Here is a 43345-nt window from a genome sequence, read left to right on the forward strand (position 1 = left end):
CTTTCATTTGGTCGTTCTTGTCCAAATTCAGGTTCAAGTCTTTGGCGAAGCGGGGGAAAAAAGTGCGACGGGTCACTTTGGCTTCGACGGTGGGACGGATGACCTTGGCTTCCGCCTGGGTGGCAATAAGGCATACCAGGAAAAGGCCAACTTGTAGTGGGCGCCCTTTCATTCCCCTCGCCATTTCCACCCGGTTCGCCATTCTCCCATCGAGGACCAGGGACGGCGAGAAATTTCTTTCGGGAAGGGATTTGCATTTGATAAAATTTTCCCCATGAGCGCCGAAATCCTCAACCAAACCCACCTCGCTCACAATACCTGCTTCGGCTGTGGCCATGAGAATCCCCATGGCTTGCACATCCGGATTTTCCGCGATGAAGAAAATCCCGAACGGCTGCGTGGCGTCCTGCATCCGAAGACCCACATGACCGGATTTCCGGGGATCACTCACGGCGGACTGCTCTATACAGCTCTGGATTGCATGGGAGCCTGGGTGCCGAAGATGCTGCGGCCGGGGAGCCAGGCGCTGTGGCTGCTTCGCACCGCCACCTTGACTTATCACAAGCCGGCCTTTCCCGAGCGGGACATCCAGCTGCTGGGATGGATCGAGAGCGAGGGTTCCGCCAAAGAAGCCATGACGGTTCACGTCGAGGCCCGCGACGAGAGCGGCGTCCTGCTGGCCGACGGGGCTTTCAAGGTAATCCCGGTTCCGCTCGATAAATTCCAAAAGATCACCGGTATCGCCTCAATCCCGGAAAACTGGCAGGACTTCTTCAAGCTCTAATCATGTCTCAGCGTCGTTCCAATCCCATCAGCCTCTTTCGCCCTCATCCCTGGCACGGCCTGGAACCCGGTTCCGCCGCCACCGGCATCCTCAACGCCTATATCGAGATCACGCCCTTCGACTTGGTGAAATACGAAGTCGACAAAAACACCGGCTATCTCCACGTCGACCGGCCCCAGCGCAGCAGCTCCCAGCCGCCGACGCTCTACGGTTTCGTGCCCCGCACTTACTGCGGCGAAAGGACCCGGAGGCTGGCGCCGAAGTCGAAGCGGGGCGACGGCGATCCGCTGGATATTTGCGTGCTGAGCGAGCGCGAAATCAGCCGGGCCGAGATCCTGCTGCGGGCCCGGGTCGTCGGCGGCTTGCAGATGGTGGATCACGGCGAGGCCGACGACAAGATTGTCGCGGTTTTGGAAGGCGATTACCTTTGGGGCCGGGCCCGGGAGATTCGCGATCTGCCGCCGGTCCTGATCGAGCGCTTGCAGCATTATTTCCTGACCTACAAGCTGGTTCCGGGCCAGCCGGCCAAGACCCGCATCGAACGGGTCTACGGGCGCTCCCACGCCCTCAAGGTCGTCCGGGCGGCGATGGCCGATTACCGCGAAAAATTCGAAAAGGGAATCTAGCTCGCCTTATTCTCGAATATCGACGTTCGCCGGAAGATCGTGGACCTGGGCGTAGCCCGGCGTCAGGTACTTCATGTAGCTGCCTTCGCCTTCCAGGAACTTCTTGAAAAACCCGATCGTGTAGTTTTCCAGCACCGGCTGCATGGTGTCGTAGTTCGGAGGCGGCTCGTCATGGGAGGCGTCGGAATTCCAAACGTCGTTCCCCTCGAAGAGGGCGATCAGCGGGTCGCCGCCCAGGAACTCATCGGTCAAACCGTCGGCCGGATCGGTGTCGAGCGAGCGATTCGAATCGGGGCTGGTTCCGACCTTGTCGCAAATGTTGCGGCCGCCGCCGAAAGCTCGGGCCACCAAAACGCTGAAGAGCTCGCCTTGGTTCCAATAGGTGCAGGCCTGGATGGCCGGCGCGCTCATCGCCGCCGAGTTGCAGGCCCGGACGCAAGCGCCGGTGGTCGGATCGATGAGACAGTTCGGCGTCGTTGGCGTGATCATATTGACCAAGGGTTCGACTTGGTTCGGATCCAGGGCCAGGGCGGCTTCCCGGGTTTCCTCGATCGCCAAGCAAAGGTCGGATTGGTAGCTGAAGTGCAGCGCGTTGGGTGTTTGGACCAAGATCCGCGGCGACGCGTTGACCGTCGTTTCGAAAATCTCGGGCATGGTCACGATGCCGGAGACCATCCGGGTTCCGCCCATAATCAAGTAGGGAATGGCGAGGCTGGCGATTTCTTCCAGGGTATTGTCGCGGCTCGGTTCATAGAGGACCATGGCTTTGAAGCGGGGATCGGCGGCGATGCCTTGGGCCGCCCAGCCCGAGGTCGCGGCCAAGGCCGCGCGGCCGCCGGCCGAGAAGCCGGAGAGGCCGATCCGCTCGGAATCGATGCTGGCGGCCACCGGATTGCCGGCCGACAAGGCGAAATCGAGGAGCAGCGAAGTGTCCACGACCCGCGCGACGTTGTTCGCCGAATGGCGCTGGACGATGACGATGAATCCGTGGCTGGCCATCAGCTCTTGCAAGGGCATTTGGGCGATCCGCTGGGCGTCGACGCCGGCGGCGTTTCCGCCGTGGTTATACACCACCAAGGGGAACAATCCGGCCGCCGGCGCGGCGTTCTGGACGGCGCATAAAGGCGAGCTCCGCTCGAAGCTTCCGCCGACTCCTATAATGGTGTACTTCGTGTCGCAGTCGGCGGGAGCCGAAGTCGGATAAAAGAGTTGGACTCGGGCCAAGCGGCCTCCGCTCATCGGCACGTTGTCGATCGTCCGAATGCCGACATTATAGGGGCCCTTCTGATCGGGCGGGGCGGCCTTGGCCTTGCCATAAACCTGGGAGGAAAGCCCCAGCGCTAGAATCATCGTCAATACAACCCGGAAGAATACACTCGTGCCTTGACCCATAGGAGCCTCCCCATTCGAGTGAATTATAATGACGGTGGAAAGGTGGCCGATCGTGATTCAAGCCGCCGAACCCCCCTATATCCCCTGGTGAAATGATCTCGAAAAAAAATGGGAATGGCAATGCTGAATTACTGAACTATTCGGAGGGCCTCGGCGAGGATCTTCTTTCCGGTCACCATGACTTCGTGCTCCATGCCGCGGTGCTGGGGAATGCCCGGCACCGGCTCCATGCCGAGGACCTTGCTTCGCACGCCGCGCTCAGGCAGCGCCTCGATGACCTGGCCTTGGATTTCCCGACCCAAGCTCGCGAAGACCCGATCTTGATGCACGACCAGCAGACGACCGGTTTTCTCCACGCTCTTCAAGACCGTCGCCATGTCCGGCGGGACGATGGTCCGCAGGTCGATCAGCTCGACGTCGATGCCCCGTGCCACCATCTCGTCCAGCACCTTCAAAGCCTCGGCGTGGGCCAAACCCCAGGTGACGATCGTCAAGTCGCGGCCCTCGCGGCGGACCGCGGCCTGGCCGAGCGGCACCCGGAAATCCTTGGGCAGGTCGGGAATGGCCCGGCGGAGGCTGATGTCCTTGGTGTAGGCGGCGAGCTCGGCCTTGTCGCTGGGCTCGTTGGGGAAGGCGTCGCCGATGGCTTGGCGATAGAGGGCCTTGGGCTCGAAGAAAATCACCGGGCCGGCGTATTCGGCGGCCGAGCGGATCAGACCGTAGGCGTCGCGGCTGGTCGAAGGCGCGACGATAGTCAGGCCGGGGATGGCGGCGTAGAGGCCTTCGAGCGGCGTCGAGTGATAGACCGCTCCGCCGATGCCGGGCTCGACCGGCAGGCGAAGATTCCAGTTCGCTTGGCGGCTGCCGCCCGAGGTCCAGAGCAGGTTGCCGGCTTTGATCATCCAATGGAGGGCCGAAGTCGAGTAATCGCCGAATTGAATCTCGGGGAAGGCGACGGCCCCGGGGTGCATCGCAAAGCCCAGGCCGATGCCGACGATGGCCGGCTCGTTGATCGGCGCATCGGTGACCCGGCCGGGGAAGAGCTCCCAAAGGCCGGCGGTGGCTTGCATGACGCCGCCCTTCATGCCGGTGTCCTGGCCGTTCACCCAAGTCAGGGGGTTGCTCTCGATCACGTCGCGGAGGGCGGCGCGAATGGCGCCGTTGATGATGACGGCGGTGGGCCGGCCAACCAAGGGCGGCTCCTGGGCCTGGGCATAGGGTAGGCGGATATCGCTCGACATTTCGACCAGGGTCGGCTCGGGCTCGGCGGCCACTTCGCTCCAAACGCGGTCCAGCTCGGCCTTGGCCGCTTCGCCGATCTCGCCAAGGCGATGGCCGCTGAAAAAGCTGGGGGAGCCGGAAACTTCCCGGCGCCGCAGGACTTCGTCCTCGCCCAGCAGGCCTTGCTTGACCATGGACTCGCTCAGCTCGAGCAGCGGGTCGCGCTGCTTGAAGTCGAAGGGCCAATTGGCGGCCGAGCTATGGGCGTTGAGCCGGGGCAGGTTTTGCACCCAGACCAGCACCGGCATCTGCCTCTCCTTGGCGGCCGAAACGGCGACTCGATAGGTTTGGTAGACGTCGATGAAGTCGTTGCCGTCGCAGGTGTAGAACTTGGCGCCGAAGGCCTTGGCGTAGGATTGAAGGTCGCTCAAAGCCCGGCCCGAGGCCGGCTCGACGCTGATCGCCATCTGGTTGTCGAGCACGCCGATCACCACCGGCAAGTTGCGGGTGCTGAAGCCCATCACCGCCGCGCCGGTCATCGCTTCGTGAAAATCGCTCAAAGCCATCGAGCCGTCGCCCAACTCGGCATAGACCACGGCGTCGCGGTGGCCGGCCTGCTGCAGGGCCCGGGCATAGCCCACCGCCACCGAGAGATTGCGGCCGACCTCGCTGTGGGCCGGCAAGATGTTGCGCTCCAGATCGTTGAAGTGGGAGGCAGTCTGGCGGCCCCGGCTCCAAGTGTCGGTCCCGCGGCTCAGCTGCTGGCGGATATAATCGCGGAAGAAATGATCGTAGCCCTGGAGCTCCGACCAGAGTCCGGCCAAAGTGCCGGAACGGTAATGGGGGCTGATCGCGAAGGCCCGGGGATTGACCTCATGGTGGAAGGCGAAGGCCGCGGCGGTGCCTTGAATTTCATGGCCGGCATCGGTGACGGCGAAGGCGAACTCGTCGCGCTGGTAATGCTGGTAGATCTTCTGGGTGAAGACCCGTTCCTTGACCATGTGGCGGTAGGCGGCGCGCAGGACCTCGGAGGTCAATTCGGGAAATTGGTCCTGCATGACCTCCCAGTCGTCGAGGCTCGTCCGCTCGATCGGCCGCATCCGGGTGGGATCGCGGCCGGCGGCTCGGGCGTCGAGCGCCGGGTAAGCGGCGCCGTTCAAATGGTGGAGCCGGTCCAAATAATGGGCGGCGTCGGATTTCGCGGTGCGGGCGAGGACGAGGAAATCGTAAGCCACCATGCGATCCAATTCGCCGTCGGGCGGGAGGAGGCGGTGGGCCTGGAGCAGGGATTTGTAGCTCTGTCCAGGAGTCTCGTCGCCGAAGCGCTCGCAAAACCAATTCAAGGCTTCGGGCAAGGAGGCGATGTTTGGCGGGGGCACGAATTCACGGAGGACGATCGGCAGGTCCGCCACCCGGTCGAGGACGAAGCGAGCGTAGAGCTCGCGGTCGCTTCTTTCCAAACCCGATTCCTCGGTGAGCAGGCGCCGGGCTCGGGCGAAATCGCCGACCGGTTGGCGCAGCGGACAGGCCTCACCCGGATTCTCTTCGACGAGCTGGGGCTGGAGCTTGGGCACCGACCGGGGAGCGGTCTGAGGAAAAGTGCGGATCGGCAGCCGGGCTTCGGGATTCCCCTCGCCGTCGGATTCCATGTGAACGCTGTGTTCCCGGCCGAGGCGTTCCAGCAGCGAAATGCGCGGCGCCGGTACGGCGCCGGCGGCGGCCAGAGCCGGCGTCATGCCCATTCCGGCCAGCGGGCGGGGAGTCGGAGCCGAGTTTTGAGTGCGGACCGTCATCTCCCGCTCCCAAGCGGTGAAACCCTCGCCCAGCAAGCCCCGGCCCAGCCGGATGCCGGCCGAGAGGCTCAGCATGGTGGCCAAGATGTCGGCGATTTCATGGCGCTGCTCGTCGGCCGGGCGGAGGCCGGCCGCGGCTTCCAAGCGATGGCTCGCCAACATGCCGGTGAACATCGAAGCTTGGGCGAAGGCCTGGCGGCCGAAGCCGAGGCCGGTAGCGGCATAAGCTTGACTGCCCAAGGCGCCGAAGGTCTTCAAGGCTCCCAAGGTGAGAGTCGCCGAGAGCAAATCTTGTCCCAAGCTGCGGGCCGGTTGAATTCCTTCCATCGCGTGGAGGCCGCGGCTGGAGAGCGCGAAGGCCGGGACTTCGGCGGCGAAACCGGTCAAGCCGGCGCCGAGTCGGGCGCCGAGGCCGCGGGTCAGCAGGCTCGCCTCGCTGGCGGCCATTCGGCCCAGGGCCGCGCCGCGGGCCAGTTGAAAAACGGTCGAGCCCAGGATCATCGGAGCGATCAGCTTGGGATCGCTGACTTCACGGCGAACTCGCTGGAAGATCGTCTCGGCATGCTGGCCAAAGCTTCCCTGACCGAGCAGGGCGGCCAGTTCGCGGCCGGCCTTGCGGCGGCTTTCTTCGGGGACGCTCCCGCCCTGTTCCACGATCCAAGAGAGCAGCCCGCTGGCCTCTTGGTCCCGGCCCTTGGCCGAATGGCGCTGGGCGACCTGGATGAGGCCGGACCAAAAAAGCTCCGGATCGGATTCTTTGGCAAGGGATTGAACTTCCGGCGACAGGTCGGGGCCGGCCTGCCTCAATATAAAGGATGGAATGCGCGATAAAACTTCACGGCTCATGCGGGCCCCTTCGCAGAGTTCAAGAGTAAGCGATGTGGTCGATTAGTGGCTTTTCGGGCTCTTGCCAAGAGAGTTTCGAGCAAAAGGGCGAAATTCTGCGTTCAGAATTTCCTGAACGATCACAATGAATTGCCCGATCTATCGAGCTCCGGCTGGGTGCCTAGCGGCCCTTGGCTCTTCGGAGCCGGAAGCCCAAGCCGGCCAAGGCCGTGAGCAGCAGCAAGGTCGAGGCGGCATTCGCGCGGGTCGAGCCCGGGTTGAGCGAGCAGCCGCCGTCGCCCTCGAGATCCTCGGGGATTCCCTCGCAGACCGCGCCGTCGCCGGTGCACTGATCGTCGATGGTGTCGGGATCGCCGTCGTCGCAGCTGGTCCCGGCATCGGCGAAGAGACATTCGTCGGTGCAGCACTCTTGGCTCGGCTCGCACTCTTCGCCCGGGCCCACCGTGCCGTCGCCGCAGATCACCGCTTCATAAGCGCCGATGTCGCAGGCATCGCCTTGAGGGCGAGCCACGCCGCGCTGATCGGTGTCGGGGCAGTCGGCATTGTCGCCGGCGTTGATCGCCGGGCTGTTGGCGTCGAGCGCGTGGGTCTCGGTGCTGCCGGGAGCGTTCAAGGCCAGGGCCGCCAGCAGCGGATCCTGGCCGGTGATGTCGGAGCCGGAGAGCCCGGTGCAATCGGTGTCGTCGGTCACCAGGTTGAAGCCGTTGGAAGCCAGGCTGATTCCGCTGACCGAGCAGTCGGCGGCGCCGGCGCCACTGGCATTATTGGCGATGAGGGTGTTGTTGAGCGTCACCGAGGCGCCGGGATTGCTCAAGGAGACGAAGATGCCGCCGCCCTCGCCGCCGTTGCCGTTCAGGTCGGCGTCGTTGTCGGCCAGAGTGACGTTGGTGAGGGTGGCGTGGATGACCGCCGATTGGCTGCATTCGGCGCAATCGTCGGAGATCCAAATGCCGCCGCCGTTCTCGTTGGTCTGGTTGCCGCTGATCGTGACGTTGGTCAGCGTCACCGTGAAATCGGTGCCGTCGAAGAGGCTCGACCCGTCGAAGATCCCGATGCCGCCACCGCCTTCGTCGGCGTCGCCGGCGGTGTTGAGCTTCTGGTTGTTGGAAAAGGTGCTGTTGTTGATCGTCAGGATGCCGTTGTCGACACCGCCACCGAAATTGAGGCCGGCGCCGACCACGTCGTCGCCCGGCGCGGTGACATTGCCCGAGATCGTGCTGTTATTGATCGTCAGCTCCTCGGCGAAGCCGCTGATGCCGCGGCCCCGGCCGGTGATGACGGTGTCGGAGACGGTCAAGGTGCCGCGGTGCTGGATGATTTTATCGGCGAAAAATCCGGTGTTGCCGGTTTGGGTCAAGGTCAAGCCCGAAACCGAATAGCTCCGGGGCTGCTCCTCGGCATCGAACCAAAAGATCGTGTTGCTGCCGCCGTCGATGCTGATCGTCAAAGCCTCGGCGCCGGGCCCGACGATGGAGACCGGCGAGAAGATCGTCGGGAGGCCGAAGGAGTCGCCGGCGATGATCGTCAGCGGCGAGCTGAGCGAGGCGGAAAAGGTGATCGTGTCGGCGTCGTCGTTGAGGTCGGCGGCCTTGATCGCGTCGCGCAGCGAGCAGGTTCCGGCCGAGCCGCTGCAGGCTCCGTCGCTGCAATCGGCCGCGCTGCCGGTGCCGTCGTCGGCTTGCTCGTTGACGCAAAAAGTGGCGGCGGGGGCCGAATTGGGGTGGATGGCGAGAAAAGCCGGCAGAGCCAATAGAAACAGCCAAGTGTTCCTTGGAAAACGCATAGTACCTCCGTGGCCCTTATCCCGAACGGGCCGACTTTAGGGCTAAGACCGCGGTTCTGCAATGAAAATTATGGCCAAGTCCCGGGCTTTGACCGACAATGCCGCTTTAATCAGGAGTGTGCGATGGGCGAACCTCTCAATCCCGGCAAGATCATGGACGTGGGCCTCGGGTTTTGGAAATCCAAAACCCTGCTCAGCGCCATCGAAATGAATCTCTTCACGCTGCTGGCGGCCGGACCGCTCTCGGCCGAAGCGATCCGGGAGAAGCTGCGGCTCCACCCGCGCGGCACCCGCGATTTTCTCGATGCCTTGGTCGCCTTGGGCTTCCTCGAGCGCGAGGACGGGCATTATCGCAATTCACCCGAGACCGCGGCTTTCCTCGACAAGGCTCAGCCCGGCTACATCGGCGGGATTTTGGAGATGGCCAACGCCCGCCTTTATAAGTTTTGGGATTCGCTCTCCGAGGCCTTGCGCAGCGGCCAGCCCCAGAACGAAGTCAAAAGTACCGGCGGAGGCGATCTCTTCGGGGCGCTCTATGCCGATCCCCAGCGCTTGAAGAGCTTCCTCCAGGGCATGACCGGCCTCAGCCGGATGAGCGGTCGGGCCATTGCCGCCAAATTTCCCTGGGATCGCTATCGCTCCTTTATCGACGTTGGCGCGGCCCAGGGCGGCGTGCCGGTCGAAGTGGCCTTGGCTCACCCTCATCTGTCGGGCGGCGGCTTCGACCTTCCCCAGGTCGGCCCGATCTTCGAGGAATACGCGGCGGCCCACGGGCTGGCCGAGCGCCTGCGCTTCATCGCCGGCGATTTCATGAAGGATCGGCTGCCTCAAGCCGAGGTCCTGATCATGGGCCATATCCTTCACGATTGGGACCTCGGGCAAAAGAAGATGCTGCTCGGCAAGGCCTTCGAGGCCCTGCCGGCCGGCGGCGCCCTCATCGTCCACGAGGCCTTGATCGACGACGATCGGAGCAAGAATGCCTTCGGCCTCATGATGAGCCTCAACATGCTGATCGAAACCCCGGGCGGCTTCGATTTCAGCGGAGCCGACTGCATCGGGTGGATGAAGGAAGCCGGTTTCAAGGACGCCTACGTCGAGGCCTTGGGCGGTCCCGACGCGATGGTCGTCGCCCTCAAGTAGATTCCTTTTCATCGACAATTCATCGAGCCTTCATCGCGGCTTCATCGCGAGGGGCCAGTCTAGCCTCCGATGAAAGCTTTTTTTGTCGCGGCTTGTTCGCTGCTTGGGCTGGGGTCGCCGGTCTTCGCCGCCGAGCCGCCCGAAAGCCGCTGTTTCGGGAAACCGGCCCAGGGGCGGATCGAGGGCGCTTGGCGCCTGCCCCTCTTCGGTCCCAATTTCCAAGCCTATTCGGTCTTGGGCTGGGCCCTGGGCCGAAGCTATGTCCACAGCCGAGTCCATCGCGTCATCCTGACGGCCTATGCTCGGCTGGAAAGGCCCGATTCCAACTTCAATTATATTTATGGGGAGACCGGCTTGGAGGCCGGCGGCGAATTTTGGCCCCATGTCACGCATCAGAACGGCTTATCCGTCGACTTCATGGTGCCGGTGAGGAATGAGCGGGGGAAGCCGGTGGACTTCCCGGGCCGGGTCTGGAATCGCTTCGGTTACGATTTGGAATTCGACGCCGAGGGTCGAGTGCCGGGCTACCGGATCGATTTCGAAGCCTTGGCCGAGCATCTCTTCGAGCTGCACCGTGCCGCCCGGCGCGAGGGCATCGGCATCCGGCTGGTGATCTTCGATCCCGCATTGACCGAGCGGCTCTTCGAGACCCGGCACGGCCCTTACTTGGCCAAGCACGTCCGCTTTCTGCGCCGGCCGGCCCGCTGGCGCCATGACGAGCATTATCACGTCGATTTTAAGGTTCCCTGCTCTTGAGAAGGCTCACTGGCTTCCGCCGCGGACGCACCAAATTCCCCGATTGTCGCTCTTGGCGAAGGAAGCCGGAGCGCTGACATTGGCATTGACCGTCACTCCATAAGCCTTCGTTGGGTCGCCGGGATCGACGGACGAGGTCCAATAATAGTTGACGACGCCGGTCAGCACATTCTGGAAGGGATGGCCCAGCGGCAATCGGCTGTCGTCGGGTCCGAAGACCTTGTAGTCGAGCAGGTTCAGCATTTCCTCGACCGTCGGCAGGCGCCAGCCCGGCCGGCCGTTGATCGACTGGCCGTAGCATTGCAGGCATCGTCGCCGCCGCAGTCGAGCGCTCCACTCGATTCTGTCAACCGAGGGAAGGAAAGCTTAGCGACCTTGAGAGAGGCTGTAGAGCAGGGTGCTGCGGCGGTAGGCGATCTCGTTGGCGGCGATGCCGGCGGCCTGGCCGAACTCTTCCATCCGGCTCACGTGCTGCTGGAACTGGGGGCCGTCCTCGCGGCGGTTGGCCAACTTCATGGCACCGTCGAACTCGCGGAAGAAAAGGTCCCGCGCCTGCTTCGTTGAATTGCTTTGTCCGGAGATAACGTTTTGCAGATTCATTTTTGCCCCTTGCCTCAATCCTGTCTTCCTCAATAGCAAGGGGGGTGCCAGCCGGGTCTTTCAATATTTCATAATATTATTAAGCTGTTAGAAGATAGCGGCTAGAAAAGCGCCCGACCAGCTAGTATTAAACGTTAGATTTCCTCCAATATAAAGCAATTTTTTAATTTCGATATTAGTCATTTTAGACGCATTTAGGTCGGTAAATAAGGCGACATCCATTTGGCCATCGTCAGCAATTCCTGCTCCCGTGAGAAATCGATGGGGGTTTGTTCGAGGGCGGCGAGGATCTTGGCTTGGGCCTCGGCCGGAAGGCGGGAGATGCTCTCGAACACCAGGGTCCGGGCCTCGGGCTTGAAGCGGCTGAGGTTGCGGGCGGTCTCCAGCACGAAGCTCTCTTCGGGGTCGAGCAAGAGATCGCCGACCTTGGCGCAGGCCTCGAGATCGCACATCTTGGCCAAGGCCAAGGTGGCATGCTGGCGGCGGCGCTTGTCGGGATCCTTGGCCAGCGACTTCAGCTCGGCCCGGAATTGACCGAGTTGGAGCTCGCCGATGGCGTAGATGCCGGCGAAGGTTTCCATCGTCGAAGCCGAGCGAAACAGCGCTTCGATGGTTTCGAGCGCCGGCGCCCGCGAAGAGCGGAAGGGATAGAGCGCCACCGCCGCGTTGGCCCGGACCCGGCGATTGTCGTGATGGAGATAAGGCGTCAGCGCCGGAATCGTCTCGGGGTCCTTGAGCAGGGCCAGCGATTCGATCGCATTGGCCTTGAGCCGGTCGTTGTCCTCGCCCAGCTCGGCCAGCAAGAGCGGCCGCATTTTTTCGCCCAGCAATTTGGTCAGGAGCAGGGTCGCGTTCATCCGCACTTGGAAGGACACGTTTTCGTTGGAGCGGATCAGGTGGTACATCGCGGCCACGCCTTCCTCGCTCTCGAAATGGCTGATCGACTCGACCACCGCGAGCTGCAGCGACTCGTTGGGCACCGAGAAGCACTCGATGATCCTGGCGAAGGAAGCGCGGCTGCGCATTCGCCCCAAGCTCAGGACCGCCGCCCGCCGGATCGGGAGATCCGAGCTTGAATCGAGCAGCCGCTCCAGCGCCGGCGCCGCCCGCCGCTTGTTGGGCTCGCCCAGGGCATGGATCGCGTTGAGGGTCAGCTGGGAGTCGGCGGAGGCCAGCGCTTCCTCGAGGTAGCGCAAATAGGCTTTGGCGAAGAAGTGGCAAAAGACGAAGAAGGCCAGCGACCAAGCGAAGAGGGTGAGGCTGATGGTCCGGGGCCGGCCGTAGGCCAGGATGAGCGAGGCTACCAGGAGGAGCAGGATGGTTCCGGCCGGGAAGGCGACGGCTTCCATCGCCACCATGATTTTTCCCCGGGCGTGGTCGGGAAAGAGCTTGTTCACCGGCTGGAGCAGGGATTGAGCGGTCAAGTCCACGAAGAAGAAGACCAGGCATTCGGCGATGGCGATCGTGATCAGCGAGGGAAAGAAATGGATGAGGCCGAGGCCGAGGGCGTAGAGCGCCGACAGGGCCCAGAGCATTTGCTCCAGCCCGAAGCGCCGGGCCAGCGGACCGGCCAGGAAGACTTGATAAAAGAAGACCAGCCCCAAGGAGAAGATGGCGACCTTGCCGAAGAAGGAGGCGAGCTGGTCCTCGCCGCCGAAGGCTGCCAAAGCCGAGGTGTTGTAGAAGTAGTCGAGGCCGTAGGCCACGTAGACGTGGGAGATCCAAAAGGCGATCAAGAGGCCGACCAAGGTGGCCAGCGATTTCGGCGCGGTCTTGGCGGCCGGCGCCGCGGCCTGCTCGGCCGGAGCCGGAGCTTCGGGGTTCAGCCTTCGGATGACGAGCAGGAGGAAGGGGGCTCCGATCAAGACCAGGCCCCAGAGCAGGAGGAAATTGATCGTGTGAATTTGGGCGGCGAAGCGGTTCACCGTGAAGCTGCCCAGGATTTCGCCGAGGACGCCGAAGGCGATGAAGTAGGGGTAGCGAACCTTGGCTTCGTAATTGGTGAAGTAATCGCTGGCCACCAGCCAATAGAGCAGGGTGACCAGGATGAACATGGCGTAGAAGAAGATGCGGATGCCGAAATAAAACGCCGTCCCTTCGGGCTCGGTCAGCGCCGCCAGCCAGATCAGGACGGTGCAGGCCCCGAGGCTTTGGAAGCCGAGGAAGAAAATCCGCCGCCGCGGGAAGCGGTCGATCATCCGATAGAGGAGGCCGGCGAGGAGGAGGGCGGTCAGCGAGCTGCCGAGATAAATGTAGAACAGCGATCCGGTGCCGGTCCGGGAAATGAGCATCGCGTTGGAGGAAAAGACGCCCCAGGCGTAGCCCAGCCCCAACAGTAAATTGAGAATCGCGAACGCCCAGGTTTTGGGATCTTGGCTCTTGAATAGGATTTGCCGGAGCACGGACCGATACTAAGCCGGCTAAGGGAGAAACTCCACCTTGGAGGCGAGAAGCTCGTGGCGATAGCCGCCGAGATGGCCGTATCGGCTTTTCATCGGCCCAGAATCGCCAAATCAGGCCGATCGGTCAGCGAATTCGCCGGGGCCGAGCGCCAAGAGGCGGGCGGCGTTGTCGTGGAAGATTTTCTTCTCCAGCTCCGGCCCCAGTCCCATCGCCTCCAAGGCCAATTTCTCGCGATTCCACGGGTAGGGGATGTTGGGGAAATCGGTCCCGAAGAGGATCCGGTCCGGATTCTCGAAAAACCACTCCGGCCGGACCGGGGCCGGGAAGAAGCCGCCGATCGCCATCGTGGTGTCGAGGTGGAGGTTGGGATAGTCCTTCAGCATCGCGACGAAGCGGTCCATCTCCTCGAAGCCCAAGTGGGGCACGACGAAGCGGAGCCGCGGGTATTTCCGGATCACTTTCTCGAAGCGGGCGGCGCCGCTGATTGCGGTGACGTCATAGCCATAGCCCTGAGTCGGCTTCTCCTTGAAATGGGGCCCGTTGCCGCAATGGATCAGGACGATCCGGTCCAACGCTTGGCAGAGCTCGTAGACCGGTTCCATCCGCGGGTCCTCGGGCGCCGTTTTCTGGACGTGGCAATGGATCTTGAGTCCCTTGAAGCCGTAGTCCTCGAAGCAGCGGCGGAGGATGGCTTCCTTGCCCGCATCGTCGGGATGAACGCTGCCGAAAGGCTCGATGAAGCCGGGATATTTTTCGGCCAGCCGCCGGGCCCACTCGTTGAGCGATTCGGCCATCCCGGCCTGGTGGGGATAGTGCAGCGAAACCGCCCGGCTCACCCCCTGGGCCCGGAGGGTGGCGACGGCCTGGTCGGCGTATTGCTTGTACTCGATCGGCCAGGCGTGGGCTTCGAACCAACGCCAGAGCGCGTCCATCAGCCGGTTGGGGAAGAAGTGGGTGTGGAAATCGATGAGCACGAGGAATTCCTTGAGCCTAATTCGGCTTTGGGGGACAATTTTCCAACTTTTTTCGGCGGAGGGGCTATGATTTTCGAAAAAATCGTTTCCGCTGCCATCAAGGTCGACGCCACCAAGAAACGGATCGAAGACACGGTCCGCGAGCTCAAGCGGCAGGCCCGCCGGGTCAAGCTGGCCTACCAAGCCCTCAAGGAGCTCCTTCTTAAGTACCAACTAGCCCTGACCGCGCTGGAAAAACTGATTCCGCGATTGAGCAAGCTGCTGCAAAAGGCCCAGGGGGTGCCTTACGCCGGCGCCGTCATCAGCGTCATCCGCAAGATCATTCCGGCGGTCGAGCGCTTGGTCAAAAAGATCAACGACGCCGTCAAGGATATCCGCCCGGTCGTCAACAAAATCGACCGAGCCCTCGACGCCTTGGACCTCCTGATCAACCTGCCCGATCCCAATTTGAGCTTCGTCGACGACGTCCTGGACCTGGTGATCGAAATCGCGATTCCGCTGGAGGAGCAGCAGCCGGTCTTGGAGGAAATCCTGCCCAAGGAATTGCAAGACAAGCTGGCCGAATACGTCAAGATCCTGGAAGACGTCGACAAGGCGCTCAACGACAAGCTCAAGCCGCTGCAGGCGATCATCGATTTCCTGCGGCTGCACAACGACGTCATCGAAGGGCTGACCCGCCTGCTTTCGGGTCAGTTGGATTTCCTGAAGATCTTCGATCCGGTGATCGAGTTCTTCGATCCGATCCTCGAATATCTCGAGACCCTGATCAAAAATTTCAAGGACAGCCTGCCCGATTTCTTGAAGGGCTTTGTCGAAAGCATCGAGTCCTTGCTCGAACAGCTGGACGGCTTGATCAACCAGGCCTTGGAGAAGCTCGGCCTCAATAAGTTCATCGATGACCTGTTCGCCGGATTTCCGGGGATTGAGGAGATCTTCGCCAACTTCAGGGAGCTGATCCAGACGATGCTTCAGTTCGAGAAGATGGTGAAGGAGCAGATCGAGAAGGCCTTGGCCGACTTGGTGAAGGCCCTGCAGGATGCCATCGCCAAGGCTCGCGAGCTTTACCTGATTCTCCGCTCCATCGCCGCCGTCAAGGGACTCTACGAGGACGATATGGAAAAGCGCCGCAAGGCCCTCAAGGACTTGATCGAGAAGATCAAGAAGATCCTGGAGCGCGCCGGCGCCGGCAAGCCCGGCGAGGACCTCGAGGATCTCTTCAAGAAGATCCAGAAGGAGTTCAAATTCCTCGAAACTAATTTTTACACCACGCCGGTGCTGCCGATCGACTTGAAGCGGATGGCCGAAATCGAGGGCAGCGTGAAGGAAACCAAGAGCGTCATCGGAGACCTCGGCCGGGAGCTGAAGCTGCTCGCCAAAGCGCCCAAGTCCAAGTCCAACCTCGAGAAGGCCCGACTCAATGTTTTGGAGTTCAGCCGCCAATTGAACAAGATGGGCCGGCTCAGCCGGGAGCTCTTCGCCGGTCAATTGAAGAGCGACCGGGGTTATTGGGAGAGCTTCGGGATCGTGCTGGCGAAGAGCCCCCGGCTCCGCGAAGATCCCTTGCCGGCCGCCCGGCGGCGTGCGGCCGGCCCGGCCGACTTGGGCCGGGAGCGCTTAAATCAGCTGCCGCGGCGCTTCCGCAAAACCGCCCGCCGCTTGGGAATCAAATCCCGATAATGCTTCAGAGCGTGTCGCGGTTGGTGAAGAAGTCGGCGATCACCGGCAGGTGATCCGACATGATCAAATAGCCGGCCAAGCCCGCCTGGTTGGGGGTGAAGAAGCGGCCGAAGATCGGCAGGACCCGCTTCGACCCCTTCACGTAATCTTCTTGGAAAGTCAGCAAGAAGATCAGGATATCGTCCAAAATCCGCTTATCGGCGTCCTTGACCAGGAAGAAGCCGACCACCTTGGGCGGGCCGGCCTGGAGGACCTTCAAGTGATATTTGGAGAAGCCGCCCTGGACCTTGGTGTCGTCGTTCACCACTAATTTGTGGTTGTCGACCAGCAATTTCCATTTGGTCTTCTTGTAGCCCTGGGGCGTGGAATTGAAATCGCCGCCGATCAGAAAATCGGGATCGATGCCGCCGCTATTGGCTCCGCCGGGCAGGAACGCGATCAAACCGTCGATCTCCTCGTCGATGTCGGCTCCATTCGAGGAAAAATGAGTCGAGGCGAAGGTGAAGTCGAAGGCGTTGTTGCCGCCGGTCAGCACCTTGCAGTTAATCCGGTGGAGGCCGCGATCATTGGCGACGGTCTCGGTCTTGGAGCCGTCGCAGCTCAAGCGCTTGCTGTTGAACAGGATGGGAAGATATTCGAGCATTTCGACGCTGATGCGGAAGCGGCCGTCCGGCGTGGTCCAGCTCTGCTTGATCTTCTTGGTCGGCTTGCCCCGGATCACCTTGTAGTCGCCGAAGTTGCCCGAAAATAGCGGATGGTCGTTTTCGGTTTGGCCGCCTTCGGCGACGGTCTTGATCTTGAAAGGCTGGGGCGTGGCGGTCGGGGTGGCGGCGGGAGTGGGCGCCGGGGTCGCCGTCAGCTGGGTCTTCTTGTACTTGGTGATGATATAGACTTCTTGCAGGGCGATAATGGTGATTTTCGCCTCGTTCACGATTTTGAGCAGAGTGGCGATCCGGTTCAAGGCCAGGCCGCCGACTTGGCCGGTGACGAGGCGATTGGCGGTTCGGCGGGTGAGCAGGTGAAGGTTCCAGGTGGCCGCCCGGATTCGGCCTTCCTCCAGCTCGATCGACTGGTTGGGGATGTATTCGAGAGGATCGCCGTCTTTCAGCTGGGTGCTTTGGGGAATGGCGCCGACATCGGAATCGATGTCTTCCTGGTCGGATTCGTTCTCCTGCTCCTCGGCGTCGCTTTTTTCGGGGCTTTCGAAATCGGAATCGGGAAGCTTGTCCAAATCGGTGATGACTTTGCCCGGGACTTTCGGGCCACCGCGCGGAACGCAGCCGATACTGATGGCGAAGGCGGTCAAGAGAAGCGGCCAGACTTGAGCAAGCTTCGGCGGACGACGAATCATCGTGAACCCCCCCCTTCGACTTCATGATACTCGGCACCATATTAGGTGCCAGTAAATTCGCGATGCGCTAGGATGGCGGCGATGTGGATCGCCCTGCTTTATTTTGCCTTTGGGATCTTCGCCATCCTTTACGGTCGTTTCATCTTGAAGCAACGCCGAACCTTGCGGAGCTGGTCCAACGCCCCCGGAAAGATTTTGGAGCGCAAGGTGGACCGATCGCCCGGTGGCCGCGCCGGCCGGCTCGGGCCGCCGGCCTATCAATATGAAGCTCTCGTGAAATACGCCTATCAAGTCGAGGGCCGCGAGTACATCAATGACAAGATTTACCGGGTGGGCTGGATCTCCAGCACTCGGAAGAACCGCGAAAAATTCTTGGCCACCTTGCCTGACCAGCTTCCGGTCCTTTACAACCCGGTCGATCCCCAGGACTCCTGCCTCTTGGCCTTGTCGGCCGGCCCGGCGATTGCGGCCACCCTCATCGGGACCTTCATCGCGTTGACCGCGGCCCTCTATATCGTGGTCACGCTTTTGGATCGGGTTTAGGCCCGATAAGCCGGCAAGAAGACGGTCTGGACGAACTCCTCGATCGTCGTCGGAGTGGTATTGCGTTTGGAACGCGGCTCTGCCGGCTCGAGGATACCCTCGTTGATGCCGCGGTAAAGCTCGTTCAAGAGCTCGATCGACTTTTGAGGGATTCCCATTTGGGCCATCGCTGCGCCGTAGTCTTCATAAGTGAATCGAACGTAAGTCAGATCGGGCTTGTCGATGGCCTGGCCGACGATCGATGCGACCTCGGGCATGGTCAGGTCGCGCTGTCCGAGTAGCTCCTGGGTGGAGCTTCCATTGAAATCGAGGCTTAACAGGAGATCGGCTACTCGTTGGCCGATATCTTGGGTTGCGATCATCGCGATTTTCAAATCCGGTTTGTAGGGCTCGCCAAAGATGCCTTGGGACCTCAGCAGATCGACCTGCCAGAGCAGGTTTTCCATGAAAGTGGCCGGCCGAAGATGGACCACGTTGACACCGGACAGGGCATTGAGCCGCACTTCTTGGAAATGAAGCCCCAAGACAACGCCGGTGCCGGCCGGCAAGTGGCCGCCGACGCTGCTCAAATTCACCACCTGCCGGATTCCGGACTCTCCGATCGCCCGCGCTATCGCCTCGCCGACTTGATTTTGAAAGGCCCGGTAATCGGCCTGCAGCATGTCGGGTGGAATCATCGTGAAGATGCCGTCGCAGCCGGTGAAGGCCTGGGCCAAGGCCTCGCTGTCGTCGAAGCTCGCGGTGTAAAGCTCGGCGCCTCGGGCCTGCAATTCCTTCAGCTTTTCGGGCGAGCGGCCGATTGCCCGGACCGCCTGGCCATTTTCCAAAAGACGCCGTGTTGCCGCGCTTCCGATGTGACCCGAGGCACCCATGATCGCATAAACTCGCTTTTTCATACGGCCTCCTTTGGCGATTCTAAACCCTTGTAAAGGGTTTGACGACGTTTCAAATATGAGGAATATCGAGGTGGGCTCGCTTTCGTATCGGAGAATCGATGACGACCTTCCGTCTTGCCCTTTCGCTTTTTGCAGCCCTCACCCTTTTTCAAAATATCGTCCTGGCGGCTCCCGGCGAGCTGGATCCCAGCTTCGATTTCAACGGGGTCGCGGCGCTTTCGCTTTCCGCTGCCCAAGATATCCCCGGCGGGATCGCGGTCCAATCCGACGGCAAGATCCTCGTCGCCGGCGTGGCCGGCTTTCCGGCGCCCGAGGCTCGCTTCGCCGTGGTCCGCCTCCGGCCCGACGGATCGGTCGACAGCGGCTTCGGCGAAGGCGGCACCTTCCTCAGCTCGGTGACCTCGAGCGGGCCGGTCGGAGTCATGGCCCTGCAGGCCGACGGCAAGATCGTGATCGCCGGAACTTCGGGCAGCGACGGGATTTTGCTCCGGCTGCTGCCCGACGGCGATTTGGATCCCGATTTCGGCAGCGGCGGCGTCGCCGACGACGGCGGGGTCGCGGGAGCGGGCGTGGTCCAAGCCATGGCGCTCCAGGCCGACGGCAAGATCCTGGTGGCCGGAACCTTCGGCGGCGACACCGGCGGCTTCACGCTTTTCCGTTTCCTGCCCGGCGGCGAGCTCGATCTCGATTTCGGCCCCGGCGGCTTTCGTCAGGATTCGCTCGACGATTTCGTCGAGTTTCCCGAGGATCTCGAGGTTCTGCCCGACGGCCGGATCCTATCGGTCGGCTACACCAATAATTTCGTGGCCCAAGAGATTCTCTTGGCGGCGGTGCGCTACACTCCCGCCGGCGGCCTCGACGGCTCGCTCGACGGCGACGGCATTCTTCTCACTAATTTCGGCAACGCCGGCGGGGCCGTCGGCACCGCGGCCCTGCCTTTGGAAGACGGCCGTTTCCTGGTCGCCGGGGGGATCGGAGCCGCCGGCAGCCGCCGGCTCTTCGTCGCCCGCTTGAACGAGGACGGCAGCCCCGACGCCGGCTTCGACGAAAACGGAGTGGTGACCGTGCCCTTCGGCTTCGATGAGGAGTTCGCCACCGAATTGCTTGCCCAATCCGACGGGAAAATTCTCGTCTTCGGTGTCGACCAGGAAGGCGCCGCCTTGCTCCTGGCCCGTCTCCATCCCGACGGCCGGGTCGACGAGAGCTTCGGCTCCTTCGGCAAGGTCGTTTTCTCCGAGCTTCCGGTGAACAATTCCTTCACCAATCAGGCCGCCTTCCAAGCCGACGGCAAGTTCGTCTATGCGGCGGAGGTGGCGGACGACTCGGGAAGCGATTTCACGGTTTTCCGATTTCTGGGCGATGACCTCGGATCCACTTCTTGCGGCGACGGCAATCTCGACGCGGGTGAGGAGTGCGATGACGGCAACAGCGACGACGGCGACGGTTGCAGCGGGGGCTGCCAGGACGAAACCGAGGGCGATATTAGCGGCGGCGGCTGCCAACTGGGCCATGGGATGATACCGGCGGGCCCGGCCTCGCTTTTTATTCTGGCTCTGGTCCTGAGCCTCGCCAGGCTTGGAGCTTGTCCGGATTCCGCATCGCGTAAATTCGGCTGATCTTTCCGCCGCGGAATTCGAAGGCGAAGACCGTCTCCAGCTCGTAATGGCCGTCGGCTTGACGCCGGGCCAGGAGCATTCCGGGACGGTCGTTGACCATCGTAAAATCGGATTTGAAGTCGAGGTGCTGCTGCTTGGCCAGCCGGCCCAGACCGAGCAGAAATTTGGCGATCGTCGCCGGATCGTCGAGGATCTTCATCGCCGCCGGAACTTTGCCGCCGCCGTCGGACCAAAATTCGGAATCGGCGGCGAGCAGCTCCTGGACCACCGCCTCCTCGCCGTTGCGGGCGGCGCTGAAGAAGCGCTCCAAGACCTTGAAAGATTCGGGATCGGGTTGGTCGAAGCGCGGCCGTTCCCGTTGAATCGCCTCCCGGGCCCGCTGGCCCAGCTTGCGGCATTGCTCCTCGCTGCCCTCGACGAAGGCGGCGACTTCCTTGAAAGTGTAATTAAAGACGTCGTGCAGCAGGAAGACCGCCCGCTCCATCGGCGAAAGCTTTTCCAGGATCAGGAGGAACGCGATGCTCAGGCTCTCCGAGGTCTCGGCCGGCGACTCCGGCTCCGGCCAGGGCCGAAAGGCGTTGGGCAGGGGCTCGGGCAGCCAGGGGCCGGCATATTCCTCGCGTTGCCGGTAAGCTTTGCGCAATTGATCGATGCAGAGCCGGCTGCAAACCTTGGTCAGCCAGCTCTTGGGGTTTTCGATCGCTTGGGGCGCGGCTTCCTGCCAGCGCAAATAGGTTTCCTGGACCAAGTCCTCGGCTTCGCTCAAGGAGCCCATCATCCGATAGCCCAAGGCCATGAGCTGTCCCCGATGCCGGTTGAAGATTTCGACCGCCGCTGCTTCCATCGCTAGGAGGCCTTTTTGAAATCGAATTGCATGATCTGGCAGGATTTGGCGTGGCCCATCCCGCGCTTCAGGGCAGGGTACACCCGGGTCGCGGCGATGGCCATGGCCAATTCGATCAAGACGTCCCGTCCGTATTGGCTCTCGACCCGCCGGCGAAGCTCGTCGGCCTCGGGAGCGTTGGTGGCGACGGCGGTCGCATAGTCGAAGACCAGCTTGTCGTCGCCGCTGAGCTGCTCGGGCTGGCGGACCACCCGCTTCAACGTTTCGACATCGACGCCGGCTTCCCGGCTCATGTCGATGCCGAGCTGGAGGCAGGGGCCGCAGTCCTCGGTCTTGGCGGCGGCGAGGCCGGCCAGGGCATGGAGACGGACCGGCGCTTTCCGTCGATATTGGGAGAGCTTGGGCAGGTGGCTGAATTCCCGGGCCAGGCCCGGCGAGCTGTCGATGATTTCATGGAGATAGCCGGCGTCGTAGCCGTACTTCCGCTCCATTTTGGCGACGAAATAATGCAGGATTTTCTTAAGCATTTGTGGCTCCTTGCTTGGGGTTCCATCCTTAAGACGGTTCAGGAGCCGGAAATGGGACGAAGCCTATAATTTTTTCAAAAACTCGTTGAAATCGCGGAGCTCGGGGCTGTCCTGGATGATGAAGCTCCGGGTTTCGTCGCCGCTGTTCAGGGTGAAGGCGCCGGTGCCCTTGGCTCGATCCGCGGTGTGCAGCGCTTTGTTTTTCTCCAGCTTGCCCAGCCATTGTTGAAGCTGGGCGGTCTGCTTCGCGTCCAAGCGGCCTTGCCGGGCTTCGCCACCGCTATAGGTTCCGGTCGAGCTTTCCTCGGGCCGGATCGGCAAGTACTCGAATTGGGTCTCGCCGCCCTTGGTGTCTTGGCCGAAGCGGTAGCGGTTGGCGCTGCCGTCGCTGTAAGCCAGGCTCCAGGGAGGCTTCAGGCTTTCGCCGGCTTGAGCGGCTGAAGTCAGCAGAAGAAAGGCCAAAAAGAGGAAGCGTTTCATCAGTCGACATTAACATCGCTCCGAGATCGTTGACAAAGCCCTTCTTTATCCTTCTTCTAGTGCTATGGCCGAGGTGTTCAAAAACTTTCTCCAGGCCTTTCAAGGCCGGGCCGGCAAGTCTTGGGAGAGCGTGCAATCGCTGGCCGAGCTGAACCCGCGCTACCGCTCGGTCTTGAACGGCCTCGTCGGCGACGCCTTGGCCGAGCGGAAGAGCCGCCTGGCCATTCCGATGAGCCTGATCGGCGAGCCCGGCGGCGGAAAGCTCTGCGTCCTGGTCCACGGCCTCTGCGATTCCGAGGAGACCTGGCGCTTCGCCGAGGATCCGGCCCTGAGCTACGGCTCGCTCCTGCAAAGCGAATTCGGCTACACGCCGCTTTACCTGCGCTACAATACCGGTCTCCACATCTCGAGCAATGGCCGGGCCTTGGCCAAGCTGCTCACCGAGCTCGGTGAAAGCCAGCCCGGCGCCATCCAAGAGCTGGCCTTCATCGGTCACAGCATGGGCGGATTGGTGGTGCGAAGCGCCTGCCATTACGGCCAAGAGGCCGGCGCCAATTGGGCCCGGCGGGTGAAGAAGATCTTCCTGCTGGGAGTTCCCCATCTCGGCACAGATTTGGAGCGCTTGGGCAATTTGACCAGCGTCATCTTGCGGATGATTCCCAACCCGGTGACTTGGGGTCTGGCCAACTTGGGCAACCGGCGCAGCTCCGGGATCAAGGACCTGCGTTTCGGCTATTTAGTCGATGAGGATTGGAAGGATCAAAATCCCGACGCGCTTTGGATGGACAATCGCCACCCGGTGCCGCTGCTCGAAGGCACCGAGCACTATCTCATCGCCGGCAGCCTGGCCAAGGAGACCGAGAATTTTCTGGTTCGTTATTTCGGCGACGGCTTGGTCGGCGCCGGCAGCGCCGCCGGCCGGAGCCTGCGTCGGAGCAAGAGCATTCCCTTTGAGCCTGAGGCCTTGGCGGTGGTCAAGGGGGTTTCCCATGGAGCGCTGGCTCGCCATCCCAAAGTCTATGAACAGATCCGGCGAAGATTTTTACCGCCTTGACATCGAGGCAGGGCAATGCTGAAGAACTCGAATGACCCTGACGCCCTTGGACCAAGCCTTGCTCGCCGCTCAACAGGATCCCGAAAATCAGTCCTTGGTCGATCAGTTCTACGCCGCCTTCCTCGGCACGGTGCTGGTTGTTCCGATCTATGAGGTTCCGACCCATGTTCCGATGAACGTCCCGGTCGAGGCCGACGGAAAAACTCCGCTCAAGCCGATCGTGATCCCCAGTGGCGAAATTCACTACATCCCGGTCTTCGACAGCCTGCAAAAGATGGTTCAATGGGCCCAGGAAGAGGTCCGCTACATGCAGATCGAGGCCCACAGCTTTTTGGCCGGCCTCCACCCCGACATCTATTTGGCGTTGAATCCCGGTCAGGAGCTGGCCAAGGAGTTCGTTCCCGACGAAATCGCCTGGCTCAAGACCTGGACCGACGAGCGGGCCAAGAAGGAGGTCCTGCCGGCCGGGACCGAATTCAAATTCCAGGTGCCCAAGCGGATCCCTCACCTGCTCCAGTCCAAGCTCTTCGCTTATTTCGGCAAGAAGCCGGAGATCAAAGCCGCTTACTTGGTCAAATTCCAATATGGGCGGGAGCCGATGGGCTGGCTGCTGGTGGTCGACATGGCCAGCCGCAAGAATCAATTCGAGGATGTGGCCAAGGAGATCGGAACGGCGGTTCAAGGCGCCATGGGCAGCCAGGTCCGGCTCGATATCGTTTTAAAGAAGGGCGAGGAGCTGGATATGGAGATAGCCAAGGCCACTCCGCCTTTTTACGTCCGGCCCCATTTTCATTGAGCGACGCCGGCCTCGACGTCGGTGCGCGACAAAATCCCCATCAAGCGCGAAGTCGAATCGACCACCGGAATCCGCCGAATATTGAACTCGGCCATCGCCTGAGCGGCGCGGGAGACTTCGTCTTCGACCCGGCAGCTGATCGGTGTCCCGCTCATGATGTCGTGGACCCGCACCTTCCGGGGATCGCTGCCGGAGGCGGTCACCCGCATCGCCAAATCGCGGTCGGTGAGAATGCCGGTGAGCTTTTGCGATTCGAGGTCCTCGACCACCGGCAAGACGCCGATTTGGTCGACCTCCATCATCCGGGCCGCATGGTAGGCGGTATCCTCGGGCAGGCAGAATTTGACGTCCCGTGTCATCAAGTCTTTGCAACGCTTGGTGTTCATCGGGCACCTCCCGGTTCTCTCGGGCGCGTGCGTACCCCCTCGTGGAGTGCGGCATCGCCGGTTTTGGATTGTTCAACCTCGGACTTTGGAATTGTAAACGTCCGATCCTAGAAATGAACCCCTAAAATTGCCGCCACGGCATTTTTTCACTAATCGCAGCCACGCCAAGATGTAACCCATCTAGGGGATCGTCACCGTCAAAACATTTTCGCGTCCCACCGGGGTGTGGTCGTTCTCGGCCAGCGTCACCTTGATCGTGTGAGGCCCGGGACTCAGGTTGTGAAAGCTGAGCTTGGTGGCGGTGGTCGCAATGATCGGGCCGTTGTCGAGCTGATAATGAAGGTGGTTTTGTCCGGGCGCCGGCTTTCCGTTGGTCGAGTCGGGATCGACCATGTGAGTGCCGGCGACCTTGGTGTCCACGGTCGCGCTCTTCGTCTTGGCCTTCACCGCCGGATCCACCAGCTTGGCGTCGAAGGTGACCAGCCCGCCACCCTGAGTGTCCTTGACTTGGCTCGCTCCGGGGGCCGGAGCCGGCGCCGGCGCGGTGGTGGTCGGTTGAGTGCCGCCGTATTGAGCGAGGCCGTAGCCTCCGGTGAAGAGGAACGGGGCGCTCAACAGGCCGGCGAATAGAAACGAACGGATTGATCGGGTATCCATAGGACCCTCCTTACTCGCCCTTGCGATGGCCTTTTTGACCATGCTGCTTCATGACCGTGCGGGCCGCGACTTCCTTGGCCCGCTTGCCGTAACGGCCTTCCTTCCGGGCTCCTTCCAAAATGTGTTCGTATTGGCGCTGCTCTTTTTTTCCGGCGCCGCGGAGATGCTTTCTTCCAGGCATCTTCTCCTCCTTGTCTTAGGCGGCGGCCCGAGCCGAGGCTCGCAGCAGGCGCCTTTGAACCGTTTCCCAGTCGATGTTGGCGAAAAAGGCCTCGATGTACTTGGGTCGGTCCGCGGGTTTGTAATCCAATAGGAAGGCGTGCTCCCAGACGTCCATGACCAGGATGGGCTTGAAGGCGGCGACGTTGCCGATCTCGTGCAGGCTGATCCAGTGGTTGGAAAGCTGGCCGTTGGCCGGATCTTGGTAGCAGATCGCCCAGCCGACGCCCCGCATCTTGCCGACGCCGATGAAGTCGGCCTTCCAGGTTTCGTAATCCTTGAAGCTCTTGGCGGCGAATTGGCGGAAGTTCGAGTCCTTGGCCGGATCGCCGCCGGCGTTCTTTTTTAAATTTTCGAAGTAAAGCTCGTGAAGGACCATGCCGTTGTATTCGAAGCCGAGACGCCGCTTCAGCTCGGAATAGGCCGGCATCTCTTCTTGATCGACCCGTCCGTCCTTCAGGACCTCGGCGATCTTTTCGTGGAGGGCGTTGGTTTCCTTGACGTAGCCCTCGTAAAGCTTGAAGTGGGTTTCCAAGGTTTTATCGGAGATGCCGCTCAGCCCGCTCAAGGGAAACTGCCGTGCTTTATAGATGGGAACTTCCATAAAAATTCCTTCCCTCGGGAAGAACGCGGGGCGCCTCTCCGGAGCGACCCAGGAAGCGGGCGCCCCGCGTTCGGGGAGGGGTATTGGGAAGCTAAAATTCCTTCATTTTTTCCCGGCCGCCCTCATAAGTGTCGCGTGGGAATCGCTCGCCGATTTGCTGCTGCTCTTCCTCATGGCGAGGTGGAACTTCGTTCTGGCGGCGTTCGGTCGTCGGCCGACCGCTCTGGCCCTGTTCCGGGCGAGTGATGGCCCCGGGGTGTTTGCCGGCTTTTCTTGCCTTTTTTTCTTTTTTGGCCATTTCCGGCTCCTTTTAAAAAGTTAAACAAGTCATTTTGTCTAACTTTTTGTTTAAGTAATTTCCGGGATTGAACTTGATTTGTCAATATTTCGATCTATTAAAAGCGAGGCTTTGGGATATTTCGTCGCAATTCTGGCGGCTTAAGGCTGGAAAAAAATTCCTCCGGCGGAATCATTGACACTCCGCAGCGACATCGTTATAAGTGGGGTAGATATATATAGGACTTAATCAGTCCAATATAAAAACAATTCACAGCCTGGCGGGGCTCAAAATTTTGAAATTTAAAGATTTTTTGCTGATAATTTTCAGCGTTATGTAAGATCAAAACGGTCGGAGAATGATCCATTTCAATAAAAAAACCGAGTACGCTTTGCTCGCCATTGAGGTCATGGTCCGCAAGGAGCAGCAAGGTCAGCCGGTGACCAGCGCCCGGGAGATCTCCCAGACCTGCCACATTCCCTACCCGCTATTGGCCAAGGTCCTGCAAAAGCTGGCGGCCCACGGAATGATCCGGGCCTTCCAGGGAACCAAGGGCGGCTATGTCCTGACCAAGCGGCCGAGCGACATCACCGTCGCCCACATCGTCGAGGTTTTCGACGGCCCCTTCGCCTTGGCCGAGTGCTTCAACGGCGAAAAGATCACCTGCCCGCAATGGGACGGATGCCTGATCAAGGATCCCTTCTACGAGCTTAACCATAAGATTTACAACTTGCTGGCCCAAACCACGGTCGCCGATCTGTCGGGCAAGAAGGAAAAGCCGGCGACCCAGGAGTCCTTATGACACCGCCCAATGCCGCTTTGGAAGAACTGACTCAGCAGGATTACAAGTACGGCTTCGTCACCGCGGTCGAGGAAGACCGCATCCCCAAGGGTTTGAACGAAGAGACCGTGCGCCTCCTCTCGGCCAAGAAGAACGAGCCCGAATTCATGCTGGAGTGGCGGCTCAAGGCCTATCGGCATTGGCTCACGATGAAGGAGCCGACTTGGCAGAACGTCCACTACGCCCCGATCGACTACAACGACATCTATTACTATTCGGCGCCCAAGCAGAAGGTGAAGCCCAAGAGCCTGGATGAGGTCGATCCCGAGATCCTCGAGACCTTCAACAAGCTCGGCATCTCGCTGGCCGAGCAGGAGCGGCTCACCGGCGTGGCGGTCGACGCGGTCTTCGACAGCGTCTCGGTCGGCACCACTTTCAAGGAAAAGCTGAAAGAGCTGGGGATCATCTTTTGCTCCTTCTCGGAGGCGGTCCAGGACCATCCCGACCTGGTGAAGAAATATCTCGGCTCGGTGGTGCCCTACAGCGACAACTTCTTCGCCACCCTCAACTCGGCGGTGTTCAGCGACGGCTCCTTCGTCTACATCCCGAAGGGCGTGCGCTGCCCGATGGAGCTCTCGACTTACTTCCGGATCAACGCCTCCGAGACCGGCCAATTCGAGCGGACCCTGATCGTCGCCGACGAAGGCAGCTACGTCAGCTACCTCGAGGGCTGCACCGCCCCGATGCGCGACGAGAACCAGCTCCACGCCGCGGTGGTCGAGCTGATCGCCTTGGGCGACGCCCAGATCAAGTATTCGACGGTCCAGAACTGGTACCCCGGCGACAAGGAAGGGAAGGGCGGAATCTTCAATTTCGTCACCAAGCGCGGGAAGTGCGCGGGCAAGAATTCCAAGATTTCCTGGACCCAGGTCGAGACCGGCTCGGCCATCACTTGGAAATACCCGAGCTGCATCCTCCAGGGCGACAATTCGGTCGGCGAGTTCTACTCGGTGGCGGTGGCCAACAATTACCAGCAGGCCGACACCGGCACCAAGATGATCCACATCGGCAAGAACACCAAGAGCACCATCGTCTCCAAGGGCATCTCGGCCGGCCACGGCCAGAACACCTACCGGGGGCTGGTCAAGATCCAGAAGGGCGCCGTGGGCGCCCGCAACTACTCCCAGTGCGACTCGCTGCTGATGGGCGACAAGTGCGGAGCCCACACCTTCCCCTACATCGAGATCAAGAACAGCTCGGCCCAGATGGAGCACGAGGCGACGACCTCGAAGATCGGGGAGGATCAGCTTTTCTACTGCAAGCAGCGCGGCATCTCCGAGGAAGACGCGGTCAACATGATCGTCAACGGCTTCTGCAAGCAGGTCTTCAAGGAGCTGCCGATGGAGTTCGCGGTCGAAGCCCAGAAATTGCTCAGCGTGAGTTTGGAAGGAAGTGTCGGTTAAGGAAGCGGATGAGGAAGCGCCCCTAAAGGGGCTTGCTACATTATTGTAGCAAGGGGCTTTAGCCCCGCCTTGGTTAGGAAGGATATTCAATGCTGTTAGAGATAAAAAATCTTCATGCCAAAGTAGAGGACAAGGAAATCCTCAAGGGCATCAACCTCCAGGTGAAGGCCGGCGAAGTCCACGCCATCATGGGCCCCAACGGCTCGGGCAAGAGCACCTTGGCCCAGGTCCTGGCCGGCCGCGAGAACTTCGAGGTCACCCAGGGCGAGGTCCGCTACCAGGGCAAAAACCTGCTGGCGATGGACGTCGAAGAGCGCTCCCGCGAAGGGATCTTCCTGGCCTTTCAATACCCGATCGAAATTCCCGGCGTGAGCAACGCCCATTTCCTGAAGACCGCGCTCAACGCGATCCGCAAGCACCGCGGCCAGGAAGAGCTCGACGCCATCGACTTCCTGGCCTTGGTCAAGGAGAAGATGAAGCTGCTCCAGATGGACCCCGGCTTCCTCAACCGCGGCGTCAACGAGGGCTTCTCGGGCGGCGAGAAGAAGCGAAACGAGATTTTGCAGATGGCCATGCTCGATCCCAAGCTGGCCCTGCTCGACGAGACCGACTCCGGCCTCGACATCGACTCGCTCAAGATCGTGGCCGGCGGGGTCAATGCCCTGCGCAATTCCGAGCGCGGCATCATCCTGGTCACCCACTACCAGCGGCTCCTCGATTACATCGTGCCCGACCAGGTCCACGTCCTCTCGGCCGGCCAGATCGTGACTTCCGGCGACAAGGAGCTGGCCCTCCACCTCGAGGAGCGGGGCTACGGCTGGGTCCTGGGCCAGGAAGCGAAAGCGGCGGGGGCCTAGGCGATGGCGACCAATTTCCAAGAGCAGTTCGATCAGGAAAGGCCGCTGGCCGGCCCGGCTTTCTGGCGGAACCTCCGCCGCCAAGGCTTGGAGCGCTTCGCGGACTTGGGTTTTCCGACTCGCCGCTTGGAGGCCTGGAAGTACACCGGCGTCCAAGGCATCGCCGAAGGCGATTTCCGCTTAGCCAAGGACAAGGAGCTGGCCAATTTCACGCTCGAGGAGATGCATCGCCTGGCCTTCAGCATTTTGCCGGGGCCGCGGCTGGTTTTCCTCAACGGATTTTTCCATCCGGTGCTTTCGGATTTGAACGGCCTGCCGGCGGGGGTGAAGGTCAAGAGCCTGGCCCAAGCCTTGCTGGAAGAGCCGGCCCGGATCGAAGCCGCGCTCGGCAGCCGGGTGAAGGTGGAGGACCGGGCTTTCGCGGCCTTGAACGCGGCTTTCTTAAGCGACGGCGCCTTCATCTGCCTGCCGAAGGGCGTCGAAGTGGCGGCCCCGATCCAGCTGCTCTTCGTCTCTCGTTCCAACGGTCAGGCGACGATCTCCCACCCCCGGGTCTTGATCCTGGCCGAGGCCGGGTCCAAGGCCTCGGTGATCGAGACCTACGTCGGCGCCGGCTCCTACTTCACCAACGCGGTGACCGAGATCCTGGTCGAGGCGGGCGCCCAGCTCGAGCACGTCAAGCTCCAGGGCGAAAGCGAGTCGGCCTTCCACGTCGCCTCGATCGGCGTCCATCAGGAGCGCGACAGCCGCTATGCCAACCATTCGATCTCGCTCGGCGCGGCCCTGGCCCGCCACGACATCGAGACCGTCCTCGACGCCGAGGGCGCCTTCGGCGCTCTGAACGGGCTTTACATGGTGACCGGCAAGCAGCACGTCGATCACCACACCAATATCGAGCACGCCAAGCCTCACGGCGGCAGCGTCGAGCTCTACAAGGGCATCCTCGACGGCCAATCTCAGGCCGTCTTCGACGGCCGGATCCTGGTGAAGCCCGACGCCCAGCAGACTTCCTCCCAGCAGACCAACAAAAACCTGCTGCTCTCCGACGAGGCCTTGGTCAACACCAAGCCCTTGCTCGAAATTTTCGCCAACGATGTGAAATGCAGCCACGGCGCCACCATCGGCCGGCTCGACGAGAACCAGGTCTTCTACCTCCGGTCCCGCGGCATCGACCAGAGCCTGGCCCGGAGCCTGCTGACCTACGCCTTCGCCAGCGACCTCTTGGCGGCCTTGCCCCACGAACCGCTGCGCGAGCGCCTCAAGGGCTTGATTTTCTCGCGGCTGATGCCGGGAAAGGAGGCCGCGTGAGCCAGACCTCGGTCCAAGCCAAGCCGGCGACGAATGCCGGCCTCCATTGGGATGTCCAAAGGCTGCGCAAGGACTTCCCGATCCTTTCGACCCTGGCCCAGGGCAAGCCCTTGGTCTATCTCGACAATGCCGCGACTTCGCAGAAGCCCCAGATCGTCATCGACCGACTGGCCAAGTACTACGAATCGGAGAACGCCAACATCCATCGCGGCGTCCACATGCTGAGCGAGAAGGCCACCGAGGAGTACGAGCACGCTCGGACCAAGATCCAGCATTTTCTCAACGCCAAGGAAGCCCGCGAGATTATCTTCGTCCGCGGCGCGACCGAGGCGATCAATTTGGTGGCCCAGAGCTGGGGCTGGAAAAATATCAAGCCGGGCGACGAGATCCTGATCACCAACCTCGAGCATCATTCCAACATCGTGCCCTGGCAGATGCTCTGCGAGCGGAGCGGCGCGGTCCTCAAGGTGGTGCCGATCAACGACGCCGGCGAGCTGATTTTGGAAGAATTCGAGAAGCTGCTCGGCCCCAAGACCAAGCTGCTGGCGGTCAACCAGGTTTCCAACGGCCTCGGCACGATCAATCCGGTTCGCTGGATGATCGAGCAGGCCCACGCCCAGGGCGTGCCGGTGCTGATCGACGGCGCCCAGGCCGTGCCTCATCTCAAGGTCGACGTCCGGGCTTTGGACGCCGACTTCTACGTCTTCTCGGGCCACAAGCTCTTCGGCCCCACCGGCATCGGCGTGCTCTACGCCAAGGCTCATCTGCTCGAGGCGATGCCGCCTTGGCAGGGCGGCGGCGACATGATCTCCTCGGTCACTTTCGAGAAGAGCACTTACAACGTCGTTCCCTATAAATTCGAGGCCGGCACCCCCGACATCTCGGGCGCGATCGGCTTGGGCGCGGCGGTCGATTACCTGAACAGCATCTGCTTCGGCGGCGCCGCAGCCTACGAGCACGAGCTGCTCGAGTACGGCACCGCCCTGCTCCAGGAGATCCCGGGACTCAAGATCGTCGGCACCGCCAAGGAGAAGGCCAGCGTCCTCTCCTTCACGATGGGCGACATCCATCCCCATGACATCGGGACGGTGCTCGACCTCGAGGGCGTCGCGATTCGCACCGGCCATCACTGCAACATGCCGCTGATGAAACGGCTGGGCCTGGCGGCCACCGCCCGGGCCTCGATGGCTTTCTACAACACCAAGGAAGAGCTCGACGTCCTGGCGCGCTCGCTCCGCAAGGTGAAAGAGGTGTTCGGCTGATGTCGGAATTGAGCGAACTTTACCAAGAGGTCATCCTCGACCATAACAAGCAGCCGCGGAATTACCGCAAGCTCGAGGACGCCAACCGTCAGGCCGAGGGCTATAACCCGCTCTGCGGCGATCAGCTCACCGTCTACCTCAAGATGGACGGTGACAAGCTGGCCGACATCGGCTTCCTCGGCTCGGGTTGCGCGATCTCCAAAGCCTCGAGCTCGATGATGACCAGCTCGGTCAAGGGCAAGAGCGAGGCCGAGATCGAGGAGCTTTTCCAAAAATTCCACCAGATGGTCACCGGGAAGCCCCACGCGCCGGTGCCGGAAGGGCTGGGCAAGCTGGAGGTCTTCTCCGGCGTCTGCGAGTTTCCCTCGCGGGTCAAGTGCGCCAGCCTGGCCTGGCACACGCTGCGCTCGGCCCTGAAAAATGCCGGCGAGACCGTCTCGACTGAAGCGGAGGAGGCCGGCGATGACGGTTACGCCCATCGATAAATCGGTGCTGGAGCAAAAGGTGATCGAAATGCTGTCGACTTGCTACGACCCCGAGATTCCGGTGAACATCTACGAGCTGGGACTGATCTACAAGATCGATATCGACGAGAGCAAGAACGTGCGGCTCGACATGACCCTGACCTCGCCGATGTGCCCGGTGGCCGGTTCCTTGCCCGGCGAAGTCCAATCGAAGGTCCAAACCATCGAGGGGATCGGCGAGGTGAAAGTCGATTTGGTCTGGGAGCCGCCCTGGGGTCCCGACAAGATGTCGGAAGCGGCGAAGCTTCAGCTCAACGTGCCGTTATAAAAGCCCGTCATCCTTCGTCCAGGATGACATTTGCCGCTCAGGATGCCCCGGTCAGACCTTTCGCAATCTTCTCCAGCGACTGCCGGATCGTCGCCGCGCCCAATAGGTAAATGTCGTTGTGCCCGCCCTCGGGGATTTCATAGAGCTCGGCTTGATCCTGCCAATGGCGCTTGAGCTCCCGGCTCATGTTCACCGGAACGATCTCGTCCTCATCGCCATGAATGAGGGTCACCGGCGCTTGGATCTTGTCCCAAAAGCCCTTCACCTCGAAGCGGGCATCCTTGAAATAAAGGTCCGGCGTCATCGGATAGAGGGCCTGGGCCACCTCGACCATCGAGGTCATGGCCGAGAGCAGGAATAAATGGGCGACCTTGCGCTGGGCCGCCAGATACATCGCCGCCGGCGTGCCCAGCGACCAGGCCGCCACCACCACCGGAAGGCCCGGACAGAGATTCTTGGCGACATAGTCGTAGGCGTCCAGCCCGGCCTGGTAAAATGAGCTTTCGCCGGGAACGCCCGGACAGTGACCATAGCCCGGAAATTCGACCAGGACCGTGAGCCAGGTTTCGCGTCGGAAGAAGGGCGGGACATAGTCGAGATCCTCCACCACCTCGGCATTGCCGTGAAAATAAAGGGCCACGGCCTTGGCTTGGTGCGGATCGATCTGGTCGTCGACCAGGAGGTAGATCCGGCGGCCCTCGGCTTCAGCCGCGATCGGAGTGCCGAAGGCGTTCGGCTTGTGCGGGTAGTCGGCGCCGGGGAAGATCAGGTTCATGGCGGAATTTTGATCCTTTCGGCTGCAAAGATCAAATGCCGCGCGTAGTGCGCCCTCCGTAGGCTTCACTTTCCCTTGACGAGTTTCTCTTCGTCTTGAGCCATTTGGTCGTACTTTGCCGCCGTTTCCAAGGCTTTCTCCTTCAGCTGGGAGCAATGGGCCTGGAAGGTATTTTCCATGCCTTTGTAGTGGACGTGGCTCTTTTTATAATCCGTGTGCATGGTATCGTGAGCCGCTGCTTTTTTCCTGTAATCCTCAGCCTGAGCCCTATAATATTCGGCCAAGCCTTTGTGGTCTCCGGCGGCGATGGCTTGATCCACATCAAATTTTTGCTCGGCGCCCATTGCTGAGTTCAAATGCGCACCGAGTCCCATGACCATGATGAAAGCGATTAATGAGATGATTTTTCGCATATATGACTCCTTCCTTTTCCCGAGCTTCCAAGAAAAGGCCATCAAAGAACATGAGAGAGGTCATGAATGCGGGATGATTTTTATCAGCAGCCGGCCGCTATGACCTGACAAAGAAAGATTTTCCTTATGAATTCAACGCCGGTGATAAATCACGCCTCCACGCTCCGTCTCCGCCGGATGGGGATCAATACCCACCAGGAACCGGTGGTTTACATGCGGGAGGACTGCCACATTTGCCGGGCCGAGGGCTTCACGGCCCACTCTCGGGTTCTCATCACCACTTCTTCCAAAAGCATCATCGCGACCTTAAATATGGTTAGTGGAGATTTCCTCATTCTGGAAGAAGCGGGCCTCTCGGAGGCAGCTTGGCGCCTTCTTGCGCCGCAAGAGGGAGAAACGGCGCACTTTTCTCATGCGCCGGCCCTGGATTCCTTAAGTCATTTGAGGTCGAAGGTCTACGGAAAGAGCCTGGAGGAAGGGGCCTATCAGGAGATCATGCGGGATATCACCGCCGGATTTTACTCGGACGTCGAATTGTCCTCCTTCGTGACGGCCTGCGCGGGCAGCCGCATGACCCATGACGAAATCTTCTATCTCACCCGGGCGATGGTTCAGGCGGGCGATCAACTGAAATGGGATAATGGACCCATTGTTGACAAGCATAGCGTCGGAGGTTTGCCCGGCAATCGAACGACCCTGCTCATCGTTCCCATTGTGACCTGCCTGGGCCTGACCATGCCCAAGACTTCCTCGCGGGCCATCACTTCACCCGCCGGCACTGCCGACACCATGGAGGTTTTGGCTCCGGTCGACCTCTCCCTACCTCAGATGCGGAAAGTCGTGGAGCAGGAAGGTGGATGCATCCTCTGGGGTGGGGCGGTCCATCTAAGCCCCGCGGATGACACCTTGATCCGGATTGAGCGGGCCTTGGACCTGGATAGCGAAGGCCAATTGGTGGCATCGGTGCTTTCCAAGAAGGCCGCCGCCGGCTCAACCCATCTCGTTCTCGATGTGCCGGTCGGCCCTACGGCCAAGGTCCGTTCGGCCGAGGAAGCGGTCAAGCTCATCAAGGTATTGGAAATGATCGGATCCCGCTTGGGAATGAAGTTGAAGGCGGTCATGACGGATGGCTCCCAACCGGTCGGGCGAGGGATTGGTCCGGCCTTGGAGGCCATGGATGTCTTATCCATCCTTCGGGGCGACCCCCAAGCTCCTCAAGACCTCAGGCGCCGAGCTCTGGTCTTGGCGGGAGCCCTGTTGGAGCTTTCGGGCAAGGTCGACGTCGGTCGAGGGTTTGAAACGGCGGAATCCATATTGAATGACGGGCGAGCCTTGAAAAAATTTCGGGCGATTTGCGAGGCTCAGGGGGGAATGAGAGAGCCGCCCCGCGCGGACTTTTCTTACGTCCTCGAAGCAAAAAGCCCAGGTCAGGTGGCACAAATCGACAATCGAAAGCTGGCTCGGGTCGCCAAGTTCGCGGGAGCCCCGGCCGCCCCCGCTGCCGGCGTCGAGATCCATGTCCGGCTGGGAGATCGGGTCGAAAAAGGGCAGCCGCTTCTCAGCATTTTCGCGGAGACTCGGGGCGAGCTGGCCTATTCCTTTGACTATCTTTCGGTGCATTTGAATCTTATCGACGTGAAGGTTTGATGAAGCCTTTAATTTTTCCCAGCGAGGATTGGGGGCATTTAGCTCGAAGTCTTTGCCGGTTTCTTCCGGCTGAAAGAGGGAAGCTCGAGGCCCGGTCTTTCCCTGACGGCGAAACTTACCTGCGGATTCGATCCGCTTGCGGCAATCGCCACGCGGTCATTGCGGCCGATTTGAGCCAACCGGATCCAAAAATCCTTAAGCTCATTTTCCTTGCCGAAACCTTGCGGGCTCAAGGCGCAAGTCCCATCGGGCTCGTTGCGCCCTACCTCCCCTATATGCGCCAAGATAAATCCTTCCATCAAGGCGAGGCGGTCACTTCGAAAAGCTTTGCCAATCTTTTATCCGGCCGATTCGATTGGCTGGTCACGGTGGACCCCCATCTCCATCGTTACCGCAGCCTCTCGGAAGTTTATACGATCCCCACCCGGGTCGTTCCTGCGGCGCCTGCAATCGCAGGCTGGATCCGGCGGCGAGTGCGAAAACCCTTTCTTATCGGGCCCGACCAAGAAAGCGAGCAGTGGGTCTCCAAGATCGCGGAGGGAGCCAAGGCACCCTTTGTGATCCTCCACAAGGAGCGCCGGGGCGACCGAAAGGTCACCGTTTCCGCTTCCGGCCTAAACGTTTGGCAGAACCATAGGCCCGTCCTGGTGGATGACATTATTTCCACCGGCAATACCATGATGGAAACGATCCGCCGTTTGAAACGAGCCGGATTTAAAGCGCCGATCTGCATCGGCGTTCATGGGATATTTTCCGGCTCGGCCTATGAGGATTTGCTGAACGCGGGAGCGGGAGAGGTCGTTACAACCAACACCATCCCCCATTCCACAAATAAGATCGACCTCGGCCGAGTATTGGCGGATGCGGCACGGCCGCTTTTAAAGCAATTCTAAGATCGGGGACCATTCAATGGAGCTTCATTCTCACCGCGAGGGGCATGATCATCACCGGATGATGATCAAGGATTTCAAAAAACGTTTTTGGATCTCCCTGGCCTTGACCTTTCCCATCATGGCTCTTTCCCCCATGATCCAAGGTCTCCTTCGCATAAATCTGCGCTTTCGGGGAGACATGGAGATCCTCTTGTTTCTCTCCTCCATCGTCTACTTCTACGGCGGCTGGCCTTTTTTAAAAGGCCTCTATTCCGAATTGAAGGGCAAAAGCCCGGGAATGATGACGCTTATCGGTCTCGCAATCTCGGTGGCGTATATCTACAGCTCCGCGATCGTCTTTGGATTGCAGGGGATGGATTTCTTTTGGGAGCTCGTCACCCTGATCGACATCATGCTCCTCGGCCACTGGCTGGAGATGAAATCCATCTTGGGGGCCTCGCGGGCCCTTGAGCTATTGGTCCAGTTGATGCCTTCCACCGCCCATCGCATAAAAGGGGATCAAATAGAGGATATCCCGCTGGAGGAGCTCGACAAGGGAGACATGATTCTCATTAAGCCGGGAGAAAAAGTTCCTGCCGATGGAGAAATTTTGGAGGGCGAAAGTCACCTTAACGAATCCATGCTCACCGGGGAATCCAAGCCAGTCAAAAAGGGAGAAGGTGACCAAGTGATCGGCGGCTCCATCAATGGAAGCGGCTCTCTGAGAATTAAGGTCCTTCACACGGGCAAAGATTCCTACCTGGCAAAGGTCATCCATCTTGTCCAGGAAGCCCAAAAAACAAAATCCAAGACACAACGGCTGGCCGATCGGGCCGCTCAGTGGTTGACGATCATCGCGCTCGTTACCGGGATCGGCACTTTTACCTTTTGGATACTTTGGGGCGAGTCGCTTGTTTTCTCTTTGGAGCGAATGGTGACGGTCATGGTCATCTCGTGCCCTCACGCCCTTGGTCTCGCCGTTCCCTTAGTGGTGGCGATCTCCACCGCCCTTTCGGCCCAGAGCGGCCTCTTGATCCGCAATCGCACGGCCTTTGAGAATTCCCGAAAGATCTCCACCATCGTCTTCGACAAAACCGGGACCCTCACCTTGGGTGAATTTGGCGTCATCCGGTTTGAAACGGCCACGGCTGATTTTTCTCGGGAAGAAATTCTCCGTCTTGCGGCGGCATTGGAGCAGAATTCCGAGCACCCCATCGCCGTAGGAATTCTGAAGGAGGCAAAAAGGCTGAAATTGAGCTCGCTCAAGGCCGACGCCTTTAAAAATCTTACTGGCAAGGGAATTGAAGCGGTGGTGGAGGGTAAGGAGGTGAAGGTTGTCAGCCCGGGCTACCTGAAAGAAAAAAACCTTGAGTATCCAAATGGCGCCTTTACCAATGCCGCCGAAACCGTGGTTTTTGTGGTGGTTCGGGACAAAATTGCCGGGTTCATCGCGTTGGCCGACAAGGTTCGTCCGGAGAGTTCCAAGGCAATCGAAACCTTCCGACGGAATAAGATCAAGATCATGATGGCCACGGGGGATAACCAAATTGTGGCTGAAGCGGTCAGCAAGGAATTAGGATTAGATGGATACTTCGCCGAGGTCCTTCCTCATCAGAAAGTGGAGATTGTCAAAGAATTGCAGGCCGAGGGCGAGTTCGTGGCCATGACCGGAGATGGTGTCAACGATGCGCCGGCCTTGGCGCAGGCGGATGTGGGGATCGCCGTAGGGTCGGGGACGGACGTGGCAGCGGAGACCGCGGACATTATTCTGGTGAATAGCAATCCCAAAGATATCGCGGCCTTAATCCTCTTTGGAAAGGCAACCTATCGAAAAATGATCCAGAATCTATTGTGGGCGACCGGATACAATACGGTCGCGGTCCCTTTGGCCGCGGGAGTGCTTTACAAGATCGGAATACTCCTCAGCCCGGCGCTGGGGGCGGTCTTCATGAGTCTGAGCACGATCATTGTCGCTTTCAACGCGCAATTATTGAAAAGAGAGCAGGCCTCGACTGAAGAGAAATTCCAGGAGCTATGATTGAGGCTTCAGATGAGAGCTTGCGGACGGGAGGTCATTATGAAGAAGCGAGTCCCTATGATTATCTTGATCGTCGTGCTGGCAGCGGTTTTTTATACGGCTATAACTTATCAATACAAGCCCGAACTTTGTCCGCTGCATTGGTAAATCGTTCCTCATATCGGATCAAACTGAATTTTATTTAATTTTTCGGGGCCGAGCGGCGATAATCGAAACACCATGTCCAAAGATCCGCAAAATGACATCCTGACCGGCCACGGAGCCTTTGGGGTGGAGTATGTGCCGAAGCGATACCGGGCCGAAGTCGTCGCCGGCCGGGTCTACGGCGGGAAGCTCGGCGACTTGGAGCCGGGCAAGGCCAAGGCGATTCCGCTCGACCGCTTCACCATCGCCCTTTTTCGGGTCGAGGACGAGTTTTACGCGATCAAGGACGCCTGCCCCCACGCCGATTACCCGCTTTCCAAGAGCCTCTTGGTTTCGCGCTACACCGTGATGTGCTCCTCGCACAATTGGCAGTTCGACATTCGCGACGGCCATTGCGTCAAGATCGGCCATTGCGGCAAGGCGCCGGTCGAGCTGAGCGTCCGGACCTTTCCGGTCGAGATTGAAGGCGAGGATCTCTGGATCCGGGTGGAGGAGAAATGAAGCAGGCCCCATTCAATCTCCAAAGCCATGCCCATTGCCTGCTGCGGAGCTATCACCATTGGTTGGGAAAGGACTTGGTTCCGCCGGCCGGCGACCCGGTCCTGGCCCTCGATTCGGTGGCTTTTCCGATTCTGAGCCACGGCACCGAGGTCGATCCGATCTTGAATTACGGCAACCGGGCTGCTCTCAATCTCTGGGAGATGGAGTGGGAGGAGTTCACCCGGACTCCCTCGCGGCTCACCGCCGAGGCGCCGATTCGTGAGGAGCGGGCCCGGCTTTTGGCCGAGGTCGCCGAAAAAGGCTTCATCGAGAATTATTCGGGGGTCCGCATCTCCAAAAGCGGCCGCCGCTTCCGCATGTCCGGCGGCACGGTCTGGAACCTCCTCGACGAAGCCGGCCTGCCGGCCGGCCAGGCCGCCACTTTCCAGTCCTGGGTCGAAATTTGAATTCCAGCCTGCAATTTTTTTTCGAGCCCGACGACTATTTCGGGGCTTGGCGCGAGGCCGTGAAAGCGGCGAAACGCAGCGTCGACGTCGAGATGTATATCTTTCAGGACGACGCCGTCGGCCAACCCTTCGCCGAGCTCTTGGCGGTGAAGGCCCAGCAAGGCTTGAAAGTCCGGGTCCTCTACGACTCGGTCGGGAGCCGCGAAGCTTCCGAGGGCCTTTGGTTCATGCTCGAAGAGAACGGCGTTCAGGTCCAGGAGTACCACCCGTTTTTCCCCCTGCCGCGCAAGCTCCGCCGCCGCGATCACCGCAAGGTCCTGCTCGTCGACAGCCAAGTCGGCTTCCTCGGCGGCTTCAACCTGATGGCCGAGAATTGGCGCGACGCCGGAGTCCGGATGACCGACCCTCATCTGGTCGGCCGGTTGCAAACGCTCTTCGATTATTCTTGGGAAGGCCGGGAGCAGGTGCTTCGCCGGCTGAGCCGACGGCGGCGCCAACGCTGGGGCGAGGACGGGATCCAGCTCGTTCCGAGCTTCGGAGTTCGCCGCCTCAACCTGATCCGCCAGGAATACCTCGGGGCCATCGTCCACGCCGAGCGGCGCATCGAGTTGGCCAATGCCTATTTCATCCCCGACCGCGGCATGTTGCGGGCCCTCCGCCGGGCTTCCAAGCGCGGGGTCGCGGTTCGTATCCTCTGCACCGGTCCGAGCGACGTGCCGATGGCCCGCTGGGCTTCGCAGCACAATTATTCGCGTCTGCTGCGCGACGGCGTCCGGATCTTCGAGTTCCAGCCCCGGATGATGCACGCCAAGACCGCGGTGATCGACGGAAGCTGGTTCACGGTCGGAACGGCCAACATCGACCACTTGAGCTTCTTCCATAATTTGGAATTGAACCTGGTCGGTCGCGACGCGGCGGCGGCCCGGGAGCTGGAAGCCCAGTTCGAACGCGACTTGCTCGACTCCCGGGAGATCCGGCTCGAGGAATGGGAACAGCGGCCGGCTTGGCGCCGGCGGCGGGAGCGGTTTTGGCACATGTTCCGGGCTTGGATGTGAGCCGGAGGGGTCATCCCGAACGAAGTGAGGGATCCTTGCGGAACCTCTTGTCATTAAGGGCCTCCGCAAGGATTCCTCGTCGCTTCGCTCCTCGGAATGACAAGATGATCAACGCCTTCTCTGCGCGAGCCAAACTAAAAATCCCAGGCTCAATAAAATGCCGCTGCGCAGGAAGACTTCGGCCGGAAAAGTGAAAACCAAGGCCAGGCAGCTCAGGGCGCCCAGGATCGGAAAGATCCAAGGCACGACCATGCCTTCGTGGGGCTCCTTCCGCTTTTTGACCTTGAGCAGGCTCAAGTGGACGAAGAAGAAGACGCCGAGGATCAACAAGCTCGTCGTTTGAGCCAGGGCCTTGAGGCTGCCGGTGAAGACCAGCAAGAGCACGATGCCGCCGGCGGCCAGGACGCCGATCCAAGGCGTGCTCCGCCGGGCATGGACCCGGCCGAACATCGGCGGAAGCAATTTCTCCTCGGACATGCCGTAAATCAAGCGGGAGGCCATGATGAGGTTGACCAGGCCGGTGTTGGCGATGGCCAGGATCGCGACGATGGCGAAATATTCCGGCACCTTGTTCCAGCCCACCGCTTCGAAGACCAGCAGCAGCGGCGTCTTGGACTCGCCGATGGCTTCCCGGGGAACGAGGAGCAGCAGGACCAGCGCCACCGAGATGTAGAGAACGGTGGCGATGGCCAGGGCGATCAAGATGGCCCGCGGCAGATCGCGGGCCGGATGCTTGCTTTCCTCGGCCAAATTGCTGAGGTCCTCGAAACCGATGTAGGCATAGAAGGCGATGGTGATGCCTCCGATCACGCCGGCATAGTTCCAGTCGTGCAACAGCTTTTGACCGAAGGCTCCGAGATCTTGAGAGCCCAGGCCGACGAAGCCGGCCACGATCACCGCCAGCAAGCCGCCGACCTCGACCGAGGTCAGGACGGCATTGACCCGGGCCGATTCTTGGATTCCCCAAAAGCTGAGGAAGGACATGCTCCCGACCAGGAGGAGCCGGCCGATCACCGGCGGGAAGGCCGGGAAAATCTCTTGCAGGTAGTTGCCGAAGGCGACGGTGACCGTGGAAGCCGAGACCAAGCCGGTGCCGAGGACCAGGACGCCGATCATGGTGCCGGCGAAGCGGCCCGGAAAGGCCCGGCCGACGAAGGCCGCGGCGCCGCCGGCCACCGGAAATCGGGCGCTGAGCTCGGCATAGCTCAAGCCGGTCAGCCCGGCCACCACCGCCGCCACCAAGAAAGTCAGCCAGGCCCCGCTGCCGGCCGAGCCGACGACCTTGCCGACCAAGGCGTAGATTCCGGCGCCGAGGATGTCGCCCACGCCATAGACGGCGAGGGAGAAGAATCCCAGGCGACGGGCCAGCTTGCTCATGCTTGAAGGATCCCTTGCCAGAGGATGTCGGGAACTCCGGCCCGTTTGTTGACCAGCCGGGCCAGGACGAAGAACCAGTCCGAAAGCCGATTGAGGTAGATCAGCAGGTCGGAGCGGATGGCCTGGTCGTGGGAGAGCTTGACCACCGCCCGTTCGGCCCGGCGGCAGACGGTGCGGGCTTGATGAAGGAAGGCCGCGGCCGCTTCACCGCCGGGGAGGACGAATTTCTTCAGCGGCTCGAGCTCGTTTTCCCAGGCGTCGATGTCTTGCTCCAGGGCCTGGCTGTGGGCGGCTTGGATGAAGCCGGCGGCCATCTCCGGCGAGGGAGTGACCGTCGCCAGCTCGGCCCCGACGACGAAGAGCTGCTTTTGGATCTCGAGCAGGCGATCGGCCAAAGGCTCCGCTTTTTTCAAGGCGGCGATGACGCAGCCGACGACGCTGTTCAGCTCATCGACCTCGCCGTAAGCCGCGATCCGCTCGCTGTCTTTGGGGTAGGGGCCGCCGCCGAAGAGGAAGGTTTGGCCGCGGTCGCCTTTCTTGGTGTAGATCTTCACCGGCTTTCCTCCTCCCGGTATTCGGCGTAAGAAGAGGGCGTTTCCCAGAGCCGGACCGAAAGCACCGGCAAGCCCCGTTTCTTGGCATCCTCGAAGATGAGCCGGGCGATGTTCTCGGCGGTGGGATTGTCTTCCATCACGAAAATCGGCTCGCCCAGATCCTGGAGGACCTTGACCAAGACGTCGTCGCGACGGAGCAGCATTTTGTGATCGAGCTCCTCATCGAGAAAACGCTTCACTGCGGCCTTGATGTCGACGAAGTCGATGACCATGCCGCGACGGTCGAGCTGGCCGGCGCCGAATTCGATCTGGACCAAGCCGTTGTGGCCATGGGGATGGGCGCATTTGCCATCGTAGTCGAGCAGGCGGTGGCCGTAGCAAAAGCTCAATTCTTTGACGACCCGATACATTACTTGATGCTCCTTCCTCCATCGACGTGGATCAGCGACCCGGTCATGTAGTCGCCCTCGATCAGGAACTTCACGGCGTGGGCGATGTCCTCGGGCTTTCCGATCCGTTGCAGCGGAGTTTGGCTCAGCACCGAGCGCAGCACTTCGGGACCCAGATCGTCAGGCCACATCACCGGTCCGGGTAGGATGGTGTTGACCTGGACCCGAGGGGCCAGCGATTTGGCCAAGCCTTGGCTGACCGCGACCAAGGCCGCTTTGCTGGCGCAGTAGGGGACATACTGGGTGTAAGGCCGCAGCGCCGCCCAATCGGCGATGTTGACAATTTTGCCCCGGCCGCGCTGCTTCATTTTAAGGCCCAAGGCCTCGCTGAGGAAGAAGGGAGCCCGGGCATTGACGCTGAACAGG

At 60.8% G+C, this 43345-nt stretch carries 46 protein-coding genes; 22 read left to right on the forward strand and 24 right to left on the reverse strand.

What is annotated here, in order from left to right; genetic code table 11:
* On the reverse strand, nucleotides 1–412 hold a 412-nt coding region (locus tag VJR29_08885; protein ID HKY63520.1), incomplete at its 3' end, for a hypothetical protein.
* Between the two features lie 12 nt (nucleotides 413–424).
* Here VJR29_08885 and VJR29_08890 point away from each other — a divergent pair.
* Both VJR29_08890 and VJR29_08895 read left to right on the forward strand, forming a co-directional pair.
* On the forward strand, nucleotides 425–784 hold the full coding sequence (locus tag VJR29_08890) for a hotdog fold domain-containing protein (GenBank protein ID HKY63521.1): 360 nt from the start codon (nucleotides 425–427) through the stop codon (nucleotides 782–784).
* A 2-nt stretch (nucleotides 785–786) separates the two neighbouring features.
* A complete protein-coding gene (locus tag VJR29_08895) occupies nucleotides 787–1410 on the forward strand; it encodes an inorganic pyrophosphatase (protein ID HKY63522.1) in 624 nt (207 codons plus the stop codon).
* Nucleotides 1411–1416: 6 nt separating this feature from the next.
* On the opposite strand, the gene VJR29_08900 is transcribed toward VJR29_08895, so the two are convergent.
* The 3 genes from VJR29_08900 to VJR29_08910 all read right to left on the reverse strand — a co-directional run bounded on the left by VJR29_08900 (nucleotide 1417) and on the right by VJR29_08910 (nucleotide 8445).
* Nucleotides 1417–2802 (reverse strand): hypothetical protein, encoded by a 1386-nt coding sequence (locus VJR29_08900; GenBank protein HKY63523.1) that lies wholly within the window; start codon nucleotides 2800–2802, stop codon nucleotides 1417–1419.
* Nucleotides 2803–2930: 128 nt separating this feature from the next.
* On the reverse strand, nucleotides 2931–6662 hold the full coding sequence (locus VJR29_08905) for a transketolase C-terminal domain-containing protein (GenBank protein HKY63524.1): 3732 nt from the start codon (nucleotides 6660–6662) through the stop codon (nucleotides 2931–2933).
* Between the two features lie 160 nt (nucleotides 6663–6822).
* Nucleotides 6823–8445, reverse strand: a complete 1623-nt coding sequence (locus tag VJR29_08910) for a choice-of-anchor Q domain-containing protein (protein HKY63525.1) — start codon at nucleotides 8443–8445, stop codon at nucleotides 6823–6825.
* A 123-nt stretch (nucleotides 8446–8568) separates the two neighbouring features.
* Between VJR29_08910 and VJR29_08915 the strand changes: the two genes are divergently transcribed.
* Both VJR29_08915 and VJR29_08920 read left to right on the forward strand, forming a co-directional pair.
* Nucleotides 8569–9585 (forward strand): methyltransferase, encoded by a 1017-nt coding sequence (locus VJR29_08915; protein ID HKY63526.1) that lies wholly within the window; start codon nucleotides 8569–8571, stop codon nucleotides 9583–9585.
* A 69-nt stretch (nucleotides 9586–9654) separates the two neighbouring features.
* Nucleotides 9655–10341, forward strand: a complete 687-nt coding sequence (locus VJR29_08920) for a penicillin-insensitive murein endopeptidase (protein ID HKY63527.1) — start codon at nucleotides 9655–9657, stop codon at nucleotides 10339–10341.
* A 6-nt stretch (nucleotides 10342–10347) separates the two neighbouring features.
* Here the strand turns inward: VJR29_08920 and VJR29_08925 are convergent, their stop codons facing one another.
* From VJR29_08925 to VJR29_08940, 4 genes are all read right to left on the reverse strand, one after another.
* Nucleotides 10348–10683 (reverse strand): DUF1566 domain-containing protein, encoded by a 336-nt coding sequence (locus tag VJR29_08925; protein ID HKY63528.1) that lies wholly within the window; start codon nucleotides 10681–10683, stop codon nucleotides 10348–10350.
* 24 nt (nucleotides 10684–10707) lie between these two features.
* Nucleotides 10708–10941: a hypothetical protein gene (locus VJR29_08930; GenBank protein HKY63529.1), complete on the reverse strand. Its 234-nt coding sequence runs from the start codon at nucleotides 10939–10941 to the stop codon at nucleotides 10708–10710.
* Between the two features lie 194 nt (nucleotides 10942–11135).
* Nucleotides 11136–13343: an MFS transporter gene (locus VJR29_08935; GenBank protein HKY63530.1), complete on the reverse strand. Its 2208-nt coding sequence runs from the start codon at nucleotides 13341–13343 to the stop codon at nucleotides 11136–11138.
* 111 nt (nucleotides 13344–13454) lie between these two features.
* Nucleotides 13455–14318, reverse strand: coding sequence for an amidohydrolase family protein (locus VJR29_08940; GenBank protein ID HKY63531.1), 864 nt, complete (start codon nucleotides 14316–14318; stop codon nucleotides 13455–13457).
* A 66-nt stretch (nucleotides 14319–14384) separates the two neighbouring features.
* On the opposite strand from VJR29_08940, the gene VJR29_08945 reads away from it, so the two are divergent.
* Nucleotides 14385–15995: a hypothetical protein gene (locus tag VJR29_08945; protein ID HKY63532.1), complete on the forward strand. Its 1611-nt coding sequence runs from the start codon at nucleotides 14385–14387 to the stop codon at nucleotides 15993–15995.
* A 4-nt stretch (nucleotides 15996–15999) separates the two neighbouring features.
* Here the strand turns inward: VJR29_08945 and VJR29_08950 are convergent, their stop codons facing one another.
* Nucleotides 16000–17346 carry a hypothetical protein gene (locus VJR29_08950; GenBank protein ID HKY63533.1) on the reverse strand — a complete coding sequence of 449 codons (1347 nt, stop codon included), beginning with the start codon at nucleotides 17344–17346 and terminating at the stop codon, nucleotides 16000–16002.
* A gap of 81 nt (nucleotides 17347–17427) precedes the next feature.
* On the opposite strand from VJR29_08950, the gene VJR29_08955 reads away from it, so the two are divergent.
* Nucleotides 17428–17889: a DUF3592 domain-containing protein gene (locus VJR29_08955; protein HKY63534.1), complete on the forward strand. Its 462-nt coding sequence runs from the start codon at nucleotides 17428–17430 to the stop codon at nucleotides 17887–17889.
* Here the strand turns inward: VJR29_08955 and VJR29_08960 are convergent.
* Nucleotides 17886–18785: an NmrA family NAD(P)-binding protein gene (locus VJR29_08960; GenBank protein HKY63535.1), complete on the reverse strand. Its 900-nt coding sequence runs from the start codon at nucleotides 18783–18785 to the stop codon at nucleotides 17886–17888. The genes VJR29_08955 and VJR29_08960 overlap by 4 nt on opposite strands.
* Nucleotides 18786–18883: 98 nt before the next feature.
* Between VJR29_08960 and VJR29_08965 the strand changes: the two genes are divergently transcribed.
* Nucleotides 18884–20401 (forward strand): hypothetical protein, encoded by a 1518-nt coding sequence (locus VJR29_08965; GenBank protein ID HKY63536.1) that lies wholly within the window; start codon nucleotides 18884–18886, stop codon nucleotides 20399–20401.
* Here VJR29_08965 and sigJ read toward each other — a convergent pair.
* The 3 genes from sigJ to VJR29_08980 all read right to left on the reverse strand — a co-directional run bounded on the left by sigJ (nucleotide 20328) and on the right by VJR29_08980 (nucleotide 22252).
* Nucleotides 20328–21245 carry an RNA polymerase sigma factor SigJ gene (gene sigJ, locus VJR29_08970; GenBank protein HKY63537.1) on the reverse strand — a complete coding sequence of 306 codons (918 nt, stop codon included), beginning with the start codon at nucleotides 21243–21245 and terminating at the stop codon, nucleotides 20328–20330. The two genes, VJR29_08965 and sigJ, sit on opposite strands and share 74 nt — an antisense overlap.
* Nucleotides 21246–21247: 2 nt before the next feature.
* Entirely contained in the window at nucleotides 21248–21772 is a 525-nt protein-coding gene (locus tag VJR29_08975; GenBank protein ID HKY63538.1) for a hypothetical protein, read from the reverse strand.
* A gap of 63 nt (nucleotides 21773–21835) precedes the next feature.
* A complete protein-coding gene (locus VJR29_08980) occupies nucleotides 21836–22252 on the reverse strand; it encodes a hypothetical protein (protein HKY63539.1) in 417 nt (138 codons plus the stop codon).
* Between the two features lie 64 nt (nucleotides 22253–22316).
* On the opposite strand from VJR29_08980, the gene VJR29_08985 reads away from it, so the two are divergent.
* Together VJR29_08985 and VJR29_08990 are read left to right on the forward strand one after the other, a co-directional pair.
* Nucleotides 22317–23306, forward strand: coding sequence for an alpha/beta fold hydrolase (locus VJR29_08985; protein HKY63540.1), 990 nt, complete (start codon nucleotides 22317–22319; stop codon nucleotides 23304–23306).
* Between the two features lie 31 nt (nucleotides 23307–23337).
* Nucleotides 23338–24102, forward strand: a complete 765-nt coding sequence (locus VJR29_08990; protein ID HKY63541.1) for an enhanced serine sensitivity protein SseB C-terminal domain-containing protein — start codon at nucleotides 23338–23340, stop codon at nucleotides 24100–24102.
* Here the strand turns inward: VJR29_08990 and VJR29_08995 are convergent.
* From VJR29_08995 to VJR29_09015, 5 genes are all read right to left on the reverse strand, one after another.
* A complete protein-coding gene (locus VJR29_08995; GenBank protein ID HKY63542.1) occupies nucleotides 24096–24488 on the reverse strand; it encodes a CBS domain-containing protein in 393 nt (130 codons plus the stop codon). The two genes, VJR29_08990 and VJR29_08995, sit on opposite strands and share 7 nt — an antisense overlap.
* A gap of 180 nt (nucleotides 24489–24668) precedes the next feature.
* Nucleotides 24669–25145: a hypothetical protein gene (locus VJR29_09000; protein HKY63543.1), complete on the reverse strand. Its 477-nt coding sequence runs from the start codon at nucleotides 25143–25145 to the stop codon at nucleotides 24669–24671.
* Nucleotides 25146–25155: 10 nt separating this feature from the next.
* The gene (locus VJR29_09005; protein HKY63544.1) at nucleotides 25156–25326 is read right to left on the reverse strand and encodes a hypothetical protein; all 171 of its coding nucleotides are present in this window, start codon (nucleotides 25324–25326) and stop codon (nucleotides 25156–25158) included.
* 15 nt (nucleotides 25327–25341) lie between these two features.
* Entirely contained in the window at nucleotides 25342–25968 is a 627-nt protein-coding gene (locus tag VJR29_09010) for a Fe-Mn family superoxide dismutase (protein HKY63545.1), read from the reverse strand.
* Nucleotides 25969–26059: 91 nt separating this feature from the next.
* Complete coding sequence (locus VJR29_09015; protein ID HKY63546.1) at nucleotides 26060–26266, reverse strand: hypothetical protein; 207 nt, start codon at nucleotides 26264–26266, stop codon at nucleotides 26060–26062.
* A gap of 337 nt (nucleotides 26267–26603) precedes the next feature.
* Between VJR29_09015 and VJR29_09020 the strand changes: the two genes are divergently transcribed.
* From VJR29_09020 to VJR29_09050, 7 genes are all read left to right on the forward strand, one after another.
* The gene (locus VJR29_09020; GenBank protein ID HKY63547.1) at nucleotides 26604–27047 is read left to right on the forward strand and encodes an Rrf2 family transcriptional regulator; all 444 of its coding nucleotides are present in this window, start codon (nucleotides 26604–26606) and stop codon (nucleotides 27045–27047) included.
* Nucleotides 27044–28489: a Fe-S cluster assembly protein SufB gene (sufB, locus tag VJR29_09025; protein ID HKY63548.1), complete on the forward strand. Its 1446-nt coding sequence runs from the start codon at nucleotides 27044–27046 to the stop codon at nucleotides 28487–28489. Before VJR29_09020 ends, sufB begins: the two co-directional genes overlap by 4 nt.
* A 92-nt stretch (nucleotides 28490–28581) precedes the next feature.
* Nucleotides 28582–29346, forward strand: a complete 765-nt coding sequence (sufC, locus tag VJR29_09030; protein HKY63549.1) for a Fe-S cluster assembly ATPase SufC — start codon at nucleotides 28582–28584, stop codon at nucleotides 29344–29346.
* Nucleotides 29347–29349: 3 nt separating this feature from the next.
* Complete coding sequence (gene sufD / locus VJR29_09035; protein HKY63550.1) at nucleotides 29350–30654, forward strand: Fe-S cluster assembly protein SufD; 1305 nt, start codon at nucleotides 29350–29352, stop codon at nucleotides 30652–30654.
* The gene (locus VJR29_09040) at nucleotides 30651–31916 is read left to right on the forward strand and encodes a cysteine desulfurase (GenBank protein ID HKY63551.1); all 1266 of its coding nucleotides are present in this window, start codon (nucleotides 30651–30653) and stop codon (nucleotides 31914–31916) included. The genes sufD and VJR29_09040 overlap by 4 nt, the downstream gene beginning before the upstream one ends.
* On the forward strand, nucleotides 31913–32401 hold the full coding sequence (locus tag VJR29_09045; protein ID HKY63552.1) for an SUF system NifU family Fe-S cluster assembly protein: 489 nt from the start codon (nucleotides 31913–31915) through the stop codon (nucleotides 32399–32401). The genes VJR29_09040 and VJR29_09045 overlap by 4 nt, the downstream gene beginning before the upstream one ends.
* A complete protein-coding gene (locus VJR29_09050; GenBank protein ID HKY63553.1) occupies nucleotides 32379–32708 on the forward strand; it encodes an SUF system Fe-S cluster assembly protein in 330 nt (109 codons plus the stop codon). Before VJR29_09045 ends, VJR29_09050 begins: the two co-directional genes overlap by 23 nt.
* Nucleotides 32709–32745: 37 nt before the next feature.
* Here VJR29_09050 and VJR29_09055 read toward each other — a convergent pair whose 3' ends face one another.
* Both VJR29_09055 and VJR29_09060 read right to left on the reverse strand, forming a co-directional pair.
* A complete protein-coding gene (locus tag VJR29_09055) occupies nucleotides 32746–33483 on the reverse strand; it encodes an alpha/beta hydrolase (protein HKY63554.1) in 738 nt (245 codons plus the stop codon).
* A gap of 65 nt (nucleotides 33484–33548) precedes the next feature.
* Nucleotides 33549–33896 carry a hypothetical protein gene (locus tag VJR29_09060; protein ID HKY63555.1) on the reverse strand — a complete coding sequence of 116 codons (348 nt, stop codon included), beginning with the start codon at nucleotides 33894–33896 and terminating at the stop codon, nucleotides 33549–33551.
* Between the two features lie 126 nt (nucleotides 33897–34022).
* Here VJR29_09060 and VJR29_09065 point away from each other — a divergent pair, with 126 nt between their 5' ends.
* From VJR29_09065 to VJR29_09090, 6 genes are all read left to right on the forward strand, one after another.
* Entirely contained in the window at nucleotides 34023–35543 is a 1521-nt protein-coding gene (locus tag VJR29_09065) for a thymidine phosphorylase family protein (GenBank protein ID HKY63556.1), read from the forward strand.
* Entirely contained in the window at nucleotides 35543–36436 is an 894-nt protein-coding gene (locus tag VJR29_09070; GenBank protein HKY63557.1) for a ribose-phosphate pyrophosphokinase, read from the forward strand. The genes VJR29_09065 and VJR29_09070 overlap by 1 nt, the downstream gene beginning before the upstream one ends.
* A gap of 16 nt (nucleotides 36437–36452) precedes the next feature.
* Nucleotides 36453–38453: a copper-translocating P-type ATPase gene (locus VJR29_09075; protein HKY63558.1), complete on the forward strand. Its 2001-nt coding sequence runs from the start codon at nucleotides 36453–36455 to the stop codon at nucleotides 38451–38453.
* A gap of 219 nt (nucleotides 38454–38672) precedes the next feature.
* On the forward strand, nucleotides 38673–39098 hold the full coding sequence (locus VJR29_09080; GenBank protein ID HKY63559.1) for a Rieske (2Fe-2S) protein: 426 nt from the start codon (nucleotides 38673–38675) through the stop codon (nucleotides 39096–39098).
* Nucleotides 39095–39544 (forward strand): MEKHLA domain-containing protein, encoded by a 450-nt coding sequence (locus VJR29_09085; protein HKY63560.1) that lies wholly within the window; start codon nucleotides 39095–39097, stop codon nucleotides 39542–39544. Before VJR29_09080 ends, VJR29_09085 begins: the two co-directional genes overlap by 4 nt.
* Nucleotides 39541–40599: a phospholipase D-like domain-containing protein gene (locus tag VJR29_09090; GenBank protein ID HKY63561.1), complete on the forward strand. Its 1059-nt coding sequence runs from the start codon at nucleotides 39541–39543 to the stop codon at nucleotides 40597–40599. Before VJR29_09085 ends, VJR29_09090 begins: the two co-directional genes overlap by 4 nt.
* Nucleotides 40600–40707: 108 nt before the next feature.
* Here VJR29_09090 and VJR29_09095 read toward each other — a convergent pair whose 3' ends face one another.
* The 4 genes from VJR29_09095 to VJR29_09110 all read right to left on the reverse strand — a co-directional run.
* Complete coding sequence (locus VJR29_09095; protein ID HKY63562.1) at nucleotides 40708–41976, reverse strand: amino acid permease; 1269 nt, start codon at nucleotides 41974–41976, stop codon at nucleotides 40708–40710.
* Nucleotides 41973–42530 carry a cob(I)yrinic acid a,c-diamide adenosyltransferase gene (locus tag VJR29_09100; GenBank protein HKY63563.1) on the reverse strand — a complete coding sequence of 186 codons (558 nt, stop codon included), beginning with the start codon at nucleotides 42528–42530 and terminating at the stop codon, nucleotides 41973–41975. The genes VJR29_09095 and VJR29_09100 overlap by 4 nt, the downstream gene beginning before the upstream one ends.
* Nucleotides 42527–42940, reverse strand: a complete 414-nt coding sequence (locus VJR29_09105) for a 6-carboxytetrahydropterin synthase (GenBank protein HKY63564.1) — start codon at nucleotides 42938–42940, stop codon at nucleotides 42527–42529. Before VJR29_09105 ends, VJR29_09100 begins: the two co-directional genes overlap by 4 nt.
* A partial coding sequence (locus VJR29_09110) for an SDR family oxidoreductase (GenBank protein HKY63565.1) occupies nucleotides 42940–43345 on the reverse strand: 406 nt, incomplete at its 5' end. The genes VJR29_09105 and VJR29_09110, both read right to left, overlap by 1 nt.

The organism is bacterium, assembly GCA_035281585.1.
In the GTDB taxonomy this organism is placed as follows: Bacteria; UBA10199; UBA10199; order DSSB01; family DSSB01; genus DATEDP01.

Excerpts from the sequence above, each read along its gene's own strand:
- VJR29_08895 (HKY63522.1), top strand. The coding sequence starts at position 787 with ATGTCTCAGCGTCGTTCCAATCCCATCAGCCTCTTTCGCCCTCATCCC.
- VJR29_08975 (HKY63538.1), bottom strand. The coding sequence starts at position 21,772 with ATGCTTAAGAAAATCCTGCATTATTTCGTCGCCAAAATGGAGCGGAAG.
- VJR29_09015 (HKY63546.1), bottom strand. The coding sequence starts at position 26,266 with ATGGCCAAAAAAGAAAAAAAGGCAAGAAAAGCCGGCAAACACCCCGGG.
- VJR29_08915 (HKY63526.1), top strand. The coding sequence starts at position 8,569 with ATGGGCGAACCTCTCAATCCCGGCAAGATCATGGACGTGGGCCTCGGG.
- VJR29_08955 (HKY63534.1), top strand. The coding sequence starts at position 17,428 with ATGTGGATCGCCCTGCTTTATTTTGCCTTTGGGATCTTCGCCATCCTT.
- VJR29_09010 (HKY63545.1), bottom strand. The coding sequence starts at position 25,968 with ATGGAAGTTCCCATCTATAAAGCACGGCAGTTTCCCTTGAGCGGGCTG.
- VJR29_08920 (HKY63527.1), top strand. The coding sequence starts at position 9,655 with ATGAAAGCTTTTTTTGTCGCGGCTTGTTCGCTGCTTGGGCTGGGGTCG.
- VJR29_09005 (HKY63544.1), bottom strand. The coding sequence starts at position 25,326 with ATGCCTGGAAGAAAGCATCTCCGCGGCGCCGGAAAAAAAGAGCAGCGC.
- VJR29_08945 (HKY63532.1), top strand. The coding sequence starts at position 14,385 with ATGATTTTCGAAAAAATCGTTTCCGCTGCCATCAAGGTCGACGCCACC.
- VJR29_08890 (HKY63521.1), top strand. The coding sequence starts at position 425 with ATGACCGGATTTCCGGGGATCACTCACGGCGGACTGCTCTATACAGCT.
- VJR29_08910 (HKY63525.1), bottom strand. The coding sequence starts at position 8,445 with ATGCGTTTTCCAAGGAACACTTGGCTGTTTCTATTGGCTCTGCCGGCT.
- VJR29_08980 (HKY63539.1), bottom strand. The coding sequence starts at position 22,252 with ATGAAACGCTTCCTCTTTTTGGCCTTTCTTCTGCTGACTTCAGCCGCT.
- sigJ (HKY63537.1), bottom strand. The coding sequence starts at position 21,245 with ATGGAAGCAGCGGCGGTCGAAATCTTCAACCGGCATCGGGGACAGCTC.
- VJR29_08930 (HKY63529.1), bottom strand. The coding sequence starts at position 10,941 with ATGAATCTGCAAAACGTTATCTCCGGACAAAGCAATTCAACGAAGCAG.
- VJR29_09080 (HKY63559.1), top strand. The coding sequence starts at position 38,673 with ATGTCCAAAGATCCGCAAAATGACATCCTGACCGGCCACGGAGCCTTT.
- VJR29_09095 (HKY63562.1), bottom strand. The coding sequence starts at position 41,976 with ATGAGCAAGCTGGCCCGTCGCCTGGGATTCTTCTCCCTCGCCGTCTAT.
- VJR29_09050 (HKY63553.1), top strand. The coding sequence starts at position 32,379 with ATGACGGTTACGCCCATCGATAAATCGGTGCTGGAGCAAAAGGTGATC.
- VJR29_08965 (HKY63536.1), top strand. The coding sequence starts at position 18,884 with ATGACGACCTTCCGTCTTGCCCTTTCGCTTTTTGCAGCCCTCACCCTT.
- VJR29_09070 (HKY63557.1), top strand. The coding sequence starts at position 35,543 with ATGAAGCCTTTAATTTTTCCCAGCGAGGATTGGGGGCATTTAGCTCGA.
- VJR29_08900 (HKY63523.1), bottom strand. The coding sequence starts at position 2,802 with ATGGGTCAAGGCACGAGTGTATTCTTCCGGGTTGTATTGACGATGATT.
- VJR29_09000 (HKY63543.1), bottom strand. The coding sequence starts at position 25,145 with ATGGATACCCGATCAATCCGTTCGTTTCTATTCGCCGGCCTGTTGAGC.
- sufD (HKY63550.1), top strand. The coding sequence starts at position 29,350 with ATGGCGACCAATTTCCAAGAGCAGTTCGATCAGGAAAGGCCGCTGGCC.
- VJR29_09065 (HKY63556.1), top strand. The coding sequence starts at position 34,023 with ATGAATTCAACGCCGGTGATAAATCACGCCTCCACGCTCCGTCTCCGC.
- VJR29_08960 (HKY63535.1), bottom strand. The coding sequence starts at position 18,785 with ATGAAAAAGCGAGTTTATGCGATCATGGGTGCCTCGGGTCACATCGGA.
- VJR29_09055 (HKY63554.1), bottom strand. The coding sequence starts at position 33,483 with ATGAACCTGATCTTCCCCGGCGCCGACTACCCGCACAAGCCGAACGCC.
- VJR29_09060 (HKY63555.1), bottom strand. The coding sequence starts at position 33,896 with ATGCGAAAAATCATCTCATTAATCGCTTTCATCATGGTCATGGGACTC.
- VJR29_09075 (HKY63558.1), top strand. The coding sequence starts at position 36,453 with ATGGAGCTTCATTCTCACCGCGAGGGGCATGATCATCACCGGATGATG.
- VJR29_08985 (HKY63540.1), top strand. The coding sequence starts at position 22,317 with ATGGCCGAGGTGTTCAAAAACTTTCTCCAGGCCTTTCAAGGCCGGGCC.
- sufB (HKY63548.1), top strand. The coding sequence starts at position 27,044 with ATGACACCGCCCAATGCCGCTTTGGAAGAACTGACTCAGCAGGATTAC.
- VJR29_09085 (HKY63560.1), top strand. The coding sequence starts at position 39,095 with ATGAAGCAGGCCCCATTCAATCTCCAAAGCCATGCCCATTGCCTGCTG.
- VJR29_08905 (HKY63524.1), bottom strand. The coding sequence starts at position 6,662 with ATGAGCCGTGAAGTTTTATCGCGCATTCCATCCTTTATATTGAGGCAG.
- VJR29_08950 (HKY63533.1), bottom strand. The coding sequence starts at position 17,346 with ATGATTCGTCGTCCGCCGAAGCTTGCTCAAGTCTGGCCGCTTCTCTTG.
- VJR29_09020 (HKY63547.1), top strand. The coding sequence starts at position 26,604 with ATGATCCATTTCAATAAAAAAACCGAGTACGCTTTGCTCGCCATTGAG.
- VJR29_09105 (HKY63564.1), bottom strand. The coding sequence starts at position 42,940 with ATGTATCGGGTCGTCAAAGAATTGAGCTTTTGCTACGGCCACCGCCTG.
- VJR29_08990 (HKY63541.1), top strand. The coding sequence starts at position 23,338 with ATGACCCTGACGCCCTTGGACCAAGCCTTGCTCGCCGCTCAACAGGAT.
- VJR29_08995 (HKY63542.1), bottom strand. The coding sequence starts at position 24,488 with ATGAACACCAAGCGTTGCAAAGACTTGATGACACGGGACGTCAAATTC.